45 protein-coding genes (1 of these 45 only partly in view) are annotated in these 46,094 nt (G+C 61.8%); 28 read left to right on the top strand and 17 right to left on the bottom strand.

Annotation, left to right across the window (positions count from 1 at the left end; genetic code table 11):
• Window positions 1-141: 141 nt before the first annotated feature.
• On the bottom strand, window positions 142-1,635 hold the full coding sequence (locus FPT15_RS09820) for a CoA-acylating methylmalonate-semialdehyde dehydrogenase (protein WP_145160391.1): 1,494 nt from the start codon (window positions 1,633-1,635) through the stop codon (window positions 142-144).
• A gap of 39 nt (window positions 1,636-1,674) precedes the next feature.
• Window positions 1,675-3,024 carry an aspartate aminotransferase family protein gene (locus FPT15_RS09815; RefSeq protein ID WP_106577754.1) on the bottom strand — a complete coding sequence of 450 codons (1,350 nt, stop codon included), beginning with the start codon at window positions 3,022-3,024 and terminating at the stop codon, window positions 1,675-1,677.
• A 125-nt stretch (window positions 3,025-3,149) separates the two neighbouring features.
• Between FPT15_RS09815 and FPT15_RS09810 the strand changes: the two genes are divergently transcribed.
• The 4 genes from FPT15_RS09810 to FPT15_RS09795 all read left to right on the top strand — a co-directional run bounded on the left by FPT15_RS09810 (window position 3,150) and on the right by FPT15_RS09795 (window position 6,893).
• Window positions 3,150-4,070 carry a LysR family transcriptional regulator gene (locus FPT15_RS09810; protein WP_145160389.1) on the top strand — a complete coding sequence of 307 codons (921 nt, stop codon included), beginning with the start codon at window positions 3,150-3,152 and terminating at the stop codon, window positions 4,068-4,070.
• Between the two features lie 87 nt (window positions 4,071-4,157).
• Window positions 4,158-5,552: a uracil-xanthine permease family protein gene (locus FPT15_RS09805; RefSeq protein WP_145160387.1), complete on the top strand. Its 1,395-nt coding sequence runs from the start codon at window positions 4,158-4,160 to the stop codon at window positions 5,550-5,552.
• An 87-nt stretch (window positions 5,553-5,639) separates the two neighbouring features.
• Window positions 5,640-6,299, top strand: a complete 660-nt coding sequence (locus FPT15_RS09800; protein ID WP_106577751.1) for a TetR/AcrR family transcriptional regulator — start codon at window positions 5,640-5,642, stop codon at window positions 6,297-6,299.
• A gap of 12 nt (window positions 6,300-6,311) precedes the next feature.
• Window positions 6,312-6,893: a YigZ family protein gene (locus FPT15_RS09795; RefSeq protein WP_145160385.1), complete on the top strand. Its 582-nt coding sequence runs from the start codon at window positions 6,312-6,314 to the stop codon at window positions 6,891-6,893.
• Window positions 6,894-6,959: 66 nt separating this feature from the next.
• On the opposite strand, the gene FPT15_RS09790 is transcribed toward FPT15_RS09795, so the two are convergent.
• Window positions 6,960-7,376 (bottom strand): hypothetical protein, encoded by a 417-nt coding sequence (locus FPT15_RS09790; RefSeq protein ID WP_145160383.1) that lies wholly within the window; start codon window positions 7,374-7,376, stop codon window positions 6,960-6,962.
• An 82-nt stretch (window positions 7,377-7,458) separates the two neighbouring features.
• Between FPT15_RS09790 and FPT15_RS09785 the strand changes: the two genes are divergently transcribed.
• The 3 genes from FPT15_RS09785 (at window position 7,459) to FPT15_RS09770 (ending at window position 10,160) form a co-directional block, all read left to right on the top strand.
• Window positions 7,459-7,809: a MerR family transcriptional regulator gene (locus FPT15_RS09785; protein ID WP_145160381.1), complete on the top strand. Its 351-nt coding sequence runs from the start codon at window positions 7,459-7,461 to the stop codon at window positions 7,807-7,809.
• A 25-nt stretch (window positions 7,810-7,834) separates the two neighbouring features.
• Window positions 7,835-8,521 (top strand): SDR family oxidoreductase, encoded by a 687-nt coding sequence (locus FPT15_RS09780; protein ID WP_145160379.1) that lies wholly within the window; start codon window positions 7,835-7,837, stop codon window positions 8,519-8,521.
• 280 nt (window positions 8,522-8,801) lie between these two features.
• Window positions 8,802-10,160, top strand: a complete 1,359-nt coding sequence (locus FPT15_RS09770; protein WP_145160377.1) for an 8-oxoguanine deaminase — start codon at window positions 8,802-8,804, stop codon at window positions 10,158-10,160.
• Between the two features lie 55 nt (window positions 10,161-10,215).
• On the opposite strand, the gene FPT15_RS09765 is transcribed toward FPT15_RS09770, so the two are convergent.
• Window positions 10,216-11,307 (bottom strand): calcium:proton antiporter, encoded by a 1,092-nt coding sequence (locus FPT15_RS09765; protein ID WP_145160376.1) that lies wholly within the window; start codon window positions 11,305-11,307, stop codon window positions 10,216-10,218.
• A 194-nt stretch (window positions 11,308-11,501) separates the two neighbouring features.
• Here FPT15_RS09765 and FPT15_RS09760 point away from each other — a divergent pair, with 194 nt between their 5' ends.
• Window positions 11,502-12,455: an adenosine deaminase gene (locus FPT15_RS09760; RefSeq protein ID WP_119737737.1), complete on the top strand. Its 954-nt coding sequence runs from the start codon at window positions 11,502-11,504 to the stop codon at window positions 12,453-12,455.
• A 138-nt stretch (window positions 12,456-12,593) separates the two neighbouring features.
• Here the strand turns inward: FPT15_RS09760 and FPT15_RS09755 are convergent, their stop codons facing one another.
• The 3 genes from FPT15_RS09755 to FPT15_RS09745 form a co-directional block, all read right to left on the bottom strand.
• Window positions 12,594-13,964: an MFS transporter gene (locus FPT15_RS09755; protein WP_145160373.1), complete on the bottom strand. Its 1,371-nt coding sequence runs from the start codon at window positions 13,962-13,964 to the stop codon at window positions 12,594-12,596.
• A gap of 57 nt (window positions 13,965-14,021) precedes the next feature.
• Window positions 14,022-14,756, bottom strand: a complete 735-nt coding sequence (locus tag FPT15_RS09750; RefSeq protein WP_145160371.1) for a helix-turn-helix transcriptional regulator — start codon at window positions 14,754-14,756, stop codon at window positions 14,022-14,024.
• Between the two features lie 134 nt (window positions 14,757-14,890).
• On the bottom strand, window positions 14,891-15,820 hold the full coding sequence (locus FPT15_RS09745; protein WP_145160368.1) for a LysR family transcriptional regulator: 930 nt from the start codon (window positions 15,818-15,820) through the stop codon (window positions 14,891-14,893).
• Window positions 15,821-15,938: 118 nt separating this feature from the next.
• On the opposite strand from FPT15_RS09745, the gene FPT15_RS09740 reads away from it, so the two are divergent.
• The 3 genes from FPT15_RS09740 to FPT15_RS09730 all read left to right on the top strand — a co-directional run bounded on the left by FPT15_RS09740 (window position 15,939) and on the right by FPT15_RS09730 (window position 17,597).
• Window positions 15,939-16,232, top strand: coding sequence for a putative quinol monooxygenase (locus FPT15_RS09740; protein WP_145160367.1), 294 nt, complete (start codon window positions 15,939-15,941; stop codon window positions 16,230-16,232).
• 24 nt (window positions 16,233-16,256) lie between these two features.
• Complete coding sequence (locus FPT15_RS09735) at window positions 16,257-17,270, top strand: zinc-binding alcohol dehydrogenase family protein (RefSeq protein WP_145160365.1); 1,014 nt, start codon at window positions 16,257-16,259, stop codon at window positions 17,268-17,270.
• Between the two features lie 144 nt (window positions 17,271-17,414).
• Window positions 17,415-17,597 (top strand): hypothetical protein, encoded by a 183-nt coding sequence (locus FPT15_RS09730; protein ID WP_017134711.1) that lies wholly within the window; start codon window positions 17,415-17,417, stop codon window positions 17,595-17,597.
• An 8-nt stretch (window positions 17,598-17,605) separates the two neighbouring features.
• Here FPT15_RS09730 and FPT15_RS09725 read toward each other — a convergent pair whose 3' ends face one another.
• Together FPT15_RS09725 and FPT15_RS09720 are read right to left on the bottom strand one after the other, a co-directional pair.
• A complete protein-coding gene (locus FPT15_RS09725; protein WP_145160363.1) occupies window positions 17,606-18,799 on the bottom strand; it encodes a multidrug effflux MFS transporter in 1,194 nt (397 codons plus the stop codon).
• Window positions 18,800-18,886: 87 nt separating this feature from the next.
• On the bottom strand, window positions 18,887-19,084 hold the full coding sequence (locus FPT15_RS09720; RefSeq protein WP_106577736.1) for a heavy-metal-associated domain-containing protein: 198 nt from the start codon (window positions 19,082-19,084) through the stop codon (window positions 18,887-18,889).
• 147 nt (window positions 19,085-19,231) lie between these two features.
• On the opposite strand from FPT15_RS09720, the gene FPT15_RS09715 reads away from it, so the two are divergent.
• From FPT15_RS09715 to cueR, 3 genes are all read left to right on the top strand, one after another.
• Window positions 19,232-19,612, top strand: coding sequence for a hypothetical protein (locus FPT15_RS09715; protein ID WP_106577735.1), 381 nt, complete (start codon window positions 19,232-19,234; stop codon window positions 19,610-19,612).
• A gap of 151 nt (window positions 19,613-19,763) precedes the next feature.
• Window positions 19,764-21,965, top strand: a complete 2,202-nt coding sequence (locus tag FPT15_RS09710; RefSeq protein WP_145160361.1) for a cation-translocating P-type ATPase — start codon at window positions 19,764-19,766, stop codon at window positions 21,963-21,965.
• Window positions 21,962-22,366, top strand: coding sequence for a Cu(I)-responsive transcriptional regulator (gene cueR, locus FPT15_RS09705; RefSeq protein WP_145160359.1), 405 nt, complete (start codon window positions 21,962-21,964; stop codon window positions 22,364-22,366). The genes FPT15_RS09710 and cueR overlap by 4 nt, the downstream gene beginning before the upstream one ends.
• 133 nt (window positions 22,367-22,499) lie before the next feature.
• Here cueR and FPT15_RS09700 read toward each other — a convergent pair whose 3' ends face one another.
• Window positions 22,500-23,396, bottom strand: coding sequence for a PA4780 family RIO1-like protein kinase (locus tag FPT15_RS09700; RefSeq protein WP_106577732.1), 897 nt, complete (start codon window positions 23,394-23,396; stop codon window positions 22,500-22,502).
• Window positions 23,397-23,531: 135 nt separating this feature from the next.
• Window positions 23,532-24,809: an acetyl-CoA C-acetyltransferase gene (locus FPT15_RS09695; protein WP_145160356.1), complete on the bottom strand. Its 1,278-nt coding sequence runs from the start codon at window positions 24,807-24,809 to the stop codon at window positions 23,532-23,534.
• A 113-nt stretch (window positions 24,810-24,922) separates the two neighbouring features.
• On the opposite strand from FPT15_RS09695, the gene FPT15_RS09690 reads away from it, so the two are divergent.
• From FPT15_RS09690 to FPT15_RS09675, 4 genes are all read left to right on the top strand, one after another.
• Window positions 24,923-26,275 carry a 3-oxoacyl-ACP reductase gene (locus FPT15_RS09690; RefSeq protein WP_145160354.1) on the top strand — a complete coding sequence of 451 codons (1,353 nt, stop codon included), beginning with the start codon at window positions 24,923-24,925 and terminating at the stop codon, window positions 26,273-26,275.
• Window positions 26,276-26,277: 2 nt separating this feature from the next.
• Window positions 26,278-27,126: a MaoC/PaaZ C-terminal domain-containing protein gene (locus tag FPT15_RS09685; protein WP_145160352.1), complete on the top strand. Its 849-nt coding sequence runs from the start codon at window positions 26,278-26,280 to the stop codon at window positions 27,124-27,126.
• Between the two features lie 291 nt (window positions 27,127-27,417).
• Entirely contained in the window at window positions 27,418-29,187 is a 1,770-nt protein-coding gene (locus tag FPT15_RS09680; RefSeq protein WP_256676404.1) for a collagen-like triple helix repeat-containing protein, read from the top strand.
• Between the two features lie 182 nt (window positions 29,188-29,369).
• Window positions 29,370-31,052 carry a ShlB/FhaC/HecB family hemolysin secretion/activation protein gene (locus tag FPT15_RS09675; RefSeq protein ID WP_145160350.1) on the top strand — a complete coding sequence of 561 codons (1,683 nt, stop codon included), beginning with the start codon at window positions 29,370-29,372 and terminating at the stop codon, window positions 31,050-31,052.
• Window positions 31,053-31,369: 317 nt separating this feature from the next.
• On the opposite strand, the gene FPT15_RS09670 is transcribed toward FPT15_RS09675, so the two are convergent.
• Genes FPT15_RS09670 through FPT15_RS09660 form a run of 3 tightly spaced genes read right to left on the bottom strand, consistent with a single transcriptional unit; the run spans window position 31,370 to window position 32,280 of the window.
• Complete coding sequence (locus FPT15_RS09670; protein WP_145160348.1) at window positions 31,370-31,777, bottom strand: response regulator; 408 nt, start codon at window positions 31,775-31,777, stop codon at window positions 31,370-31,372.
• Window positions 31,778-31,836: 59 nt separating this feature from the next.
• Complete coding sequence (locus tag FPT15_RS09665; protein ID WP_145160347.1) at window positions 31,837-32,031, bottom strand: Flp family type IVb pilin; 195 nt, start codon at window positions 32,029-32,031, stop codon at window positions 31,837-31,839.
• A 54-nt stretch (window positions 32,032-32,085) separates the two neighbouring features.
• Complete coding sequence (locus FPT15_RS09660; RefSeq protein ID WP_119737765.1) at window positions 32,086-32,280, bottom strand: Flp family type IVb pilin; 195 nt, start codon at window positions 32,278-32,280, stop codon at window positions 32,086-32,088.
• A gap of 333 nt (window positions 32,281-32,613) precedes the next feature.
• On the opposite strand from FPT15_RS09660, the gene cpaB reads away from it, so the two are divergent.
• From cpaB to FPT15_RS09620, 8 genes are read left to right on the top strand one after another with little or no spacing between them, the layout of a single operon-like run.
• Window positions 32,614-33,540, top strand: a complete 927-nt coding sequence (gene cpaB, locus FPT15_RS09655; protein ID WP_106577724.1) for a Flp pilus assembly protein CpaB — start codon at window positions 32,614-32,616, stop codon at window positions 33,538-33,540.
• Between the two features lie 15 nt (window positions 33,541-33,555).
• A complete protein-coding gene (locus FPT15_RS09650) occupies window positions 33,556-34,776 on the top strand; it encodes a type II and III secretion system protein family protein (protein WP_145160345.1) in 1,221 nt (406 codons plus the stop codon).
• Window positions 34,773-35,966: a pilus assembly protein gene (locus FPT15_RS09645; protein WP_145160343.1), complete on the top strand. Its 1,194-nt coding sequence runs from the start codon at window positions 34,773-34,775 to the stop codon at window positions 35,964-35,966. The genes FPT15_RS09650 and FPT15_RS09645 overlap by 4 nt, the downstream gene beginning before the upstream one ends.
• Complete coding sequence (locus FPT15_RS09640) at window positions 35,963-37,231, top strand: CpaF family protein (protein WP_145160341.1); 1,269 nt, start codon at window positions 35,963-35,965, stop codon at window positions 37,229-37,231. Before FPT15_RS09645 ends, FPT15_RS09640 begins: the two co-directional genes overlap by 4 nt.
• Before the next feature lie 13 nt (window positions 37,232-37,244).
• The gene (locus FPT15_RS09635; RefSeq protein ID WP_145160339.1) at window positions 37,245-38,126 is read left to right on the top strand and encodes a type II secretion system F family protein; all 882 of its coding nucleotides are present in this window, start codon (window positions 37,245-37,247) and stop codon (window positions 38,124-38,126) included.
• A gap of 1 nt (window position 38,127) precedes the next feature.
• Window positions 38,128-39,021 (top strand): type II secretion system F family protein, encoded by an 894-nt coding sequence (locus tag FPT15_RS09630; RefSeq protein ID WP_145160337.1) that lies wholly within the window; start codon window positions 38,128-38,130, stop codon window positions 39,019-39,021.
• A 10-nt stretch (window positions 39,022-39,031) separates the two neighbouring features.
• Window positions 39,032-39,754, top strand: a complete 723-nt coding sequence (locus FPT15_RS09625) for a tetratricopeptide repeat protein (protein WP_145160335.1) — start codon at window positions 39,032-39,034, stop codon at window positions 39,752-39,754.
• Between the two features lie 2 nt (window positions 39,755-39,756).
• The gene (locus FPT15_RS09620) at window positions 39,757-40,026 is read left to right on the top strand and encodes a DUF3613 domain-containing protein (protein ID WP_145160333.1); all 270 of its coding nucleotides are present in this window, start codon (window positions 39,757-39,759) and stop codon (window positions 40,024-40,026) included.
• Window positions 40,027-40,168: 142 nt separating this feature from the next.
• Here the strand turns inward: FPT15_RS09620 and FPT15_RS09615 are convergent, their stop codons facing one another.
• Together FPT15_RS09615 and FPT15_RS09610 are read right to left on the bottom strand one after the other, a co-directional pair.
• Window positions 40,169-40,951, bottom strand: a complete 783-nt coding sequence (locus FPT15_RS09615) for a response regulator transcription factor (RefSeq protein WP_145160331.1) — start codon at window positions 40,949-40,951, stop codon at window positions 40,169-40,171.
• A 125-nt stretch (window positions 40,952-41,076) separates the two neighbouring features.
• On the bottom strand, window positions 41,077-41,529 hold the full coding sequence (locus FPT15_RS09610) for a prepilin peptidase (protein WP_256676407.1): 453 nt from the start codon (window positions 41,527-41,529) through the stop codon (window positions 41,077-41,079).
• A 93-nt stretch (window positions 41,530-41,622) separates the two neighbouring features.
• On the opposite strand from FPT15_RS09610, the gene FPT15_RS09605 reads away from it, so the two are divergent.
• Window positions 41,623-42,063, top strand: coding sequence for a TadE/TadG family type IV pilus assembly protein (locus FPT15_RS09605; RefSeq protein ID WP_145160327.1), 441 nt, complete (start codon window positions 41,623-41,625; stop codon window positions 42,061-42,063).
• Window positions 42,060-44,792 (top strand): PAS domain-containing sensor histidine kinase, encoded by a 2,733-nt coding sequence (locus FPT15_RS09600; protein WP_145160325.1) that lies wholly within the window; start codon window positions 42,060-42,062, stop codon window positions 44,790-44,792. Before FPT15_RS09605 ends, FPT15_RS09600 begins: the two co-directional genes overlap by 4 nt.
• Here FPT15_RS09600 and FPT15_RS09595 read toward each other — a convergent pair.
• On the bottom strand, window positions 44,789-46,094 hold the 3' portion of the coding sequence (locus FPT15_RS09595; protein WP_145160323.1) for a pilus assembly protein TadG-related protein. 671 nt of this gene lie beyond the right edge of the window; the window shows 1,306 of its 1,977 coding nt (coding positions 672-1,977); its start codon lies off the right edge, out of view; its stop codon occupies window positions 44,789-44,791. The two genes, FPT15_RS09600 and FPT15_RS09595, sit on opposite strands and share 4 nt — an antisense overlap.

Raw genomic sequence — 46,094 nt, 5'->3', positions numbered from 1 at the left:
TTTCGACTGCGCCGGAAGTGGGGCGAATTATAGACTTCCAGAATCTGCCGTCAACACCTTTTTTTCACATTTCTGTCATATCGGTCAATAAAGCCCCAAAAACGACAAAGCCGGCCCCAGGGGGCCGGCTTTTATCCCGCCTTACAGGCTAGGAAAGGCAAACTGCGACGCTTCATGGCTGGCTCGTTGCGGCCAACGCTGGGTGATCGCCTTGCGACGGGTATAGAAACGCACCCCATCCGGCCCATAGGCATGCAAGTCGCCAAACAGCGAGCGCTTCCAGCCGCCGAAGCTATGATAAGCCACCGGCACCGGCAGCGGGACATTCACCCCGACCATGCCCACTTCAATCTCGTCACAGAACAGGCGCGCCGCCTCACCGTCACGAGTAAAGATGCAAGTGCCATTACCGTACTCGTGATCATTGATCAGCTGCATCGCCGCTTCCAGGCTATCCACCCGAACCACACACAGCACCGGCCCAAAAATCTCTTCTTTATAGATACGCATCTCAGGCGTCACGCGATCAAACAGGCTGCCACCCAGGAAGAAGCCTTCTTCATGGCCCGCAATACTTAACCCGCGACCATCCACCACCAGCTCAGCGCCCGAAGCCACACCGTCTTCTATATAGCCACTGACCTTATCCCGCGCCTGGCCAGTCACCAACGGCCCCATATCCAGGCCACACGAAGTGCCCGCGCCAATCTTCAGCGCCTTGACCTGCGGCACCAGCTTGGCGATCAACGCATCCGCCACCTGATCACCCACGCACACCGCCACCGAGATCGCCATGCAACGCTCACCGCACGAACCATACGCCGCGCCCATCAAGGCACTCACGGCGTTATCCAGGTCTGCGTCCGGCATCAGCACCGCGTGGTTCTTCGCCCCGCCCAGCGCTTGCACACGTTTGCCGCGCTTGGTCGCTTCGGAATAAATGTATTCGGCAATGGGCGTCGAGCCCACAAAGCTCAGCGCCTTGACTTCCGGCGCCTCGATCAGCGCATCCACCGCGCCCTTGTCACCGTGCACCACGCTCAACACGCCTTTAGGCAGGCCGGCTTCCTGCAGCAACTGCGCGATCAGCAGCGTAGAACTTGGATCACGTTCCGACGGCTTCAGGATGAAACAGTTGCCGCAGACAATGGCCAGCGGGTACATCCACAACGGCACCATCGCCGGGAAGTTGAACGGCGTAATACCAGCCACCACGCCCAACGGCTGGAAATCCGACCAGGCATCAATGTTCGGTCCCACGTTACGGCTGTACTCGCCCTTGAGAATCTCCGGCGCCGAGCACGCGTACTCGACGTTCTCGATCCCGCGCTTCAATTCACCCGCCGCGTCTTCCAGCGTCTTGCCGTGCTCTTCGCTGATCAACTGCGAAATGCGTGCTTCGTTTTGCTCCAGCAATTGCTTGAAACGAAACATCACCTGGGCACGTTTGGCCGGCGGGGTATTGCGCCACGCCGGGAACGCGGCCTTGGCCGAGTCGATCGCCTGTTGGATGGTTTCACGACTGGCCAATGGCACTTGGTGAATCACCTGGCCGGTAGACGGGTTGTACACGTCGGCACTCCGGCCGCTGTCATTGACCAACTCACCGTTGATCAAATGCTGGATAAGGCTCATGCAGGGCTCCTGAAAAGGTGTTCTATATAGAAGGAGGAATCAGTCGATCTTGTTCAGCACTTCGCCGACCGCGTCAAACAGACGATCCAGGTCCTGCGGCTTGCTGTTGAAGGTTGGCCCAAACTGCAGGGTGTCGCCGCCAAAGCGCACGTAGAAGCCGGCTTTCCACAAGGCCATGCCGGCCTCGAATGGACGCACGATGGCATCACCGTCACGCGGAGCAATCTGGATCGCGCCGGCCAGGCCGTAGTTACGAATGTCGATCACGTTCTTGCTGCCCTTCAAACCGTGCAGCGCATTCTCAAAGTGTGGCGCGACTTCGGCCACGCTCTGCACCAGGTTTTCCTTCTGCAGCAGGTCCAATGCCGCCAGGCCAGCCGCGCACGCCACCGGGTGCGCCGAGTAGGTATAGCCGTGGGGGAATTCCACGGCGTACTCCGGCGTCGCCTGGTTCATGAAGGTCTGATAGATCTCGCTGCTGGCAATCACCGCGCCCATCGGGATCGCGCCGTTGGTGACTTGCTTGGCGATGCACATCAGGTCCGGGGTCACGCCGAAGCTGTCGGCGCCGAACATTGAGCCGGTACGGCCGAACCCGGTGATCACTTCGTCGAACACCAGCAGGATGTTGTGCTGATCGCAGATCTCACGCAGACGCTTGAGGTAGCCCTGTGGCGGCACCAGCACGCCAGCGGAGCCGGCCATCGGCTCAACAAACACGGCGGCAATGTTCGACGCGTCGTGCAGTTCGATCAACTTGAGCAGCTCATCGGCCAAGGCGATACCGCCCTGCTCCGGCATGCCACGAGAAAACGCATTGCTCGCCAGCAAGGTGTGAGGCAGGTGATCCACATCCATCAAGCCCTGACCAAACAGCTTCCGGTTACCGTTGACGCCGCCCAGGCTGGTGCCGGCGATGTTGACACCGTGATAGCCACGGGCGCGGCCGATCATTTTGGTCTTGGTCGCCTGGCCCTTAAGGCGCCAGTAGGCGCGCACCATCTTTACCGCGGTATCGGCGCACTCAGAGCCGGAGTCCGTGAAAAACACGTGGTTCAGATTGCCCGGCGTCAGGTCGGTAATCTTTTCTGCCAGCTGGAACGACAGCGGATGGCCGTATTGGAAGCCCGGGGAGTAGTCCAGGGTGCCCAGTTGCTTGGCGACCGCTTCCTGGATTTCCTTGCGGGTGTGCCCGGCGCCGCAGGTCCACAGGCCCGACAACGAGTCGTACACCTTGCGGCCCTTGTCATCGGTCAACCAACTGCCTTCGGCGGCCACGATCAGGCGCGGGTCACGCTGGAAGTTACGGTTGGCGGTGTAGGGCATCCAGTGCGCATCCAACTTCAATTGGCTGGCCAGGGACGTAGGGGCGTTTTCGGGCATGTTCATCAGCAAAACCTCGCAGGGCAAAAGGCAGCGTCGGGATTGAAAAGCGTTCTTGCAGCTAAATTGCCACGGAGATAAAGTCGGTGAAATTCAACTTTTCTAACCTTCAGTCAGGCCTTCACTAAACTATGAGCAGCCGTCGACCCGACCCCCTGGCCCAAGTCAGTGACTTCGATATCCGCCTGTTGCGCATCTTTCGCAGCGTGGTGGAGTGCGGCGGCTTCTCAGCAGCAGAAACCGTGCTCGGCATTGGCCGCTCGGCCATCAGCCAGCAGATGAGCGACCTCGAACAGCGCCTGGGATTGCGCCTGTGCCAACGCGGGCGTGCCGGTTTCTCACTCACCGAAGAAGGCCGCGAGGTCTACCAATCGGCCCTGCAGCTATTAAGTGCCCTGGAAAGCTTTCGCACTGAGGTCAACGGCCTGCACCAGCATTTGCGTGGCGAGCTGATCATCGGCCTCACCGACAACCTCGTCACCCTGCCCCACATGCGCATCACTCACGCGTTGGCACAGTTGAAGGAACGCGGCCCGGACGTGCAGATACAAATCCGCATGATCGCCCCCAATGAAGTCGAGCAAGGCGTACTCGACGGCCGCCTGCATGTCGGCGTTGTCCCCCAGGCCAGCGCGCTGTCGGGCCTGGAATACCAGCCGCTCTACAGCGAACGTTCGCTGCTCTATTGCGCGGTTGGCCATCCGCTGTTTTATGCCGACGACAAACAACTGGACGACACCCGCCTCGACAGCCAGGACGCCATCGCCCCCACCTTCCGCTTGCCCGCCGAGATCCAGGCCCATTACCAGGCACTCAACTGCACCGCCAGTGCCTCGGACCGCGAAGGCATGGCGTTCCTGATCCTCACGGGTCGCTACATTGGTTACCTGCCTGACCACTACGCTAGCCTGTGGGTGCAACAAGGCCGACTGCGTGCGCTGAAACCGACTACACGTTTTTACGATTTGAGCCTCGCATCGGTCACGCGCAAGGGCCGTCGCCCTCATTTGGTGCTGGAAAGCTTTCTCGAAAGTCTGGCGGCAACGCGCTAGCTCGGGCCTTTCGGCAAAAGCTGAGCAACTGGACAGCTTTTTGCAAGGCACAAGGACCTTGAACCGTCCGCCCTGAGTTTGCCCGCCATGCCACCAGAAACCTCCAGCCCCAGCGACCTGATCTACGGCCTCAACGACCGCCCAAAACCCATCCCGGCAATACTGGCCGCCGCGCAACACGTGCTGGCGGCGTTCGTCGGCATTATCACGCCGCCTTTGATTATTGGCTCCACGCTGGGCCTCACCGCCCATTTGCCCTACCTGATCAGCATGGCGTTGATGGTCTCCGGCGTCGGCACCTTCATTCAGGCACGCAGGCCATTTGGCATCGGTGCCGGGATGATCTGCCTGCAAGGCACCAGCTTTGCGTTTCTCGGCGCGGTGTTGTCGGCAGGCTTTCTGGTCAAGCAACGCGGTGGCAGCCCGGAAGACATCATGGCGATGGTCTTCGGCGTGTGCTTTTTCGGCGCAGCGGTACAGATCGTGCTGAGCCGCTTTATCGGCCAACTGCGCCGTGTGATCACGCCCCTGGTCACCGGGATTGTGATTACGCTGATCGGCATCAGCCTGATCAAGGTGGGCATCACCGACCTCGGCGGCGGTTTTAACGCGCCCGACTTCGGCGCTCCGGTGAACCTGGCGTTGGGCGTGTTCGTGGTGCTGACCATCATTTTGCTCAACCGCTCCAATACCCCGTGGATACGCCTTTCGGCGATCATCATCGGCTTGGCCCTCGGCAGCCTGGCCGCCTGGTTCAGCGGCAAACTGGTGCCCCAAGCACTGCCCGACTTGCCCTTGATCAGCGTGCCAATGCCCTTTCGCTTTGGTTTCAACTTCGACTGGAGCGCTTTTTTGCCCATCGCGCTGATTTATCTGATCAGCAGCATCGAAACCGTCGGTGACCTCACCGCCAATTGCATGATTGCGCGCCAACCCATCAGCGGCCCTTCTTATATAAGCCGACTCAAAGGCGGCGTATTGGGCGATGGTGTGAGTTGCATGATCGCCGCTACCTTCAGCGCCTTTCCCAACACCACCTTCGCGCAGAACAACGGCGTGATCCAACTCACCGGCGTCGCCAGCCGTTACGTCGGTTTGTACATCGGCGTGCTGTTGTTCTGTCTCGGCTTGTTTCCGTTGATTGGTGCCGTGCTGCAGCAAATTCCCAAGCCGGTATTGGGCGGCGCCACCCTGGTGATGTTCGGCAGCGTGGCCGCTGCCGGTGTGCGCATCCTTGCCCAGGCACCACTGGACCGGCGCAGCATGCTGATCATCGCCACCTCGTTCGGCGTCGGCTTGGGCATTGCCGCCCAACCGGACCTGTTGCACTTGATGCCGTCCCTGGTGCGAAACCTGTTCGACTCAGCCATCACCAGCGGCGGCCTGACCGCCATCGTGTTGTGCCTGTTGTTACCGGAAACCAAAGCGACCTGCGTTGGCGCAAACCACGCGCCGGAAAGCGACACGCTGGAACCGCTTTGACGGTTTTATTGCATCGGGACTTGTCTGAGGCTTGAGGGTGGGTTATCTGTGCACACGTCGTCTCTATCGATCAGCACGGAAACCTCCATGAGCCTCGAAGTTCCTGCCCACAGCAACCACGCCGGTAAACCCGCCAGCCGCATTCGGCAAAAGAACGAACAAGCGATTCTGCAGGCTGCTGAAGACGAGTTCGCGCGCCATGGCTACAAAGGCACCAGCATGAACACCATTGCCTCGAGTGCCGGGCTGCCCAAGGCCAACCTGCATTACTACTTCACCAACAAGCTCGGCCTGTACATCGCGGTGCTCAGCAATATCCTAGAACTGTGGGACAGCACCTTCAACGCGCTGACCGCCGAGGACGACCCGGCCGTGGCGCTCACCCGCTACATCCGCACCAAGATGGAGTTTTCCCGGCGTCACCCACAGGCCTCGCGGATCTTCGCCATGGAAATCATCAGTGGTGGCGAATGCCTCACCGAATATTTCAGCCAGGATTACCGCGCCTGGTTCAGTGGTCGCGCCGCCGTGTTCCAGGCCTGGATCGACGCCGGCAAGATGGACCCCATCGACCCCGTGCACCTGATCTTCCTGCTATGGGGCAGCACCCAGCACTACGCCGACTTTGCCACCCAGATCTGCCGCGTCACCGGCCGCACCAAGCTGACCAAACAAGACATGGAAGACGCCGGCAGCAACCTGATCCACATCATTCTCAAAGGCTGTGGCATCAAGCCAGCCCTCTAAACGAAGCGACTTATGCCTTTCACGCTTACCGGCCTTTGCGAATTTCGTGAAGAAATACGCAAAAGCCGCTTTATTACCCTCGCGGCGCCGATCAGCAGCGCGCAAGACGCCCAAGCGTTTTTCGAGCAATACAGCGACCTCAACGCCACGCACAACTGCTGGGCCTGGAAACTCGCCGACCAGTACCGCAGCAACGACGACGGCGAACCCGGCGGTACCGCGGGGCGGCCGATTCTGGCCGCCATCGAGGCCCAAGGCTTTGATCAGGTCGCCGTGCTGGTGATTCGCTGGTACGGCGGCATCCAACTGGGCACCGGTGGCCTCGCCCGTGCCTACGGTGGCGGCGCGAACAAATGCCTGCAAAATGCCGAGCGCATCGAGCTGATCAGCCGCGTGCCACTGAGCTGCGCCTGCGGCTTTTCCGAGCTGAACCTGGTGAAACTGCGGGTCGCCGAACTGGGCGGGCTGGTGGTGGAGGAAACCTTCACCGCCAATGGCGTGGAGCTGCAGCTGGCACTGGGCGAGGCGGCTATCGACACGCTGCAAACCCAACTTGCCGACCTGAGCCGTGGGCGCATCCTGCTGGCGCGCTGAAACTGCCCACATCTACTGTGCACCTGCCTGTGGATAACCTGAGCACATCCGCCTGTAACCCTTCTGTCATAAGGGCTTACGGGCGCCGGTCATTTTTTGATCAGTCTCCACGGGGACCATCTGCGCGATGCCCCACGCCCCCTCAAACAGCAAAGTGACCCACAGCACCGCCGTCGCGCCCTGCATCAGCGCGTAGAGCTGCCATGTCGCGAACAGTGCGCGGCCGGCCGCGTCATAGAGGCCAAACTGGCGCTGCGGGTCGCGAATTCGCAGCACCGCCCACACGCACACAATCGAGCCAAGCAAATTGGCCATCAGCACATGCGCCGGTGCAAACGCCGGCAACGTCCCCGGCAGGTTCAAACCCTGCAACACGCTGTGCACCAACACAAAGCTCCACGGTGTGACAAACGCCGCGGTCACGATCAAGTCATACCAGGCGCTGGCGCGCACCAGTGTTCGGTATTGGGCAGCGGTCCACATATCGGCAAGCTCCTTGAATTAAGAAGCCAGCAGGCTAAAGCTTGGAGTATGCTCCAGGGTCAAGCCCTTTCGAGCCCGCCCCATGCGTATCGGCGAACTAGCCCAGGCCAGCCAGGTCAGCCGCGACACCCTGCGTTTCTACGAGCAGCGCGGGTTGATCGCAGCACAACGCAGCGCCAACGGTTACCGCGACTACCCGCCAGACATGGTGCAACTGGTGCTCTACATCAAGACCGCGCAACGCCTGGGCTTCAGCCTGGGCGAGATCGGCAGCAGCGTCGCCGCCCTGTGGCAGGCGCCCGACCCCGACAGCGCTGTCACGCAATTGCTGCAAGACAAGCTCAACCTGATCGAAACCCGTATCAACGAACTCGGCCACCTGCGCCAGGAGTTGCAGCAAAGGCTGGGGCAACGTTGTCCACTGAATCCGTGAACCTTCATTCCAAAGGAAGCCTTTCATGTCTACGCCAAAAACCGCACTGATCATCGGCGCCTCGCGCGGGCTGGGCCTTGGCCTGGTCAAGCAATTGCTTCAGGACGGCTGGGATGTGACCGCCACCGTGCGCGATCCGAACAAGGCCGATGCGCTCAAAGCCGCAGGCCCGGTACACGTCGAAAAGCTGGACATGGATGATCAGCAAGCCGTGATCGCCCTGAGCCAGCGCCTCAAGGACCGCACCTTCGACCTGCTGTTCGTCAACGCCGGCGTCAAAGGCCCCGCCAATCAAGAGCCTGGCCACGCCACCCTGGCGGAAGTCGGCCAGCTGTTCTTCACCAACGCCGTGGCACCGATCAACCTGGCCCAGCGTTTTGTCGGGAAGATTCGCAAAGACAGCGGCGTGCTGGCCTTCATGAGCTCAGTGCTCGGCAGCGTGACCATTCCCGACGGTGCGGACCTGGCGCTGTACAAGGCCAGCAAGGCTGCACTCAACTCCATGACCAACAGCTTTATCACCCAACTCGGTGACCAAAAGCTCACCGTGCTGTCGCTGCACCCGGGCTGGGTGAAGACCGATATGGGCGGTGAAAACGCGCTCATTGATGTCGACACCAGCGTGCGCGGCCTGATCGATCAGGTAAATGCCTACACGGGCAAGGGCGGCCATCACTTCGTGGACTACAAAGGCGACACCATCGCCTGGTAATACCACGGATCAAAATGTGGGAGCGGGCTTGCCCGCGAAGACGTCGGCCCAGCCAACCTTAATGTTGACTGGCACACCGCTATCGCGGGCAAGCCCGCTCCCACAGGGGCCCGCTTCGCTGAACGGCACTGGTGACTCAAGAGCACCTCGCGCCTGCAGCTGGACCGGATCCAGAACTCCACGTAATCTACCGACCTCGCCTCAACCGGCGACCCTGGATCAGCAGACAGGGCAACACTGAGCTGGCAAACCTGAACCCATCATTCAGAGGAGCCGGCCAATGCCTGCGACCCGTATCTGGTTAAAAAACCCCCTCGCGATTTTCACTGCCAATGGCCTCGATGCCCGTGGCGGCCTGGTGCTGCAAGACGGTGTGATCACCGAACTGCTGGGCTGGGGGCAAGAGCCTGCCGTGCCCTGCGCACAGGTGTTCGACGCGCGCGAACATGTGATCCTGCCGGGGCTGATCAACACCCACCATCACTTCTATCAGACCCTGACCCGCGCCTGGGCACCGGTGGTCAACCAGCCGTTGTTCCCGTGGCTCAAAACCCTCTACCCAGTGTGGGCCCGGCTGACCCCGGAAAAACTCGCTTTGGCGTCCAAAGTCGCCTTGGCGGAATTGCTGCTCTCAGGCTGCACCACCGCGGCCGATCACCACTACCTGTTCCCTGACGGCCTGGAAAACGCCATCGACGTGCAAGTGCAAAGCGTGCGCGAACTGGGCATGCGCGCCATGCTCACCCGCGGTTCCATGAGCCTGGGTGAAGCCGACGGCGGTCTGCCGCCGCAGCAGACCGTGCAACAAGGCCAAGTGATCCTCGACGACAGCCAACGCCTGATCCGCGAATACCATGAGCGCGGCGACGGCGCACAGATCCAGATTGCCCTGGCGCCCTGCTCGCCGTTTTCGGTCACCCCGCAAATCATGCAAGCCAGCGCCGAACTGGCCAACAGCCTCGATGTGCGCCTGCACACGCACCTGGCGGAAACCCTCGACGAAGAAGACTTCTGCCTGCAGCGCTTCGGCCTGCGCACCGTGGATTATCTCGACAGCGTCGGCTGGCTCGGCCCGCGCACCTGGCTGGCCCATGGCATTCACTTCAACCCGGATGAAATCGCACGCCTGGGCGCCGCCGGCACCGGTATCTGCCATTGCCCAAGCTCGAACATGCGCCTGGCCTCCGGCATCTGTCCGACCCTGGACCTGCTCGCCGCCGGTGCGCCGATTGGCCTGGGCGTGGACGGCTCGGCGTCCAACGACGCCTCGAACATGATCCTTGAAGCGCGCCAGGCCCTGTACATCCAGCGCCTGCGTTACGGCGCAGAAAAGATCACCCCAGAAGGCGTGCTGGGCTGGGCGACCAAAGGATCGGCGCAATTACTGGGGCGCACGGATATCGGTGAACTGGCCGTGGGCAAACAGGCTGACCTGGCGCTGTTCAAGCTCGATGAACTGCGTTTTTCCGGCAGCCATGATCCAATTTCGGCGCTGCTGCTGTGCGGCGCCGACCGGGCGGATCGGGTGATGATCGGGGGCAAATGGCGAGTGATTGACGGGCAGGTTGAAGGGCTGGATCTGAAAGGTTTGATTGCCGATCACAGCCAGGCGGCGCGACAGTTGATCGCCGGAACCTAAGTCAGGCGCAGACCAAAATGTGGGAGGGGGCAAGCCCCCTCCCACATTGGTTTGGTTACAACCCCAGCAACGACAGCATGATAAACGTCGCAAACAACACAAAATGGGTCATCCCTTCGATGGCATTCGTTTCGCCATCGTTGAGGTTGATCGCACTGACAACCAGCGTGATCAACACCATCACGGTTTGCACCGGCGTCATCGCCATCTGGAACGGCTGGCCGGTGTAGAGCGCCATGGCCTCCATCACCGGCACCGTCAAAATCACCGTCGACAACGACGCACCGAGTGCGATGTTGACCACTGACTGCATGCGGTTGGCCAAAGCTGCGCGCAATGCCGTCAGAATTTCCGGCGCCGCCGAAATAGCCGCAACCACAATCGCCGTGATCACCGGCGGTGCGCCCGTGCCTTCCAGGCCCAGGTCGAGGGTCTTGGACATCACCTCGGCCAGTGCGCCGATCACAATCACGCCAAACACCAAGGTGCCAATGGAGAAAGCCAAACTGATCGGCGGCTCCTGCTGTTCTTCCGGCTGTTTCTTGCGGCGTTTTTCCGGGTAGCTGTAACTGAAGAAATAACTGTGCGGCCCCACCTGCATGCGCAAAAACAGGGTGTAAAGCAGCACCATCGCACCGATGGTGAACGCCGAGTAAATTTTCCAGTCAGCCTGAGGGATAAATTCCGGCACCACCATCGACACGCCCATGGCCGTAAGGATCATCACGCTGTAGCTGCGTGCCGAGTCATCGTTGTAGGACTGTTCGCCATGTTTGATGCCGCCCATCAGCGCAGCCAGGCCGAGGATGCCGTTGATATCGAGCATCACAGCCGAATAAATCGTGTCGCGCACCAGCGTCGGTGAGGGTTCGTTGCTCATCATGATCGCCAGGATCACCACCTCCACCAACACCGCGGCGAGGGTCAGGATCATGGTGCCGTAAGGGTCACCGACCTTTTCCGCCAGTTGTTCAGCGTGGTGGGCAACGCGCATCGAAGCCACGACGATGAAAACGATCAGCGCCACGCCACTGAGTAACGCCACCATCTGCCCGCTGTGCAGCATCCAGTGCTCCAACGGGTAGGCGACGATGGCGGCAATCAGCGCCAGTAACATGTATTTTTCTTGCTTAAGGGATGTGAGCATTCCGGGCCTTTTCATGCAGCAAATCAGTCATTGATGGGGTACAGACTGCACCACGCTGCTAACGTTTCGTTACACCTTAGTTCACGTGGCCCTTGCGTGAAAAAAACCAATACTCTCCTGCTGGTCAGGTTTTGCCGATTATTTCGGCCATGGCCTGTAGAATGCCGCCATTGCACCTGATGAGAATTTAGAAAATGTACGATTGGCTCAACGCCCTGCCCAAGGCTGAATTGCACCTGCACCTGGAAGGCTCGCTGGAGCCTGAATTGCTGTTCGCACTGGCCGAACGCAACAAGATTGCACTGCCTTGGAACGACGTCGAAACCCTGCGCAAGGCTTACGCCTTCAACAATCTGCAAGAGTTTCTCGACCTGTATTACCAGGGCGCCGATGTGCTGCGCACCTCCCAGGATTTCTACGACCTGACCTGGGCCTACCTGCTGCGCTGCAAAGAACAGAACGTGATCCACACCGAACCCTTCTTCGACCCGCAAACCCACACCGACCGTGGCGTGCCGTTTGAAGTCGTGCTCAACGGCATTGCCGCTGCGCTCAAAGATGGCGAGCAGCAACTGGGCATCACCAGCGGTTTGATCCTCAGCTTCCTGCGCCACCTGAGTGAAGCCGAAGCTGAAAAAACCCTCGACCAGGCGCTGCCATTTCGCGACGCATTTGTGGCCGTGGGCCTGGACAGCTCGGAAATGGGCCACCCGCCGAGCAAGTTCCAGCGCGTGTTCGACCGCGCCCGGCACGAAGGCTTCCTCACCGTGGCCCACGCCGGCGAAGAAGGCCCGCCCGAGTACATCTGGGAAGCCATCGACCTGCTGAAAATCCAGCGTATCGACCATGGCGTGCGCGCCATCGAAGACGAACGTTTGATGCAGCGGATCATCGACGAGCAAATCCCATTGACCGTGTGCCCGCTGTCCAACACCAAGCTGTGCGTGTTCGACGACATGGCCCAGCACAACATCCTCGACATGCTCGAGCGTGGCGTGAAAGTCACGGTGAACTCGGATGACCCGGCGTACTTCGGCGGTTATGTCACCGAGAACTTCCACGCGCTGTATACCTCACTGGGCATGACCCAGGACCAGGCCAAACGCCTGGCGCAGAACAGCCTGGATGCGCGGCTCGTGAAGCCTTAAGCAACAACGGCTGACACGACAAAATCAATGTGGGAGCCGGGCTTGCCCGCGAAGGCGATGTATCAGTCAATACATGTGTCGACTGAAACACCGCTTTCGCGAGCAAGCCCGCTCCCACAGTGGTTTTTGTACTGTTCCTCAGATTTCGGTCAATTCTTCCAGCGTCTTGCCCTTCGTCTCCATCCCAAAAACCCACACCACCAGCGCCGCCACGGCAAAACACAGCGCGCCCAAGGCAAACACGCCGCCCTGCCCCGTGATCGGAAACACCAGCCCCGTTACCAACGGCCCGAGCAACGAGCCGACCCGACCAATCGCAGAGGCAAACCCGGAACCGGTTGCCCGCGCTGAAGTGGGATACAGCTCTGGCGTGTAGGTGTACAGCACCGCCCACATACCAAACAGGAAGAACTGCATCAACAGACCCGACGTAATCAGCAGCCCCACGTTGCCGCCAAACACTGCGCTTTGCCCATACACAAACGCCATCACGCCACCGCCCAGCAAGGTCACGACGCAGACCGGCTTGCGCCCCCAGCGCTCCACCAGCCAGGCGGCCATCAGAAACCCGGGAATCCCGCCCAGGGAAATGATCACCGTGTAGTACACCGACTGAGTGACCGCAAACCCCGACTGCTGCAACAAAGCGCTCAACCAGGAGGTGAGCCCGTAGAAGCCGAGCAACGCAAAGAACCACACACTCCAGATCATCATCGTGCGTTGCCGATACTGCGGCGACCACAGCTGCTGAAACGCCGAGAAAAACGTCCCCGGTACGCTCTCAACCCGTGGCAGGGCAATCGGCGCCGGCAAGTCGGCGCGCCCCAGCGAATCGCGCACTTTTTGCTCGATACCCTGCAACACCTTATCCGCCGCCGCGTGCCGACCGGCCTGCTCAAGCCAGCGCGGCGACTCCGGGATAAAAAACCGGATCGCCAGCACAAACACCGCCGGCACCGCCAACACCAAAAAAATGTCACGCCAACCAATCACCGGCAGCAAGAAATAAGACAGCACGCCCGCCGCCACAAAACCCAACGGCCAGAAGCCATCCATCAGGGCGATGTAGCGCCCGCGCCCCTTGGCAGGGATCAGCTCAGAAAGCATCGACTGCGCAATCGGGAACTCCATGCCCATGCCGATCCCCAGCAAAATGCGAAACAGCGTCAGCGTTTCCACCGTCTGCGCCGTGGAGCACAGGTAGCTGGCGACGCCCCACAACACGATGCTCCACTGGAACACCGGTTTGCGTCCAAACCGGTCCGCCAACATTCCGGATAAAGATGCACCGACCACCATGCCGAAAAAACTCGAACTGGCCAGCAACCCGGCCTGGGCCGTACTGAGGCCGAACTCGGTTTTGATCGACCCCAACAGGAAAGTCATCATCGCCAGGTCCATGGAATCGAAGAAAAACGCCAGCGCGATGATGATAAAGATGATTCGGTGGTAGCCGCTGATGGGCAACCGTTCCAGCCGTTCCGCTGCGCTATAGCCTTGCATGCCCATGCCGCACCCCCTGTATGAAAAATCCCCAACGCGAGTGTGCGGTATCGTTTTGCCTGGTTATTGCTGGATGCGACCTGACTGAAACTCTGAGCGACCATTGCCCTCCTGAGGCGCGGCCAGGCGGCTGATTTCCCCAAGCCCGATGTCGGAGAACTGCAGGGCGTGGGACTCGTTGACCACGCTGACCCAGCCCGATTGCAAAAACAGCTGCAACAGCCCCGCCCCCAATGCGCCCCCCAAGTGCGGTTGCTGCTGACTCCAGTCAAAACAATCGCACGCCAGGGGCGAGGCCAACGCGTGGGTAAAAATGCCCAGGCCTGCCAGGCACTGCGCGCCCTTGACGGTGACCTCGGTACGCTGCTCATGACGGTCGATCCAACCGGCCTGAAACATGCGCTGGTAAAGCCCTGCGCCCAGTTCTCCGCCCAGGTGGCCATGGCATAACCGGGCTCGCCGCAACGACGCCGGCGCCACCAGCGTCGGCGGCAGACCCTGCGGCGCACTGCGCACGGCGCTGGCCATGGTGGTACTGGCCAACGCGTCGATGGCAACGCTGACGTCGACGGCGGCGACACGAAACACGCGCTTGCCACGCTGGGCTTCAACCCGCAGCAAACCGCTTCCAGTCAGGCGCGACAAATGCGCGATCGCCGAAGCCGACGACAGCCCGGCAAGCCTCGCCAGCTCCTCTGACGATTTCGCCGACCCGTCCATCAAGGCCCAGAGCATGGCGGTGCGCTTGGGCTCGCAGAGCAAGCTGGCGATGTGACTGATGCAGGGTGCTTCTTCCATGTATTCACTCCTTGTTAAACCATTTGTCTGCTGCGGTTGGAACCAAAGTATAGGGGCGCAAACCGCCCGTTCCGCGGCGTCTGACAGCGCGGATAGGGACAGGATCTGAGTGAAATTTCTTGCTTTGATGGAGGCTATTGCGCGGTGCTCAATCGCTCCGGCCATTGCGCAGTCAATGTCGCACAGCGGGCCACGAGCATTTCCCGCAACAGGTTGATGGGCTTGCTCAATTGCGCACGATGCGCGCACAGCAGGTTGAGCGGCGTGCGCTCACCGCGCAGCTCCGGCAGGATCACGCGCAGACGCCCGGCCAGCACGTCGCTGCTCACATCCAGCCACGACTTGTAGGCGATACCGACACCCGCCACCGCCCAGCGCCGCACCACATCGGCGTCATCACTGAAGCGGTCGCCGCTCACCGTCAGGCTGACTTCACGCTTGCCGTCGTGAAAACCCCAGTGGTCGTGTACGCGGCTGCCGAGCATGTACAGCAGGCAATTGTGTTGCGCCAATTGCTCCAGATGCCGCGGCTCGCCGTGGCGGGCGAGGTAGCTGGGCGCGGCACACAGCACACGCCTGTTGTCCGGGGCGATGGGCAGCGCGATCAGGCTGGAGTCTTCGGGCTCGCCGTAACGCAGGGCGATATCCACCGGCTGGCGGAACAGGTCGGCGATCCGGTCGCCCAACAGCAGGCGCACGGTGAGCTGCGGGTAGTCGCGCTGGAACTCATCGAGCCATGGCAACAGCTGGTTGCGCCCGAAATCCGACGGCGCCGACAGCTGCAGCACGCCGCTGACATGGTCCTGGCCGCTGGCCAACAAGCGCCGCCCTTCGTCCAGCGAACTCAAGGCTGCGCGGGCATATTCCAGGAAGCCTTCACCTTCGGCGGTCAGCCGCAGGCTGCGGGTGGAGCGCGCCAGCAACCGCGCGCCCAGCTGCTGTTCGATGCGCTTGAGCGCCGCGCTGGCCACGGCCGGCGACAGGTCCATGACCCGCGCGGCAGCCGACAGACTGCCCAGGTCTGCCGCGCGTACAAACAACTGCAAATCATCAAAACGCAGCATGCATTACCGCCAATTATCAAAATTCTATTGAAACAGACTGCTGTTTTAGCGGGTTTTATCTTCACGGGAAATAGCCAATCATCTGCCCATCCCGTTCACCACGTGCCAGGAGTTGAATATGTCCACTGCCTTTAACGTCATCGCCACGCTGATCGCCAAACCCGGCCAACAGGCAACCCTGGAAACCCTGCTGCGCGGCCTGCTGGAACCAACCCGCCTGGAAGCCGGTTGCGAGCAATACGACCTGCACCAGGACCTGCAACATCCCGAGACCTTCTACATGCTCGAACGCTGGAGCGATGACGCAGCACTGGCCGACCACGACCAGAGCGCGCACATCCAGAACTTCCGCGCCAAGGCCGCTGATGTGATCGAACACTTCGTACTCAAGCGCCTGAAATTTCTTGCCTGATCACTGCCCTTTTCCGGAGTCCCCATGAAAGCCATTGCCTACTACGCTGCACTGCCAATCACCGATCCAAACTCCCTGCAAGACATCGAGCTGCCGGAGCCGGTCGCCGGCCCGCGCGACCTGCTGGTGGAAGTCAAAGCCATCTCGGTCAACCCGGTGGACACCAAGGTGCGCCAGAACGTCGCCCCGGAAAACGGTGCCGCCAAGGTGCTGGGCTGGGACGTGGCGGGTGTGGTCAAGGCCGTTGGCAGCGAAGTAACCCTGTTCAAAGCCGGAGACAAAGTGTTCTACGCCGGCTCGCTGGTACGCCCGGGTGGCAACAGCGAACTGCACACCGTGGATGAGCGCATCGTCGGTCATATGCCCAAGAGCCTGGGGTTTGCCGACGCCGCCGCGCTGCCGCTGACCGCCATCACGGCCTGGGAGTTGCTGTTCGAACGCCTGCAAGTGCGTGAAGGCAAGGAAGATGAAGGCCAGAGCCTGCTGATCGTCGGCGCCGCCGGGGGTGTGGGTTCGATTCTGACCCAGCTGGCCAGCCAGCTCACCGCACTGAAAGTCATCGGCACCGCCTCGCGTCCGCAAACCCAGGAATGGGCCAAGGCGCTCGGCGCCGACCTGGTGATCGATCACAGCCAACCGCTGAGCGAAGCGCTGAAAAACGCCGGCCACCCACAGGTGACCCACGTCGCCAGCCTGACCCAGACCGATCATCACCTCGACCAGTTGGTAGAAGCGCTGGAGCCACAAGGCAAGTTGGCGTTGATCGACGATCCGAAGTCGCTGGATGTGAGCAAGCTCAAGCGCAAGAGCCTGTCGCTGCATTGGGAGTTCATGTACACGCGCTCGATGTTCGAGACGCCGGACATGATCGAACAGCACAACCTGCTCAACCGCGTGGCTGAACTGATCGACGCCGGCACCTTGAAAACCACGGTGGGCGAGCACTTCGGTGTGATCAATGCCCAGAACCTGCGCCGTGCGCACACGCTGCTGGAAAGCGGTAAGGCCAAGGGCAAGATCGTGTTGGAAGGCTTTTAAAACGGTCTGTCAGCGTCGTCCTTTATTCCTGTGAGTAATGGACGACGCCGCTAGTCAGAGAGTTGACCTTTGTCATATTTGTGAGCGCATTCGGGTTTATATTGGCCGCCTTTGCCACGATTCTTTTACGTGAGGAAGTCAGCAATGAAGATCCTGATAAGAGCGTTAGCAAAATCGCCAGGTAACAAATGGCAGGTCAGCCTCGACGGCGACGCGTTCACCTTCCGCAGTGAGGCCGAAGCCCGGGCCTTCGCCGACACCCTGCAAGCGCGCATCCAGGCGCCGCACCGCATTCCCCTCAGCCAGCAACGCTCCGCCGCTGGCTGATCCGCACCTCAGACCTGCGCTTGCACGGCCCTCGCCCGTTGCAGGCGCTGGGTCGACATTGCAATCGTTACGGCCAATACACCGCACAAGGTGATGACCATCGCCATCGGCATCGCCGTGCCGTCGTGCAGCACGCCGACCAGCGACGCCGCGCCCGCCGCCACACCAAACTGAATGCAGCCCAGCAACGCCGACGCGCTGCCGGCCCGTGCGCCCTGCCCGCTCATGGCGCAGGCCGAGGTGTTGGGCAAAATGCAGCCAAGGCTGGCAATGCAGATAAACAGCGGCACCAGCAACGGCCACAACGCTTCGGTACGCAAGGCGGCAATGCCCAACAGCGACAACGCCGCTGCCACATACACCCATACCGTGCGCGACAACAAAAACGCCGGGCCGCGCTTGGCCAGCAACCGCGCATTGAGCTGCGCCACCAGGATAAAGCCGGCCGCGTTGGAGCCGAACAGCCAACCGTAATGCTCGGCAGGCACGCCGTAGAGTTTGATGAACACGAAGGGTGAGCCGGCGATGTAGGCAAACATCCCGGCAATCGAGATGCCGCCGGTCAGGGCGTAGCCCAGGTACACGCGGTCCGACAGCAGCGCGCCATAGCGGCGCAGCGAACCGGACAGCGGCTGGCGCGGTTGATGGGCCGGGAAGGTTTCCGGCAAGCCGACTGCCACGGCGATGGCTGCCATCACGCTGAATATCGACAGCGCCAGGAAAATAGACTGCCAGCCCCATAGCCCGACCATCAAGCCACCCGCCAACGGCGCGAGGATCGGCGCCAGGCCGGTGACCAGCATCAGTTGTGAATAAACCTTGGCTGAGCCCACGGCGTCACATTTGTCGCTGACCACCGCACGGGAAATCACCATGCCCGCACACCCGCCAAGGGCCTGCACGAAGCGTGCGCCGATCAGCCAGTCCAGGGACGGCGCATACGCGCAGGCAAAGGAGGCGATGGTAAACAGCGTTACGCCACTGAGCAGCGGCACGCGCCGGCCAAAGCGGTCGGCCAGCGGGCCGTAGATCAATTGGCCGATGGCCAGACCGGCGAAATACACCGCCAACGTCAGCTGGATATGTTTTTCGTCGGTGGCGAACGCCGTGGCCATTGCCGGAAAGCCCGGCAAGTAAAAGTCGATCGCCAACGGCGCGAAGGCGCTCAAGGCGCCCAGAATCAGGATTATGCGGAGGTTCATCAGACACCCAAGTGAGTCGGCAGCCCGACAGTCTAGCCGCGCTTGGGTGCCATGAACATTACGTTAGCTCGCTAACTATCAGAAAAATTACGCGAGCTTGGCGCTGTAGCCTTCTTCGGTGATCAGCTCGATAACCTGCTCGGCGGACAAGCGACTTTCCACACCGACTTCCTTCGCCGCCAGGTTGACGTTGACGCTCGCCGCAGGGTCCTTGCTCTGCACCGCCTGGGTCACCGCCCGAACGCAATGGCCGCAGGTCATTCCTTCCACGTTGAATACTTGCATGACATGACTCCTTTGATGAGGTTGACGCCAGTCTCGACCTTGCCACGATGGCAAGGTCAAGTTTCAAAAACATCCGCCGGGCTGGTATTCAGCCGCCGCCTCGGCCAAGCTTCATCCATCTTGGATTTGAACCACGGAGCATTCGCCATGCGCTGGTCGTTTTTGGCCCTTATCGGCCTGTTGAGTTTGTCTGCCGCTGCGCCCATGGCCTTCGCCGACGAAGACTATGCGGTGTTGATCATCTCCCGCGAGCGCCTGGAAGTGCCGACCAGCTGCGAGATCGGCCTGTATATCCAGGACCAGTTGGCCGGGCGCCTGTTTCAGGAACAGGCCACGTCGTTCAACTTGCCGGCGGGCAACGTGTCGCTGCGCTTGAAACTGCTGCCGGGCCAAGCCCCTGGCTGCTTGCCGGGCATGCTCGCACCGCCCGCGCAGAACATCACGCTGAAGGCCGGTGATGTGCGCAAGTTGCGTATTGCCCAAGGCCCGGACGGCATGTACCTAAAACCCGCCGCCCTCGAATACTGAACACCTGCCTTGCCGGCCTCAGGTCCTTGCGTGCGCGCCTGAATGGCCGCCGTCATCGCCGGCCAGCCAACCGCCTGAGGCAAATAGCCCCTTGACCTTCCCCACAGGTCAAGGTTGATCCTAGGGGCATCGTCTTCTGGAGGACTGCCCCATGAATGGATCCACCACGTTTGACCTGCCCATCAGCGGCATGACCTGTGCCAGCTGTGCCGGCCGCGTCGAGCGCGCGCTGGGCAAGGTGCCGGGTGTGCAACGTGTCAGCGTCAACCTGGCCAACGAACGCGCCCACGTCGAAGTGCTGGGCCAAATGGACCCCGGCGTACTGATCGCCGCCGTCGACAAGGCCGGCTACACCGCCACCCTGGCGCAAAGCGAAACCGCCACCGACGCCAATCAAGCCCAACGCCTGCATCGCGAGCGTTGGTCGCTGCTGTTGACGATCGTGCTGGCCCTGCCGCTGGTGCTGCCGATGCTGGTGCAGCCCTTCGGCCTGCACTGGATGCTGCCCGCCTGGGTGCAGTTCGCCCTGGCTACGCCGGTGCAATTCATCTTGGGGGCGCGCTTCTACGGCGCCGCATGGAAAGCCGTGCGTGCTGGCGCCGGCAACATGGACCTGCTGGTGGCCATCGGCACCAGCGCCGGCTATGGCTTGAGCATCTATGAATGGCTCACCACGCCCGCTGGCAACATGCCGCACCTGTATTTCGAAGCCTCGGCCGTGGTGATCGCGCTGGTGCTGCTCGGTAAATACCTGGAAAGCCGCGCCAAGCGCCAGACCGCCAGCGCCATCCGCGCCCTCGAAGCCTTGCGCCCGGAGCGGGCGATTCGCGTGCTGGACGGCCGCGAAGAAGACGTCGCCATCAGCGCGTTGAAGCTCGGCGACCGGGTGCTGGTCAAACCCGGCGAGCGCTTCCCGGTGGACGGTGAAGTGATGGAGGGCCAGAGCCATGCCGACGAGGCCTTGATCAGCGGCGAGAGCCTGCCGGTGCCGAAACAGCCCGGCGATAAGGTCACCGGCGGCGCCATCAACGGTGAAGGTCGGTTGCTGGTGCGTACCCAGGCGCTGGGCGCCGAAAGCGTGCTGGCACGCATCATTCGTCTGGTGGAAGACGCCCAGGCGGCGAAGGCTCCGATCCAGAAACTGGTGGATAAGGTCAGCCAGGTGTTTGTGCCCGCCGTGCTGGTACTGGCGCTGATCACCCTGGTGGGCTGGTGGCTCTACGGCGCGCCGCTGGAAACCGCGATCATCAATGCCGTGGCGGTGCTGGTGATTGCGTGCCCGTGTGCGCTGGGCCTGGCCACGCCGACCGCGATCATGGCCGGCACCGGCGTCGCCGCGCGCTATGGCATCCTGATCAAAGACGCCGAAGCTCTGGAACGCGCCCATGCAGTCAGCGCCGTGGTGTTTGACAAGACCGGCACCCTCACCTCCGGCGCGCCGAAAATTGCGCATTTGGCGGCGGTGGATGGCAATGAGTCGCTGCTGCTGCAACACGCCGGCGCACTGCAGCGCGGCAGCGAGCACCCGCTGGCCAAAGCCGTGCTGGATGCCTGCAACGCACAAGGCTTGAACGTGCCAGATGTGACGGCCAGCCAGGCGCTGAGCGGGCGCGGTATTGCGGGCACCTTGGGTGGCCGACAACTGGCGTTGGGCAACCGCCGGATGCTGGAAGAAAACGGCTTGAGTGCGGGTGACCTCGCGGCGTCCGCCAGCGCGTGGGAAGCGCAAGGGCGCACGTTGTCCTGGTTGATCGAACAAGGCGCGCAACCGCGCGTGCTGGGCCTGTTCGCCTTTGGCGATACGCTCAAGCCCGGCGCACTGAAGGCCGTGGAACACCTCAGAGCCCAGCACATCAGCAGCCACTTGCTCACCGGCGACAACCGCGGCAGCGCCCGTGTGGTGGCCGAGGCACTGGGCATCGACGATGTACACGCCGAAGTACTCCCGGCCGACAAAGCCGCCATCGTCGCGCAGCTGAAAAAAACCGGCGCAGTAGCGATGGTCGGCGACGGCATCAACGACGCCCCGGCCCTGGCGGCTGCCGATATCGGCATCGCCATGGGCGGTGGCACCGACGTGGCGATGCACGCGGCGGGCATTACCTTGATGCGCGGCGACCCGCGCCTGGTGCCGGCCGCGCTGGAGATCAGCCGCAAAACCTACGCAAAAATCCGCCAGAACCTGTTCTGGGCCTTTGTGTATAACTTGATCGGCATCCCACTGGCGGCATTCGGCTTGCTCAACCCGGTGTTGGCGGGCGCGGCCATGGCCCTGTCCAGCGTCAGTGTGGTGAGCAATGCGTTACTGTTGAAAACCTGGAAGCCCAAGGATTTGGAGGATGAACGCCCATGAACATCGGCCAAGCCGCCCGTCAGAGCGGGCTGAGCGCAAAGATGATTCGTTACTACGAATCCATCGGCCTGCTCAAAGCCGCCCACCGCACCGACAGCGGTTACCGCGTGTACGGCAGCGATGACTTGCACACACTGGCGTTTATCAAACGCTCGCGGGATATGGGGTTTTCGTTGGAAGAGGTCGGCAAGCTGCTGACCTTGTGGCAAGACCGGCAGCGCGCCAGCGCCGATGTAAAAGCCTTGGCGCGCGAGCATATCGAGGCGCTGAACCAGAAGATTCTGGAGCTGGGGCAACTGCGCGACACGTTGCAGGACCTGGTGGAGCACTGCCAGGGCGATCACCGGCCCGATTGCCCGATTCTCAAGGAGTTGGCATCGGGTAGCTGTTGCGCCGGCTAAGACCTGCATAAAACGACTGTGGGAGCTGGCTTGCCTGCGATGCAGACACCTCGGTGTATTAATAACACTGAAGTGATGCTATCGCAGGCAAGCCAGCTCCCACAGGGGATCGCGCCGGTTTCGAGTTAACGAATCACTGCATCCAAGGCGGCGGCGGTTCTTCCGCGGTCTTGGTCGGTGGCGCATCATCCGCCGCGCGAATCGCTTGCTTGCGCTCTTCATCCAACCGCGCCGCTTCAATCTCGCGAATCACACCGCCCACGTCCGCCAGTTCTTCCGGTTCGTCGAACTCGCCGGTCAATGCGCTGGCCGGGTGCAAGGTGCCGGCTTCGTACAACGCCCACATTTCCTTGGCGTACTTGGTCTTCTTCAACTCCGGAGCAAAGCGCCCGAAGTAGGAAGCCATGTTGCCCACATCCCGCTCCAGCATGTTGAACGCGTGGTTGTTGCCCGCCGCATCCACCGCCTGAGGCAGGTCGATGATCACCGGGCCGGTCGGCGTGAGCAGCACGTTGAACTCGGACAAGTCACCGTGCACCAGACCGGTACACAGCATCAGCACGATCTGGGAAATCAGGAAGGCGTGGTATTCGCGCGCCTGGTCCGGCTCCAGCGTCACGTCATTCAGACGTGGAGCCGCATCGCCGTACTCGTCGGCCACCAGTTCCATCAACAGCACACCTTCAAGGAAGTCGTACGGCTTGGGCACCCGAACGCCCGCACCGGCGAGGCGGAACAGCGCCGCGACTTCGGCGTTCTGCCAGGCATCTTCGGTTTCTTTCTTGCCGAACTTGGAGCCTTTGGCCATGGCTCGGGCCTGGCGGCTGTTACGGACCTTACGGCCTTCCTGGTATTCGGACGCCTGACGAAAACTTCGTTTGTTCGCCTCCTTGTAAACCTTGGCGCAACGCAATTCGTTGCCGCAGCGCACCACATAAACAGCTGCTTCTTTACCACTCATGAGTGGGCGCAGCACTTCGTCGACCAGACCGTCTTCGATCAGGGGTTCAATGCGTTTAGGAGTCTTCATCAGCTTTTATTGTGGGTCCTTTATTACCAAACACGCGTATGGCACTCGTTATACGGCAATCGGCTCGCCTCGGGGAGAGGCTAGCGACCTTTGACACTTAAGAATGCATCCAATATGCCAATTTTTCTGCGCAATTCAGCGCTCGATAATCGCGGTCACGCCCTGCCCGCCCGCGGCGCAGATCGAAATCAGCCCACGGCCCTTGCCCGCCGCGTCCAGCAGCTTGGCCAGGTTGGCGACAATGCGCCCGCCAGTGGCCGCAAACGGGTGCCCGGCAGCCAATGAACTGCCCTTGACGTTGAGCCGGCTGCGGTCGATGGCGCCCAGCGGTGCGTCCAGCCCCAGGCGGGTTTTGCAATATTCCGGGTCTTCCCAGGCTTTGAGCGTGCACAACACTTGGGCAGCGAACGCTTCGTGAATCTCGTAGTAATCAAAGTCCTGCAGCGTCAGGCCATTTCTCGCCAGCAAACGGGGCACGGCGTACACCGGCGCCATCAGCAGGCCTTCGGCGCCGTTGACGAAATCCACGGCCGCCGCTTCGCCATCGCGCAGGTACGCCAGGATCGGCAAGCCGCGCTCCCTGGCCCAGGCTTCACTGCCCAGCAGCACCAACGAGGCGCCATCGGTCAGCGGCGTGGAATTGCCGGCGGTGAGCGTGCCCTTCTCGCTGCGCTCGAACACCGGTTTTAGGCTGGCGAGTTTTTCCAGGGTCAGGTCCGGGCGCAGGTTGTTGTCGCGGGTCAGACCGAGAAAGGGCGTGAGCAAATCGTTATGCCAGCCTTCGGCGTAGGACGCGGCCATTTTCTGATGGCTTTCAAGGGCCAACTGGTCTTGTTCGGCGCGGGGAATCTGCCAGGTCTGCGCCATCAACTCGCAGTGTTGGCCCATGGACAGCCCCGTGCGCGGTTCGCCGTTGCGCGGCAGTTCCGGCTTGAGGTGATGGGGACGAAGTTGTAACAAGACTTTTAATTTGTCCGCCATGGATTTGCTGCGGTTGGCCTGCAGCAGGATCTTGCGCAGGCCTTCATTGACACCGATCGGCGCGTCGGACGTGGTGTCGACGCCACCAGCGATCCCGCACTCTATCTGCCCCAGGGCGATCTTGTTGGCCACCAGCAACGCCGCCTCAAGCCCGGTGCCGCAGGCCTGTTGAATATCGTAGGCCGGGGTTTGCGGCGAGAGGCGCGAACCCAGCACGCATTCGCGCGTGAGGTTGAAGTCGCGGGAATGCTTGAGCACCGCACCCGCGGCCACTTCGCCAATGCGCAGGCCGTGCAGGTTGTAGCGTTCGATCAGGCCTTCCAGGGCTGCGGTCAACATCGCCTGGTTACTCGCCGTGGCATACGGGCCGTTGGACCGGGCGAAGGGGATGCGATTACCGCCAATGATCGCTACACGGCGCAATTGAGTCATGGAAAGCTCCCTGAAGGTTGTGGGTGGAATCATCCAGCCTAGCCTAGGCTGATCGAACGACTGCCGCACCGGGGTGGTCAACCCTTTGAACCCCAGTCTTCGGAGAGCGTTCCATGTCTGACCGTTATATCGACTTCGCCAACTCAAGCCTCGGCCATCGCCTGGTCGCCGCCATTGGCCTGCCGTCACCGGTACGCCTGGAACGCTGGCAGGCCGGGCGCCTGCGTCCGGTGGAAGGCGCACTGCTGCTGGGCGGCGGCGCACTGGCGGCCAAGGTGCTGCCGTTTGCCAATAAACTCACGGACGCTATTTACAGTTACGGTGCCGCACCGCTGTCCGCGCCAGCCTGGATTCCCGGACACGGCCCCAAGCTCAAGGCCGTGGTGTTCGACGCCAGCGACCTGCAGCACACCGGTCAGCTCAAGCAGCTGCGCGAATTCTTTCAGCCGCTGCTGAAAAATCTCGACCACAGCGCGCACCTGGTGATTCTTGGCCGAGCGCCGGAAAGCCTCAGCGATCCGTTTGCAGCCAGTGCGCAGCGTGCCCTGGAGGGTTTCAGCCGCTCGCTGGCCAAGGAACTGCGCAGCGGCGGCGTGTTGCAATTGTTGTATGTGGGCGAAGGTGCCGAGGACCAGTTGGAAGGCGCGTTGCGGTTTTTCCTGTCGCCTAAAAGCGCCTACATCTCTGGCCAGGTGATCCGCCTGCAAGCCTGCGCCACGCCGGTCGAGGATTGGACTCGCCCGTTGGCCGGGCGCAAGGCGCTGGTCACCGGCGCGGCGCGTGGGATTGGCGCCTCGATCGCCGAAACCCTGGCGCGCGACGGTGCCGAGGTGATCGTGCTTGATGTGCCGCAGGCCAAGGCCGATCTCGACGCCCTCGCTGCACGCCTGGGCGCCCGCACCGTGGTGCTGGATATTTGCGCCGAAGACGCGGCAACGCAATTGATCGAACACCTGCCGGACGGCATCGACATCGTGGTGCACAACGCCGGCATCACCCGCGACAAAACCCTGGCCAATATGACCCCGGAATACTGGGACGCGGTGCTGGCGGTCAACCTCAACGCGCCGCAGGTGCTGACCAAGGCCCTGCTCGACAGCGGCACCCTGCACGACAACGGGCGCGTGGTGCTACTGGCGTCCATCAGCGGCATCGCCGGCAACCGCGGGCAAACCAACTACGCCGCGAGCAAGGCCGGGCTGATCGGCCTGGCCCAGGCCTGGGCACCCTTGTTGAGCGAACGCGGGATCAGCATCAATGCCGTGGCGCCTGGCTTCATCGAAACCCAGATGACCGCGCACATTCCCTTCGCCCTGCGCGAAGCCGGGCGGCGCATGAGTTCACTGGGCCAGGGCGGCTTGCCGCAGGACGTGGCCGAGGCAGTGGCCTGGCTCGGCCAACCGGGTTCCGGAGGGGTCAGCGGCCAAGCGCTGCGGGTGTGTGGGCAAAGCCTGCTGGGAGCATAAGCATGGATTGGCAGACCTTAGGCACCACCCCGTTTTTGCCGCCGCTGTACTGGCGTGCAGCGCTCAAGCGCAAGATCACCGGCAGCACCTTGCCCGAACAGGGGCTGCGCTGCCGGGTAAGCGTCAATCCCAAGGCCGTGGCGGCCTATCGCAAGGTCTGCGGCTTTGCCGACAGCCCCATTCTGCCGGCCACTTACCCGCACATTCTGGCGTTCGGTTTGCAGATGCAATTGCTCACCGCAAACAACTTTCCGTTCCCTTTGCTGGGGTTGATCCACCTGAGCAACCGTATTCGCATCCATCGCCCATTGGGCGCGGTCAGCGAGCTGACGGTGGCCGTGCACGCGCAAAACCTCAAGCCGCACGCCAAGGGTGCCACCTTTGAAGTGGTCACCACCGTCGAGGACGCCCTTGGCCTGCTATGGGAAGCCGAAAGCCAGATGCTCTGCCGGGGCGTGAAGCTCGAAGGCGAGTCGGTGAATGATGCGTTGCCCAGCCCCACGCAGGTCACCGAACTGACTCGCTGGAAAGCTCCCGCCGATATCGGCCGCCGCTATGCCCGGGTGTCAGGCGATTACAACCCGATCCACTTGAGCGCCCTGACCGCCAAGTTATTCGGCTTTCCCCAGGCTATCGCGCATGGGCTATGGAACACGGCACGCACCCTCGCGGCACTGGGTGAACACTTGCCTGCGGCCAATATTGAAATCGTGGTCGAGTTCAAGAAACCGGTCCGCCTGCCCAGTGAAGTAACGTTGCTGGCCAGTGCGCCAGGTTCCAGCGGTGAGTTGCTGTTAACCGGCGCGGGTAACATTGAACACATGGTAGGAAAGTGGCAACCGATTGCCTGAATAACGCTGATTAATTGTATATATACACCTTAAGTTATAGCGGACCTTTAAAGGTCCGCTTTTTTATTCAAGCCTTTGTTTTATAAACGATATACCTCCCTTCTCTATACCTTTGGCATTAGTCGCTAAGCACTGTCGGGCGACCCGTATATAAATCGTTAATACCAAGTTGAGCGTTGCGAGAAAGAGTGCCCGGGTCTGTGATAACCCCACGGACAAACGTATCGCTATCCCTAGAAGTAACGAGCGTTTGAAACAACCACGGTTGTACAGGTGCAAGGGAACTCAATCATGAAAACTCAAACTCAAGTAGTGCTATGGAAAGCAAGTACTGCGCTGGCCCTGATCATGGCGATGAGCCTCGGTGGCTGCAGCAGCGGTGGCGGTGGACATCACAGCAGCGTGGCCGCGTCGTCGCCTGACGCAGGCGCCGGCACAGGTACCGGAGGCGGTACAGGCGGTGGCTCCGGTGGCGGCACTGGCGGCGGTACTGATGGTGGCACTGGTGGAGGCACCGGCGGCGGTACTGGTGGCGGCACAGATGGCGGCACCGGCGGTGGCACTGGTGGAGGCACCGGCGGCGGAACTGGCGGTGGCACTGATGGCGGAACCGGCGGTGGCACTGGTGGCGGCACCGGCGGCGGAACTGGCGGTGGCACTGGTGGCGGAACCGGCGGTGGTACTGGCGGTGGTACTGGCGGCGGCACTGGAGGCGGCACCGGCGGTGGCACTGGTGGTGGCACCGGCTCGATTACAACTCCACTGGTAACAGGCCAGATTGCTGGCACCTTGGGCACCACGGTGGGCAATGTCGGTACAGCGGTCGGTGAAATTGGCTCGACCCTGAACGGCGTTCCTATCGTCGGCGTCACCGCTGGCGGCCTGGTGACCTCCGCCGGTACTGCGGTGACCAGCATCGGCAGCGGTGTAACGAACGGTCTGGGCTCACTGGGCACTGACAGCAACTCCCTGGGCAAAACGGTTGCCGGTGTGGCCAACGGCGTTGCCGACCTGGGCACCGGTGTTTCAGGCGCTGGCAAATCCCTGGGCACCACACTGGGTGGCATCCCTGTTGTCGGCGGCCTGACCGGTGGTGTGGGCACTGCGGCGGGGGGTCTGGTGAATAACGTCGGTCAAGCGGTCACGATGCTCGGCGACACCCTCAGCACGTCCAGTACCACGGGCCCATTGGGTTCGCTGACTAACACCGTTGGCGGCAAAGTACTGGTGCCGGTGGTGTCCCTGGTGGAAAACACCACCGGCAACCTCGGCAAGGCAACGGGCCTGGGCAACCCGGTCAATGGTGTGCTGGATAAAGTTGGAGCCACGGTCACCGGCCTGGGCGGCCAGGTTGCCAGCGCCGGCGGCACCGGCAACCCGGTCACCACGATCGTCGGCGGTGCGCTGACCGGCGTCGGTGGCGTGCTCGACAAGTCGGGGGGTTATGTCGCCCCAGCCAGTGGCGCTGCGGCGCCTGGCTTGCCGGAGTTTGTCGGTGGCCTGGTGGCTAACGTGGGTAATGGTCTGAATGCCGGCAACACCAACGGCACAGTGAGTGCAGCGGGTGTAACCGGTGGCGCAGTGGGCAACACGGTCGCCTCGCTCGGCACCGTGCTGGGCGGCACCGGCGTCGCCAACACCGCCGCCACCGCACCGGTGGCTGGCTTGGCCACTAACGTCGGCGCGGCGCTCAATCCTGTGACGACCGGGGTTAGCACCTTGACGCAAAACATCGGCACCACCACAGGTGTCGGCGCTCCCGTCAACGGCCTGGTGACTCAAGTCGGCGGCGCAGTCAGCGGTATAGGCACCAACCTGACCGCCGCCAATGCCAACCCGATCACTAACGCTGTAGGCACCACCGTCACGGCCGTCGGCAACACCGTAGGCGCAGTGGGCGGCCTGGTCACCGGCGGCACCAGTGGCGCAGGTGGCAGTGGTGGTCTGCTCGGTGGGCTGACCGTAGGCGCTGGCGCCAGCACTTCGGCCAATGGCAGTGCAAGCACTGGCACAAGCGGCGGTCTGGGAGGTTTGCTCAACGGCCTGACCGGCAAAAAATAGAATTGCACCTGGCCGATTAGACGGCCTCCCCTACAGCGCCTACGCTTGGTTGAGACGAGAGACCCTTATAAGTCTCTCGTCTTTTTTATGGGCTGGCGTTAACGACTGCCGCGCCCTCCCGCACCGCGTCCAAGAAACCGGCGGGCCCGAAACGCTGCTGCAGTTTGACCATGGAGTGTCCTATGCGCGTGTTGACGCCGTTGTTATTGCTAACCCTCAGTGCCTACGTCCAGGCCGAGACCCTTCCCAGCTTTCTTAACAGCAACGACACCATTCGCACCCTGCCGGTGCCCAACCTTCCCGCCGATGCCTATCGACCGGTCACACCCCAAACCCAGGTGCCGCAAGCGCCTGCGACCCAGAACCAGCCGTTGCAGATGGACACCAAAGTCACCATCCGCAAGCTGCAGATCGAGGGCGGTACGATCTACCCACTGACGGACACGGCCAAGGCCTACGCATCGCTGATTGGCCATGAGACCAACCTTGCGCAACTGATCGAAGCCACCCGCAGCATCACCCGTCGCTATCAGGACGACGGCTACCTGTTGTCCTACGCGTTCCTGCCGCAACAGTCCTTCGAAAACGGCCTGGTGCGCGTGGTATTGGTGGAGGGTTACATCAAGGATTATCAGCAAAGCGGCGACATCGGCTCGGTGTCGGCCTACGTCGATAAACTGGCAGAAAAACTGTTGGCCGAACGGCCGCTCACGCGCAAGACGTTCGAGCGCTATACCACCCTGATGGGCCGTATCCCCGGCGTGACCCTGCAAGCGCAAGTGCCACCGCCGGGCACCACGGATGGCGCCACGCACATGAAAATCGAAGCCACACGCAAGCCGTTTACTACCAGCATGAGCCTGGTCGACGAAAACCGTGGCGGCACTCAAGCCCTGCTCACCGCCACCAGCAATTCCCAGACGTCCATGGGCGAACAGCTCAACGTCAGCGGCCTGTTCCCACCGGGCGACGATAAAGAACATTACTACCGCGTGGGCTACAGCCAGTTCATCAATGCCGAGGGCAGCCAGCTGGTCTTGGGCGCCGAGCGCTACCGCGCCGACCCCAAGAGCAACATACAGCTGGACGGTGGCTTCGAACTCAAGCCGCATCAGGCGATCGATCGCTACACCATTGGCCTCAGCCATCCGCTGATTGCCTCACCCACCGAATCCTTGACCCTGGGTACACGCCTGTATGCCGTTGACCAGACCACGCGCTATCAACTGGTGGGCTACCCCAACCGATTCGACATCGAAACCAACCTGCGCGCGCTGGCGTTCGAGGCCGACTGGCGCAAAGCCGACACTCGCCAATTACGCATCCTCAGCGCCGGCCTGTACCAAGGCATCAATGGTCTGGGGGCCACTACCCGCAGCGACCTGGAAGTCACCAAGCCTGACCTGGACTTCTTCCGCCTGCGCCTGTCCGGCGTGCAAAGCGACAAGTTTTTCGATAACTGGCAAGGCGTGCTGTCGGGGGCGTTCTACTGGAGCGACGACACCTTGCCCGACAGTGAACGCGCCACCTTCGGCGGGCAGAATTTCGGCCGCGGCTATCCCGACGACCAAGCCTCGGGCGACAAGGGTTGGGGCGTGGCCTATGAGGTCAACTACAGCTTCAACCGTGCCGGCGATTGGGTAAAGGTCCTGCAACCCTACGTGGTGCTCGACCGCGCCAAAACCTGGTTCAACGAGCTGCCGGTCAAAGGTAACGACATGTCGTCGGCGGCTGTGGGACTGCGCTTTGGCGACAACAAGTACTACAACATCGCCCTTGAAGCCGCCAAGCCAATGTCGGACATCGCCCTGGACAGCTTCAACCGGCGGCCGCGGTATACGCTGAGTTTCAGCTATCAACTTTGAGTGTTTGCGGTAGCCCGCCTGCGTGGCGAGTGGGCGTGTTCGTGGCCAGTGGACTTGTCCTTCGCCAGGGGGCTTGTCTTTGGATAGGGGGCTTGTCTGTGGCCAGTGGTTTGTCCTTGGCCCGGGGCTTATCTGTGGCGAGCGGGCTTGCCCCGCGTTGGGTCGCGAAGCGGCCCTGACCCAGACGCCGCATTTTCCCAGTCAAAACCGCGTTGGCAGGTTTTGGCGCTGCTTCGCAGCGCAACGCGGGGCAAGCCCGCTCGCCACAGACAAGCACGCTCGCCACAGGCAGGCCTCTGGCCGCAGAAAGCCCGCGCCTACAGTTTGTGTTTGATCAGCGGAAACAGGCTGTTGAGGGTATCGATCAACCGCACCAGATAGATGGGTTTGCGAAACAGGTCCAGCACCTGCAGGCGCAGCATGTCGCTGACGTCATCCATCTCGGCATGGCCCGACATCACGATGACCGGCAGGTGTTGGCGATCGGTATGTTCGCGCAGGCGCCTGATCAGCGAGATCCCGCTTTCTTCAGGCATGCGCAGGTCGGTGATGACCAGCGCGATGTCAGGGTTGAGGGTCAGCTCCTGCAGCGCGAAGGTCACGGAAGTGGCGGTAAAACAAACGAAGCCCTCGTTCTCCAGCGACTCCGCCAGTTCTACGAGGGCATCTTCTTCGTCATCCACCAACAGGATCTGTTGGCGTAAAGGTGCAGATGCAGCATTCATGGGCACTACCTGGCATAGCCGATCAATAACGAGCGTACTCACAAGATGCTGCCTGCGACTTACGTCGTGGTAATGGCGCTCTGAATTTTACCGAAGAAGGTCGTGATCTGAGGCCCCAGTGTCGTGCCTGCGGCGAGTACCACCAACGCCACAATAGCCACGAGGATGAGGTATTCAATCGCCGTCGCCCCCTCTTTATTGCGCAAGAGCAACTGAAGCTGAACATGCAGTTTCATCAACAGATCAAGGACCATCGTACTTCTCCTCTGGCGACTTAACGCCCTATCAAGGGTTTGCACAATCATTATTTACGTTGTGGTAATGGCGGTCTGGATTTTGCCAAAGAACGTCGTGATCTTCGGTCCTAGCGTAGTACCGGCTGCCAGTATCACCAACGCCACAATTGCCACGAGAATGAGGTATTCAATCGCCGTGGCGCCTTCCTTGCGATGAAAAAGCAGCTGGAGTTGAACGTGAAGTTTAATCAACAGATCAAGGATCATTTGTACTGCTCCTTTGGCGACCAGGCGCCCTATCACGGTGTCCTGCACAGTAATTGCGATGTGCCACCTGAGCATTGTCAACAAACCACGCGCTCACAACTGTAAGAACTGATTAATTACAAAGTAGAGGTCGCCTTACTGACGCCTTAAATCCGTGATTTAAAAGGCTAGTTATGGCGGGGCGAAGAAATCTTTCTGTCAGTAATGGCATTTCGTCCTAGCTGAACTACCTTCAAATAGCGAAATAGTTAGTCCGCTGTTCATAGCAGCCGGTTGCGTGATTAGCCTGTTCGGATAGACAGGCTGTGGTGCAACAGGAAAGGGAGAGCCGTCGTGAACACACGTCTGAGTATGATACTGGCCGGCGTGCTTTTGGTCGGCGCACTGTTTGCCGGTTATTGGGGATTAGTGCTCAGTCGTGAACCTGCCCCGGCGCCGCCACCGCCTCCACAGACCGCGCCGGTCGAAAAAGCCGTCGCCGTGGTGGAAGACCAGACCCGCCAGCCAGTGGTCGTACTGGCCCACGATGTACCGCCCTTTGTCGCCCTGAATGCCGCCGACCTCAGTGTAGAAAAACTGCGCACCGTGCCGGCTGGCAGCATGACCAGTGTCGACCAGGCCATTGGCCGCACGCCCTGGCGCGCATTGCAGGCCGGCACTTGGCTCAACGAAGAAAGCTTCACGCCCGGCGGGCCGCTGGCGCGCATGATCCGCCCTGACGAACGCGCCCTGGCGGTGGCCGTGGATGAAGTGATCGGCGCCGCCGGCCAATTGAGTCCCGGCGACTACGTGGACGTGTTGCTCTACCTGCGCCAGGACACCGCCAACCTCGAACAATCGGCCCAAGTAGTCGTCCCCGCCATGCGCTTGCTCAGCGTCGGCGACCAAATGGGCCTGACCAACGACGGCACTCCCGCCTCCCCGCCGGCGATGACCGCCGAAGAAAAAGCCCAACGCCGTGCACCCTCGCGCACGGTTGTGCTGGCGGTGCCCGAGCAACTGCTGAGCCGGTTGATGCTTGCCTCCCAGGCCGGCACTTTGCGCCTGGCCGTGCGCAGTGCCGACGAACGCTTGCTGAGCCAGTACTGGGCCGGCGAAAGCGACGCACCGGGCAAGCTGCAAAGCGCTAATCGCGACCTTTACCAGTTCACGCAACTGGCCTTTGCCCAAGCCCCGAAAAAAGTCGCCCAGAGCGCTCCGCACCGCACCGGTGTGGAGGTGATCCGCGGCAACCAAGCCACCCAACAAACGCCTGATTGAACAAGGATGCTGTGCATGAGCCGACGTTTCGCACCGGTGTTCACGCTGAAAATTGCCTGTGCCCTGTTGCTGTCGAACCTGTCGGTGGGCGGGGCCGTGGCCGCCACCGGCAACTGCAGTAGCTTGGGCCAATTACCCGCAGCCCTTTCGGTGGGCGAAGGCCTGCAACAGGAGCTGCAGTCACCGGTGGCGATCACGCGCCTGGCCATCGGCGACCCGAAAATCGCCGACGTGCACCTCAACGGCGATCGCGGCTTCCTGCTGACCGGCATCGCCTCCGGCACCACCAGCCTGATGGTCTGGACCGCCTGCTCCAACACGCCGCGCCAGAGCATGGTGTTTGTCAAAGGCAAGGCCACAGCGGCGCTGACCAGCCTGTCACTGGCGCCAGCGGACGACCCCGCGCTGCCCAGCCAAGTGCAGACCGACATCCGCTTTGTCGAGGTCAGCCGCACCAAACTCAAGGAAGCCAGCACCAAGATCCTGGGCATGGGCAAAAACTTTTTCCTCGGCAGCCCCAACCTGTTATTTCCCACGTCCAGCACCTTCAAGCTGCCGGTGAGCGCTGACCAGTTCAACATCGGCTTTGGCGGCGGGCGTGTCTCGGCGATGATCAACGCCCTGGAAAGCAGCGGCTTTGCCTACACCCTGGCACGCCCAAGCCTGGTGGCCATGAGCGGGCAAAGCGCGACCTTCCTCGCCGGTGGCGAGATCCCGATCCCGGTGCCCAGCAGTGGCAGTGACACCATCTCCATCGAGTACAAAGAGTTCGGCATTCGCCTGACCCTGACCCCCACCGTCATCGACCGCAACCGGATTTCCCTCAAGGTGGCACCGGAAGTCAGCGAGCTGGACTACACCAACGCCGTGGTCATTCAAAACATCCAGGTACCGGCGCTGACCATCCGCCGCACCGACACCAGCGTGTCCCTGGCCGATGGCGAGAGTTTCGTGATCAGCGGCCTGATCAGCAGCAACAACACCACCAACATCAGCAAGTTTCCGGGCCTGGGTGACATCCCGATTCTGGGCGCGTTCTTTCGCGATTCCTCGGTCAACCGCCAGGACAAAGAGCTGCTGATGATCGTCACGCCGCACCTGGTTCAGCCGCTGGCCGCCAACGCCCAACTGCCGTCGTTGCCTGGCGAGAACCTGCGCAACTACGACCCGAACTGGTACCGCCTGTACTTCCTGGAAAACGGCAATTTCGACCGCAACAATGGGTTATCACAATGAGCGATAGCCTGAGCCAGACCTTCCTGGCAATCACCCGCAACACCACTGACCTTGAGTGGCTGCAGGGCGCGCTGGCACCGCTTGGCCAAGTGGTCAGTGCCGGCAGCGGCACACTGGACGAGTTACTGGCGCTGGTCGATGTGACCTTCGCCAACCTGGTGTTTATCGGCCTCGACCGCGAGCATGTGGTGGCCCAGAGCGCGCTGATCGAAGGCGCGCTGGAAGCCAAACCGATGCTGGCCATCGTCGCCCTCGGTGACGGCATGGACAACCAGTTGGTGCTCAATGCGATGCGCGCCGGGGCGCGGGATTTTGTCGCCTATGGTTCACGCTCAAGCGAAGTGGCCGGGCTGGTGCGCCGCCTGAGTAAACGCCTGCCACCCGTGACCACCAACACCCAACTGGGCGGCCTCACGGTGCTGTACGGCACTCAAAGCAATGCCGACGGCGCCTTGCTCGCAGGTCACTTGGCGCTGGTTGTACAAAAGAGCGGCCAGCAAACCCTGCTGCTGGACCTGGGCCTGCCACGCGGTGACAGCCTGGCGCTGCTGGGGCTGGAAAGCTCGTTCAATTTTGGCGATGCCCTGCGCCACCTGCGGCGGCTGGACGCGACCTTGATCAACAGCGCCTTCACCTCTGCCGAGGACGGCCTGCGCATCCTCGCCTACGCCCCCAACGATGAGCCGCTGGAACAGACCAGCGCCGCCGAGTTGTACATGCTGCTCAGCGCCCTGCGCCAACACTTCCAGCACATCGTGGTCAACCTCGCCGGCCAGCAGGACAGCGAAGCGCTGCGCACCTTTGTCAGCCACTGCGACAAGCTGTTGTGGTGCACCGATCAAAGCGTGCTCGACTGCCGTCGCAACCTCGCGATACTCAACCAGTGGCGCGAAAAAGGCATGAAACTGGAGCACGCCAAGCTGCTGGTCGATCGCTACATCAAAAGCTGCGCACCCGATTCCGAGGCGCTGGGAAAGAGCTTTGGGCTGGAGGTAATTGCCGTGTTGCCACTGAGCCCTGAAGTACGCCTGAATGCGAAAAACCAGGGGCAAACCTTGTTCGCCCTGGCCCCGCGAGAACCGCTGACCCTTGGCCTGAAAACCCTGGGCGAACGCCTCGCAAAACGCTCGGAAGGCATGAAAAAACCTTCTCACAACTGGCTTGACCGCCTGCTGGGCACCGGCAAATGAACGGCGAAAAACTCTTCGGCGCCCCCGCTCGCGGCATCGGTGGCAACACCGACCACGATGGGCTCAAGCTGGTGCTGCATCGGTACATCATCGATGCCATCGAAGAGTCGGGCAAAAATCTGCTGGAAGGCTCACGCCCGCTGCTGGCGCAATTTGTCATCGACAAAGTGGCCGAATACATCAACCGCATGCACCTGGCGATCTCGCGCTATGAAATGGAGCGCCTGGCCGAAGAAATCGTCGATGAACTGACCGGCTTCGGCCCACTGGAAGTGCTGCTGCGCGACCCGTCGGTGACGGAAATCCTGGTCAACGGCCCCCACCGGGTGTTTATCGAGCGTGACGGTGTGCTGCATCAAAGTGACCTGCGCTTTATCGACGCGCACCACGTGGAGCGCGTCATGCAGCGCATCCTCGCGCCTCTGGGCCGGCGTCTGGACGAGTCGTCGCCCATGGTGGATGCGCGCCTGCCCGATGGCAGCCGGGTCAATGCGATCATCCCGCCGATTGCCCTGGACGGGCCGTGCCTGTCGATTCGAAAGTTTCGCAAGGACATGCTCAAGAGCAGCGATTTAGTGGCCATGCAGACAATCGACCAGAATATCTTCGACTTCTTCCAGGAGGCGGTGGGCAAGCGCTGCAACATCCTGATCAGCGGCGGCACCGGCACCGGTAAAACCACGCTGCTGAATATTCTCAGTCAGCTGATCAACCCGCATGAGCGACTCGTCACCATCGAAGACGTGGCCGAACTGCAACTGGGTCACCCTCACGTCGTGCGCCTGGAAACCCGCCCGCCGAACGCCGAGGGCCATGGTGAAGTGAAAGCCAGCGACCTGATCCGCAACGCCCTGCGGATGCGCCCCGACCGCATCATTCTGGGTGAGATTCGCGGCGTGGAAGTGCTTGATGTACTGACCGCCATGAACACCGGCCACGACGGTTCCATGAGTACCGTGCACGCCAACAACGCGGCCGATGCCTTGCTGCGCCTGGAAACTCTGGTGGGTTTGACCGGCCGGGTGGTGGCGGAGAAAACCCTGCGACAAATGATCTGTGCGGCGCTGGATGTGGTGATTCAACTGACCCGCCTGCCGGACGGCCGTCGTTGCGTCAGCGAAGTGGTCGAGGTGGTCGGCATCCGTGAAGACGTGTACGTGACCAACACCCTGTTCCGCCATGACCGGCGCACCGGCTTCGGCTTTCTGCGCGAGGCGGTCAACCCGGCCGGTGAAAAACTGCGCCGCGAACCGTTACTGCCTTGAAGGGGACGCAAGCATGACCGGGGCCATCCTGTTGCTCATCTGCCTGATTCTGATCGGCCTGTCGATTCGCTCCTTCCAGATCGGTTTGCGCCGCGCCCAGACCGAACGCGTGCTCGGCCGCCTTGCCGAAGGCCAGCCGCAGCTCGTTGAAGAGAACGGCCAGTGGAGCGGCGTGGAGCGCATGTTCCTGCGCGCAGGCCTGGGCAAGCCCAGTGACAACCTCGGCCTGTGGCTGGCGATCTGGGCGCTGGGCGCAGTCCTGGGCCTGCTGGTTGCCGGCTGGATCGGTCTGTTGGTGATGGTGGTATTGCCGCTGCTGGTACTGCGCCTGTACATCGCCTGGCGCTATCAACGGCGGATCAAGCGCATGATCGAACAACTGCCGCAATTGCTCGACCACACCGTGCGCAGCCTCAAGGCCGGGCGTACCCTGGCCGACGCGGTGCTGGGCGGCATCGAGATTATCGAAGACCCGCTGCAACACGCCATGGGCCGTATCCGGCGCAACGTGCAGCTGGGCGTGAGCCTGCCGGAGTCGGCCCACGACTTTGCCGAATTTTACGAGCGCGATGAGTTTCGCCTGTTCGCGCTGGGTTTGAAGGTCAACCACCGCTATGGCGGCAACGCCAGCGAGCTGTTGGAAAACCTGATCAAGATGATCCGCGAACGTGAGCAAGCCGCCCGCCAGCTGCGCGCCTTGACCGGCGAAACGCGCGTCACGGCCTATGTGCTCACGGCCCTGCCGATCTCGATGATCGGCTACTTCCTGGCGGTGAATCCCGCGTACCTGATGACCATGTGGAACGACGGCACCGGGCGCATTCTGTTGTTCGTGGCGCTGGTGATGCAGTTGTTGGGCTGCTTCACCTTGTGGCGCATGTTGCGGAGCGTATGAGATGGCGATTGCACTGCTGATCAGCGCTGTACTGTTTATCGCCGCCCTCGGGTTGGTGCTGGCCAACCTGATAAAACACCGACGCGGCCAGCGCCTGGTTGCCCAACGTTTGCAGGGCCAGATGGCGCGCGAACACAGGTTCGGCACGCTGATGCGCCAGCTGGGCAGCAGCCCGCTCGCGCAACGCTCGGTGAGCCTGGACAACGAAACCCAGATCCTGCTCAACCGTGTCGGTTGGCGCAAAGCCAACCAGCGCTCGATGTTCGCCGCCTTCCAGGTCGGTACGCCGTTGCTGCTGTTGATCATGACCCTGGTGGTTCAGCAAGTGATGTACCCCGCGACCGGCTCGCCGTGGCTGGCGCCGTTGCTGGCCCTGGGCATCGGTTATCTGTTGCCCAAGCGCATTCTGGCCAGGGCCGCCAAGGCGCGCCAGCAACGCATCTCCCGCGAGGTATCGACCTTCATTCCGCTGCTGCGCATTCTGTTCGAATCCGGCATGGCGGTTGAGCAAGCGTTGCGCGTGCTGAGCATTGAAGCGCAACGCCTGTTGCCGGCGCTGACCCATGAGTTGCGCTTGATCCTGACACGGGTCGACTCGGGCCTTGAGCTGAGCGAGGAGCTGGGCAAGACCGCTCGGCTGCTGGCCGTGGATGAATTCACCGACACCTGCACCATCCTCCAGCAGCTGGTTCAGCAAGGCGGCGGCGCGATGAAATCGCTGCTGTCGCTCAAGCAATTGCTCGACGACCGACGCCTCACGCGGATCCAGGAATTCGTCTCGAAGATGTCGGCAAAAATGTCCGTGGTGATGATGGTGTTTTTGTTTCCCGCCTTGCTGATCGTGCTCGGGGGACCCGCCTTTATCGGCATCACCCGGGCCTTGAGTAACTTATGAGGAGCGCCCGATGAAAGCCTTGATAGCCGGTTTGAGCCTGTTGCTGCTAAGTGGCTGCGCCACCAATGGCCAAACCCCGTGGGGCGCGTTTACCGGCACCGGCAGTTGCCCCAAGCCCAGTTCCGATCAGGAGCTGTCGCTGAACCTGGCCGATGAAATGGCCGGCGACGGCAAGCTGCACGCCAGCCTCGCCAACCTGCAAAGCCTGCCGGCCAATCTGCCCCAGGTGCGCCTGCGCCAGGCCAAGGCCTATCGCCTGCTCGGGCGCAGCGAAGCCGAGCCGTTGTACCGCAGCCTGATCGGCACCTGCATGGCCGCCGAAGGCGAACACGGCCTGGGGCAGGTCGCCTCGGCCAAGGGCGATAACGGGCAAGCGATGGCCCACTTGCAACGCGCCGCCCGGTTGGCGCCCACCGACGAGAAAATCCGCAACGACCTGGGCGTGGTGTACCTCAACCAACTGCGCCTGGAAGACGCGCGCTTTGAATTCATGACCGCCATGGAACTCAAGCAGAGCGACCCGCTGGCGGCGGTCAACCTGGTGACGCTGTTGATTTATCAGGACAACTGGAAGCAGGCCGCGCAACTGGTCAGCCAGATGGGCCTGAGCCCCGAGCAAGTCACTGAAGCCCAGGCCCGCGCCGAGAAACTCAAAGGCTCAAGCACACCCGTCGCCAAAGCCAAGGATCAAGTCGCCGCCGTCAGTGATGCCGCAAGCACCCCGAGGAATTGATGATGAAAACACCTTATCTCGCCAGCCTGGCCATGCTCGTGTTGCCCTTCAGCACCATGGCCATCGAGCCCGGCCCGTCGTCGCCCCAGCAAGCCCTGACCGAGCAATGGCTGACGCTGCAGGTCACGGGCAGCGCCGCGTCGCAAACACCTCAGAAGGCCTCGGCGGCCGAACGTGACAAGGCGCACCAGCGCTTGCTGGACAGCTACAAGTATCCGATTCCGGAGTATTTCGAGCAGAAGGTAGGGGGAAAAACCGGAGGCAGCAATTGATCTATCACTGACACACAGCAGTTCTAATGTGGGAGCGGGCTTGCTCGCGAATGCAGTGTGCCAGTCACCCAATAGGTTGGCTGATACACCGCATTCGCGGGCAAGCCCGCTCCCACATTTTGACCGAGTTTAAACGGGCAGATCAGTGCGCCGTCACTCGCTGGCGCAGCGATGAATTATTTGGCGATAACGCCAATGCCAATTGCGTGCGGTTGTGCATGTGCGTCAGGCGCAGCACTTGGGACACGTACAGCTTCACCGTGTTTTCAGTGATGCCCAATTCGCAGGCGATCTGATAGTTGGTCTGCCCCTTGCCCACCAGCCGTGCGACATCCAATTGGCGTGGCGACAACTGGTTGAAGATCGCCGGGATTTCCACCGGCCCGGCATCCTCGGCCGAAGCCTCGTCGCTTTCCCGTCCAGGCCCACTGCTGCGCACTTTATCGAGGTCCTGATACAGGTCGTTGATGGACTCGGAAAGAAACTGCAATTTCTGATTCAAGTTACCCAGTTGCAGGTCCTTTTTGCGCTCTTGCAGCGCGGCGTCCTGGCGCTGCAAGCCTTCGAGCAACTCGTGCAGGTTGATGGGTTTCTGGTAGTAGTCCGCGATGCCGGCACGCAGGGCCTTGATCACGTCCTGCTTGTCGGCGCGACCGGTCAACATGATGGCTTCGAACGCGCGCTGCTTACCGGCGATTTTTTGCAGGGCCTGCACCAACTCGATGCCATCCATCTCCGGCATATGCAGGTCGCACAGCACCAGGCCGATCTCGGCATCTTCGCTGAAACGCTTCACGGCCTGTTGGCTGGATTCACAGGGGACGCAGCGGTAACCGCTGCTTTCAAGAAATTCACAGAGTTCTTCCACGATCAGCCGCTGATCGTCGACAACGAGCACTTTTACCGCAGAGGTAAGCTTGTTCACGCGCTACTCCATGCATTTCAAGCCAAAAGATTGACCATCCCTTTACGACACATATCCGGTACATCTACTCATTAAACGTAGACGCACTTTCTGACTATGTACATAGCGTTAATACTCGCTGACGACTAATGGATCCAAAACCACGCAACGGCAAAACCCACCAGTAAAAACGGGGCGAATGGCTGCTTTTTTGACGCACCGGGCGCGAGATAACCCATATGCTTTTTAAGATATTGATTCATATGCGGCCAAAGCGTTGGCGCAATGATCAGCCAGAGCAAATTGGCGACTGCCGCCCCTACAAACGACCACAGCAAGTACTCCGCATCCGACACCAGCGCCAACGCTGCGAGCAGCTTCACGTCGCCCGCCCCCAGACGACCGATGGCGTAGCCAGGCAAGGTCAGCAGCAGCGCCAGAAAAAACGCCAACAGCCCCTGCCCGGTCGACGCCCCCAACCAGGTGGTGCCCGTCCAGAGCAGGTAGACCAACGCCAACAAGGCAACGCCCAGCGTCAGACGATTGGCGAGCAACCGCTGCCGAGCATCCTGCACTGCACACAGCACCAACCACACCATCACCACTGCGCCATGGATCACGTAAAAAACATCCCTTTTTGCCGATTGATTCTATGCTGATATCAAGTAGTAGCCGTCAGGGTAGACGCGGTGATGAAAACAAGCCTCCCGGATAAGCAAAAAGGCGCGGCAGCAATCGAATTCATTGCTGTGTTCGTGATTTTTTTCGCCGTGTTCTACGGCATGGTCAGCTATAGCCTGCCGCTGCTGTTGTTGCAGTCGTTCAACCAGGCAACGGCAGAAGCTGTGCGTCTGAGCGTGGCGCTGGACCCCAACATGCAGGGCTACGCCGCCGCCGTGCAAAGCACCGCCAAAACCGCAGTCGCCAACCGTTTGCTGTGGATCCCGCCCGCCTACAAATTCGACGCTGCCACGCAAGTCACCACCACCTTCAACAGCGGCTTGTTGTTAGTGAAGATCAACTACCCCACGGCCAATCTGCAGGCGGTAATGCCCTTTATTGTCCTGCCCGGCATCGGCACCGTACCGCAGCTGCCGACGACGCTGCAGGCCACCTCGAGCCTGCAGTTTTGACCTCGGGGGAAAAACTCTTCGGGCGCCTGCTCGGCCGGAGCAGCGCGCTGGCCCTGGACACGCCTGCGTCGCCTGTCGCCGGGCTGCACCTGTGGTTGGACGCGCACGGCCGCGTGCTCGAAATCAGCGGTGCACTGCGCTCACACCTGGCGCAATACACTGACTCACCGCCCCTCCAGGACCTGCTGTGTGCCCACAGCGCGATGGCGGTTGAAGGCGTTCCTGCCGATTGGCAGCGCCATAGCCTCGACCTGGATTTCCGGGGCGCCGCCGGGCTTGTGCTGCACACGCGAGGCACGATTGAAGCCCAGGATAACGGCTGGCTGCTGCATGCCGTGGACATCGGCGATTTGCTCAACGGCCGCCACCTGGCCGAGCAGCGCGAACAGGATCAGCAATTGGCCAGCCTTGTGAGTGAACACCTGCGTGTGTGCAGCCTCAGCCGGCTGCCCGACGTATTCAACGAACAGTTGGCCAGCGTCGCGCAGCGCTGGCGCATCCCGTGTGTGGCCCTCGCGCTGCTCGATCAAGAGGACCAGGACTGGGTGATCTACAGCCAGTACGCCAACCATGATGCGCCGCTGTTCTGGCACAACGGGCAGCGCCTCGGTACCTGCCTGGACAGCCTCAACGGCACTGCCCCGCTGAGTTTGCAGGCACCTTATGGACGCGGAGAACACCCGCGTTTGCACAGCGTATTCGGCAATGCCGACGGGTTTCTGGTGCCGTATCGCGATGGCCAGGGCGTGGCCGCGTGGTTGCTGTGCGGGGCCTACAACGGCCAGCCGCACATGCGCGACCGCGACTGGCTGAACCTCGCCGCCGCCATCGCCGCGCCGCTGCTCAGCCGCCTGCGCGAGCAACGCCACCACCAACAATTGGAACGCCTCGAAGCCCTGCAAGGCCTGTTGGGCACCGGGTGGTTCGAGTTGCTGCCCGCCAGCGCCGAGATCCAACTTGCGCCGCAATTGATGCGCAACATCGACTCAGAGCAAGCCGCGACCCGGCAAGCCCTCGACACCTGGCTGGCGCTCATCCACCCCGCCGACCGAGAGGAACTGCACAGCCGCCTGCGCGACCTGCAAGCCCTGGGCAAGCCTTTGCTCGCCAGCGTACGCCTCAACCGTGGCGACAGCGCCCAACCGCCGACCTGGTATCGGGTGCAGGGCCAAGTGCTGGGCGTGGGTGAGCAACGCCGCTGGGTCGGGTTCATGCTCGACATCAGCGACATCAAGAACCAGCAGGTGCACGCCGACGCCGCCCATGCTCGCCTGGATAACCTGATTGCCAGCTCACCGGCGGTGATCTACGTGCAACGCTACGTGAACGGCGCGCTGCTGCCGGTGTTTTTCAGTGACAGCCTGCTGCCGTTGCTGGGCCGCACCCTCGCCGAGTGCAGCCACGACAGCCTGGTGCAGTGGGTGCATCCCGACGACCGCGACCTGTACTTCCAGCGCACGCGCCAACTGCTGCGCGAAGGCAGCGTGCGCAGTCGTTACCGTGTGCAGGACAAACAGGGCAATTACCACTGGCTGCTTGATGAAGCCAAATTGCTGCGCGACGACCTGGGCCTGCCGGTGGAAGCGATTGGCCTGTGGCTGGACGTCACCGACGCGACCGTGGCTGCGCAACAGGTCAAAGCCAGCGAGGAGCGTTACCGAATTCTGGTGGAAGACTCCCCGGCGATGATCTGCCGCTACCGCCCGGACCTGACCCTGACCTTCGGCAACACGCCATTGGCCAACTACCTCGAATGCCGTCCCGCACAGTTGCGCGGGCTGAACCTGGGCGACTGGCTCTCAGCCGAACAGCGCGAGGCGTTTGTGCAGCGCATCCGGCAGTTGACTCCGGAGTTCCCGGTCAGCACCGCCGAAATCAGCCTGCAACTGCCTGGGCGCGAACACGCCTGGTGGGTCTGGTCGGACCGCGGCGTGTTCGATGAGCACGGCGCCCTGGTCGAGGTGCAGGCCGTGGGCCGCGACAACACCGAAGTGCGTCGCTCGCAGCAGCAACTGACGCAAAGCGCAAAAATGGCCACCCTCGGCGAAATGGCCACGGGCCTTGCCCATGAGATCAACCAGCCGCTGAACGTGATGCGCATGGCCATCGTCAATGTGCTCAAGCGCCTGGGCAGTGGCAACGTGCAGGTCGACTACCTCACCGAAAAACTCCAGCGCATCGACGCCCAGGTTCAACGCGCAGCCCGGGTGGTGGACCATATGCGCGTGTTCGGCCGCCGCTCGGAAGTCGAGCAACAACCGTTCGACCCGGCGCAGGCAGTTGAGGGCACCCTGTCGTTGCTCAGCGAAGGCCTGCGCGGCAAAGGCGTGGAAGTCCGCCTGACACAGGCGGACGTTCCCGTGCAGGTCAAAGGTTACGTCGACCAGCTTGAACAGGTGCTGATCAACCTGATGGTCAACGCCCGCGATGCCCTGCTGGGCCAGCGCGAAAAAAACCCTGAGTTGCGCCCGTGGATCGCCGTGCACACCGAACACGATAGCCGTCACGTGCGCATCTGGGTCGAGGACAATGGCGGGGGCATTGACCCACGCTTGCTGGAGCGGATCTTCGAACCGTTCTTCACCACCAAGCCCATTGGCGTGGGCACCGGGCTGGGCCTGTCGGTGAGCTACGGCATCGTCGAGAACATGGGCGGACGCCTCAGCGTCAGCAATGGCGAACAGGGCGCACGGTTTTGTGTGGAACTGCCCAGGGCCACCGACGCTTAGATCACCAGGTAGGCCTCACCGGTCTGGCCGCAGGTGAGGTTGGCGCCCACGTTCACATTCGTCAGGCTGATGCCCAACATGTTCAACAGGTTGTTGAGGATCGGGTTGAGCAGCGGGCCCAGCAGGCTATCCACCACCGGGGTGACGATGGCGCTGACGCCACCGAGCAGCGACACGACGCTTGCCGCCAGTGCGCCCAGCGGGTTACTGCCGACCGGCTGGTACGCCGTAATGCCTACGCCATTAAGCGTGGTCGACAGGCTGCTGACCACATTGGTCGCCGGCGCGGCCGCCTGATAGGTCGGGGTGAGGCCCACGTTAGGCGGCGTGGCGAATGGCGCAGTACTGGAGAACACCAGCGTCTGATTGCTCGCCGCAATCGGGCTTAGCACTTTGATCGCGACGCCACCGGCGGCGAACGGTACACGCGTACCGCAGGTGCCGACTCCGAGGATTTCATGGCAGGTCTTGGTGCCGATGTCGATCAGCGCCAAAGGCGCCACGGTCATCGGTAACGTGCTGGAAAACGCATTGGTGATAGCGCCCACATTCAGCGACGCCAGCGAGGTGGTGGTGTAGGCCGTCAGGCTCTTGGTGCCAGCGCTGCCCGTCGGGCAACTGTAGGCGGTGACATAGCTGCTGGCGCCGCCGGCATCCAGCACGATATTGAGCGGCAGGTTGCCCGGCAACGCCAGCAGATCCAGTTGTTGGCAGCCGGCCCCCAGCAAACACAGCGCCGAGTTGATCGTGCTCACCAGGTTCAGGCTCAACAGGCTGTTGACCACCGGCGTCAGCGGCCCCACCAGGTTATTCACGGCCGTGGTGAGCCCCGACAAACTGCTTAGCACCGGCAGGCTGACCGTCACCTCGGTGCGCACCTGGGCGGTACGCACATAAATCGCATTCGGCCCCTGGGGATTGGCCGCGGCCAGCGCCGGGTCACCCATCGCCGAGAGTTGCGGCGGCTCGATCACTTTGACCTGGGTGGTGATGTTGGCCAGCCCCAGCAGGCTGACGGGCAAGATCGCGGCAGCCGCACTCTGGCTGTTGGACAGCTGCACCACCCCCTGAATCAGCTGGAACACCTGCAGGTTGGCATTCAGCGCGGCGGCGGTGATGCCCGTCTGCAACTGCAGGATCTGCCCGAGGGTCAGCGGGGCCTGGTTGATGGCGGCGATTTTCAAGCTGCCCAGGGCCGTCAATACATCCGCCGTCGCGCCGTTGGCGGTGAGCACCGTAATCGCGGCCTGGATCAATTGCGAGGCGGTGACATTGGTGTTGAGCAGTTGGGTGTAGTTACCT

The organism is Pseudomonas sp. RGB (assembly GCF_007713445.1).
In the GTDB taxonomy this organism is placed as follows: Bacteria; Pseudomonadota; Gammaproteobacteria; order Pseudomonadales; family Pseudomonadaceae; genus Aquipseudomonas.
The sequence above is the reverse complement of the archived record's forward strand: the minus strand, read 5'-3'. Positions and strand labels throughout refer to the sequence as shown.

What these genes read in the sequence shown, in the direction of transcription:
- FPT15_RS09710 (WP_145160361.1), top strand. Translation starts at nt 19,764, where the DNA reads ATGAATGGATCCACCACGTTTGACCTGCCCATCAGCGGCATGACCTGT.
- FPT15_RS09685 (WP_145160352.1), top strand. Translation starts at nt 26,278, where the DNA reads ATGGATTGGCAGACCTTAGGCACCACCCCGTTTTTGCCGCCGCTGTAC.
- FPT15_RS09630 (WP_145160337.1), top strand. Translation starts at nt 38,128, where the DNA reads ATGGCGATTGCACTGCTGATCAGCGCTGTACTGTTTATCGCCGCCCTC.
- FPT15_RS09660 (WP_119737765.1), bottom strand. Translation starts at nt 32,280, where the DNA reads ATGATCCTTGATCTGTTGATTAAACTTCACGTTCAACTCCAGCTGCTT.
- FPT15_RS09700 (WP_106577732.1), bottom strand. Translation starts at nt 23,396, where the DNA reads ATGAAGACTCCTAAACGCATTGAACCCCTGATCGAAGACGGTCTGGTC.
- FPT15_RS09730 (WP_017134711.1), top strand. Translation starts at nt 17,415, where the DNA reads ATGAAGATCCTGATAAGAGCGTTAGCAAAATCGCCAGGTAACAAATGG.
- cueR (WP_145160359.1), top strand. Translation starts at nt 21,962, where the DNA reads ATGAACATCGGCCAAGCCGCCCGTCAGAGCGGGCTGAGCGCAAAGATG.
- FPT15_RS09605 (WP_145160327.1), top strand. Translation starts at nt 41,623, where the DNA reads ATGAAAACAAGCCTCCCGGATAAGCAAAAAGGCGCGGCAGCAATCGAA.
- FPT15_RS09690 (WP_145160354.1), top strand. Translation starts at nt 24,923, where the DNA reads ATGTCTGACCGTTATATCGACTTCGCCAACTCAAGCCTCGGCCATCGC.
- FPT15_RS09765 (WP_145160376.1), bottom strand. Translation starts at nt 11,307, where the DNA reads ATGCTCACATCCCTTAAGCAAGAAAAATACATGTTACTGGCGCTGATT.
- FPT15_RS09805 (WP_145160387.1), top strand. Translation starts at nt 4,158, where the DNA reads ATGCCACCAGAAACCTCCAGCCCCAGCGACCTGATCTACGGCCTCAAC.
- FPT15_RS09745 (WP_145160368.1), bottom strand. Translation starts at nt 15,820, where the DNA reads ATGCTGCGTTTTGATGATTTGCAGTTGTTTGTACGCGCGGCAGACCTG.
- FPT15_RS09720 (WP_106577736.1), bottom strand. Translation starts at nt 19,084, where the DNA reads ATGCAAGTATTCAACGTGGAAGGAATGACCTGCGGCCATTGCGTTCGG.
- FPT15_RS09665 (WP_145160347.1), bottom strand. Translation starts at nt 32,031, where the DNA reads ATGGTCCTTGATCTGTTGATGAAACTGCATGTTCAGCTTCAGTTGCTC.
- FPT15_RS09795 (WP_145160385.1), top strand. Translation starts at nt 6,312, where the DNA reads ATGCCTTTCACGCTTACCGGCCTTTGCGAATTTCGTGAAGAAATACGC.
- FPT15_RS09750 (WP_145160371.1), bottom strand. Translation starts at nt 14,756, where the DNA reads ATGGAAGAAGCACCCTGCATCAGTCACATCGCCAGCTTGCTCTGCGAG.
- FPT15_RS09790 (WP_145160383.1), bottom strand. Translation starts at nt 7,376, where the DNA reads ATGTGGACCGCTGCCCAATACCGAACACTGGTGCGCGCCAGCGCCTGG.
- FPT15_RS09715 (WP_106577735.1), top strand. Translation starts at nt 19,232, where the DNA reads ATGCGCTGGTCGTTTTTGGCCCTTATCGGCCTGTTGAGTTTGTCTGCC.
- FPT15_RS09755 (WP_145160373.1), bottom strand. Translation starts at nt 13,964, where the DNA reads ATGGGCATGCAAGGCTATAGCGCAGCGGAACGGCTGGAACGGTTGCCC.
- FPT15_RS09820 (WP_145160391.1), bottom strand. Translation starts at nt 1,635, where the DNA reads ATGAGCCTTATCCAGCATTTGATCAACGGTGAGTTGGTCAATGACAGC.
- FPT15_RS09740 (WP_145160367.1), top strand. Translation starts at nt 15,939, where the DNA reads ATGTCCACTGCCTTTAACGTCATCGCCACGCTGATCGCCAAACCCGGC.
- FPT15_RS09680 (WP_256676404.1), top strand. Translation starts at nt 27,418, where the DNA reads ATGAAAACTCAAACTCAAGTAGTGCTATGGAAAGCAAGTACTGCGCTG.
- FPT15_RS09735 (WP_145160365.1), top strand. Translation starts at nt 16,257, where the DNA reads ATGAAAGCCATTGCCTACTACGCTGCACTGCCAATCACCGATCCAAAC.
- FPT15_RS09810 (WP_145160389.1), top strand. Translation starts at nt 3,150, where the DNA reads ATGAGCAGCCGTCGACCCGACCCCCTGGCCCAAGTCAGTGACTTCGAT.
- FPT15_RS09620 (WP_145160333.1), top strand. Translation starts at nt 39,757, where the DNA reads ATGAAAACACCTTATCTCGCCAGCCTGGCCATGCTCGTGTTGCCCTTC.
- FPT15_RS09675 (WP_145160350.1), top strand. Translation starts at nt 29,370, where the DNA reads ATGCGCGTGTTGACGCCGTTGTTATTGCTAACCCTCAGTGCCTACGTC.
- FPT15_RS09640 (WP_145160341.1), top strand. Translation starts at nt 35,963, where the DNA reads ATGAACGGCGAAAAACTCTTCGGCGCCCCCGCTCGCGGCATCGGTGGC.
- FPT15_RS09625 (WP_145160335.1), top strand. Translation starts at nt 39,032, where the DNA reads ATGAAAGCCTTGATAGCCGGTTTGAGCCTGTTGCTGCTAAGTGGCTGC.
- FPT15_RS09760 (WP_119737737.1), top strand. Translation starts at nt 11,502, where the DNA reads ATGTACGATTGGCTCAACGCCCTGCCCAAGGCTGAATTGCACCTGCAC.
- FPT15_RS09770 (WP_145160377.1), top strand. Translation starts at nt 8,802, where the DNA reads ATGCCTGCGACCCGTATCTGGTTAAAAAACCCCCTCGCGATTTTCACT.
- FPT15_RS09670 (WP_145160348.1), bottom strand. Translation starts at nt 31,777, where the DNA reads ATGAATGCTGCATCTGCACCTTTACGCCAACAGATCCTGTTGGTGGAT.
- FPT15_RS09635 (WP_145160339.1), top strand. Translation starts at nt 37,245, where the DNA reads ATGACCGGGGCCATCCTGTTGCTCATCTGCCTGATTCTGATCGGCCTG.
- FPT15_RS09785 (WP_145160381.1), top strand. Translation starts at nt 7,459, where the DNA reads ATGCGTATCGGCGAACTAGCCCAGGCCAGCCAGGTCAGCCGCGACACC.
- FPT15_RS09815 (WP_106577754.1), bottom strand. Translation starts at nt 3,024, where the DNA reads ATGAACATGCCCGAAAACGCCCCTACGTCCCTGGCCAGCCAATTGAAG.
- FPT15_RS09800 (WP_106577751.1), top strand. Translation starts at nt 5,640, where the DNA reads ATGAGCCTCGAAGTTCCTGCCCACAGCAACCACGCCGGTAAACCCGCC.
- FPT15_RS09780 (WP_145160379.1), top strand. Translation starts at nt 7,835, where the DNA reads ATGTCTACGCCAAAAACCGCACTGATCATCGGCGCCTCGCGCGGGCTG.
- FPT15_RS09610 (WP_256676407.1), bottom strand. Translation starts at nt 41,529, where the DNA reads ATGGTGTGGTTGGTGCTGTGTGCAGTGCAGGATGCTCGGCAGCGGTTG.
- FPT15_RS09695 (WP_145160356.1), bottom strand. Translation starts at nt 24,809, where the DNA reads ATGACTCAATTGCGCCGTGTAGCGATCATTGGCGGTAATCGCATCCCC.
- FPT15_RS09645 (WP_145160343.1), top strand. Translation starts at nt 34,773, where the DNA reads ATGAGCGATAGCCTGAGCCAGACCTTCCTGGCAATCACCCGCAACACC.
- FPT15_RS09650 (WP_145160345.1), top strand. Translation starts at nt 33,556, where the DNA reads ATGAGCCGACGTTTCGCACCGGTGTTCACGCTGAAAATTGCCTGTGCC.
- FPT15_RS09725 (WP_145160363.1), bottom strand. Translation starts at nt 18,799, where the DNA reads ATGAACCTCCGCATAATCCTGATTCTGGGCGCCTTGAGCGCCTTCGCG.